Raw genomic sequence first — 57,671 nt, forward strand, 5'->3', positions numbered from 1 at the left:
CTCATGGTACGGATGCTCAAAAACGTGGTACAAGTCGCATGCTTCTCAATATATTAGAGAAATTATTGCGTTTAGCACATCCAATTATTCCATTTATCACGGAAGAAATTTGGCAGAAATTGAAGGGTGTAATGAAGTTATCAGGCGATACCATTATGTTACAGCCATTTCCGCACGCAGAAGAAAGTAAGTTTGATCCGGTAGCGGAAAGCCAAATGGATTGGTTAAAAGAAGTGATTGTAGCAGTGCGTAATATTCGTGCGGAATGTAATATTTCACCGAGTCATGCGTTGGAACTGTTGCTGAGAAACATTTCAGAGGAAACAAAAATTTGTCTTGAAAATAACCGCACTTTATTACAATCTATGGCAAAATTGTCCACGATTACTTTACTGGACGCCAATGAAGAACCGCCACTTTCGGTCACGAAACTGGTTGAAAATAATGAAATTTTTATTCCAATGGCAGGTTTTATTAATAAAGAGCAAGAACTCACAAGATTGACTAAAGAAATTGAAAAATTGAAAGGTGAAATTGTTCGAATTGAAAACAAACTCAGCAATGAAGCCTTTATTACCAAAGCACCGGAGCAAGTTATCGCCAAAGAGCGGGAAAAAATGCAGGGGTATTTGGATAATATAGAAAAACTTCAACAACAATATCAGGCGATTGAGACGTTGTAAGTATTTAGGTCGATATTTGATCTCCCGCCGTCAAATGGCGGTCGGGAGATCGATGTTAATCGTGGTGAAAATCTATCTTAGGTTCTCCCAAGAATAACGGACCGAGTGGATTTTTAGGCAAATTGAAGTGATTAGGATACTTCACCTCTACCAAATATAAACCATCAGGTTTAGCAGTTGGTGCGGCTAAAGTGCGGTCTTTTTGAGTTAAAAGCCAATCCATCCATTCAACCGGCTGTTTTCCGCTTCCAATTTCTAAAAGACTGCCAACAATATTGCGTACCATATGATGCACAAAAGCGTTAGCCTGAATATCCACAATAATGTAATTGGCTTGGCGAAAAACATGGAGATGATGAATATTTCGCCATGGTGTATTGGACTGGCATTGTGCGGCACGAAATGAAGAAAAATCATGTTCCCCCAATAAATATTGCCCTGCTTGGTGCATTAAATGATGATCCAATGCAACGTGATGATGAGTAACTCCAGTGGGAAAAAGAGCGGAACGTAGCGGATGATTATAAATTAAATAACGATAACGCCTTGCTGTGGCACTGAAACGAGCATGAAAATCCTCACTGACGACCTTTGCCCAACGTACCGCAATATCAGCAGGTAAATTGGCATTAAGACCGAATGTCCATGCTTTTTCAGAGCGAATCGCTTTCGTGTCAAAATGTACCACTTGACCGGTAGCATGAACACCCGAATCCGTTCTACCCGCACAATATATTTGACAAAATTCATTTGCAACAAAACTGACCGCACTTTCCAGTTTTTCCTGTACACTTGTGACATTCGCTTGACGTTGCCAACCGAAATAATGTGTACCGTTATATTCAATACCTAATGCTATTTTCATATTATGTTATCTGTTAAGCTGAAACCCATTTTATGATACTTGAATATAGTCGAGCGGTATATCACCTAAATACGCCAATAGTTCTTCTGTCATACCACGATATGACAACCTGAAAGGTTGTTCAACCAATACCGCTCGAGCAATATTTTCCACCTCATTTCCATTTAAAAGTAAATAATTCAATGCTGTTTGTAGTGGCGGTAAAGAGGGATTAAATGCGGCATTTTCAGCATAACTGCCTTGAAAAATCTGTTGATCTTGCAATTGCAATGCAATACCTGAATAGGTTTTGGAATAAGGGGCATGAGATTGATTAGCAGCATCAAGTGCGGCTTGAATTAACGGATCTTCCGTTATCAAAAATAAATTATGTGCTTTTTTATCAAATAGACGATTATCTATCTGTAAATTATGGGGTCCAAAAGCATCCGGCAAATAGTGATGTAATAAATTATCCTGACTATGTGGCAAATGAATGCGTAATGTTTCCGCACTGTTAAGTTCATTCATAAATTGGCGACAATGTCCACAAGGTGTGTAATTGACGGTAATCTCCGTTATTTTACTTTCACGACGCATCCAAGCATGAGAAATTGCACTTTGCTCCGCATGAACGGTTTGCTGAATGTTCGTGGTACAAAATTCTTGATTAGCACCAAAATAAAAGTTGCCTGACTCTCCTTTAGCAATTGCCCCCACACTGAAATGGGAGATTGTGGGATTAGCATAACACGCACTGACGGGTAGTAATATTAAAGCCAATTCTTTGTCCGTCATATGATATTTTTCGCAAAAATGGTTTACTGTGAATGCGGGTAGAAAGCCCTGAAAATTCTGTTCGCCTAAGATATACCACAGATCCTGAGCCAAATTTCTGTTTTCAATTTGATTTAAAGCCTGTTTAATCCGATCAGATATATGTTTTAATGAATGATGTGTCATCATAAATCCTTGTTGAATATTGAGATTGGGTTGAATGTGCCAAACATTTAAAATAACGTCAAGTAGATGTTTTAATTGTATCTTATTATTTTTGGCTGAAAAATTTCTAATTATAACAAGTTAAACACTTTTAATATTTCATCAAAAATATAATTTTCTGCATTGAAATAGTTACTCTTTTTTAAACGACATAGCATAACTCGCCATAAAATTGGATCTTTAATTTTTACGCTGACTAAATGAGGATCGGGATAATAGTACGCTGTAGATAGGGGTAGAATAGTCAAAATATCTGAATTAGATTTTGCAGTGTAATATAAAAAATCCCAACAGGCTGATTCATAGATGATATTAGGGTAAATATTATGTCGTTCAAATGCTTCTTTCAACTGTTGATAAATCATAAACGTTTTATCAAAGATGACAATTTTCTCTTTATGTAATTCCTGCCAAGTCACACTTTCTTTTTGAGCAAAATGATGTTCCGGAGAGCAAAATACCGAGAGTTCTGAGCGATAAATTTCGAAAGATTCAATAATCTTAGATGAAATATGTTCAGGATAGAGCAAGGTTGCAAAATTGACATTACCTAGTAATAGTTCACCTTTTAATGAATATGCACCTTGTTCTTTTACTTCAAATTCAATTTGAGGATTATTTATAATCAGTTCCGGCAAAATTTTAGAAAAAATCAAAGATAAAATTAAAGGTGGAATACCGATAGATATTCGCCCTGTCATTTCTTGTTCTTTCTTATGTAGATTTTTGTTCATTTGATTGTATTTCTTGAGTAATTCTTTAGCATCACGGTAGTAGTTTTCTCCAACGTAAGTTAACCCTCTAATTTTTCCATTAGCTCGTGTAAATAATGCAATATTTTCTTGATGCTCAAATTCATTAATCATCATACTTAATGCCGGTTGAGAAATATAAAGATTTTGAGATGTCCGACTTAAATTGAAGCCGTTTTCTACAATTCCAATAAAATAACGTAAATGTTTGATATCCATGATTTCTCCTTAACCAATTTTGTGTTCAGCCGTTCTATAAGCTGTGTTTCTTTTGTATTCTTTATATGTATCTACATTCTATAAGATTAATTTATAGGTATGTAAAAAAACTGTATTTTGAATTATTCGAACAAATTACTACACTTACCTCAAATAAGGTAAGAATACTAGATTATCTAGATTTTATAAGTATGCTTGCTTAGTTTTTTTGGGATGTATTGAGCGTTTTACTCTCTCAATGTATAACAAAAATTTAACCTTAAATATAAATTTATTTTATCTCATAGGAAGATGCTATGTCTAAATTTATTTCAATTGATGAGCTCAAATCTCATTTTTTTGATGGAATGACAATGATGTCCGGTGGTTTCATGGGGTGCGGTGCTCCCGAACTGATCATTAAAGAAATCTTAGAGGCAAACATTAAGGACATTACTCTAATCAGTACTGACACCGCAATGGTAGATACTGGGGTAGGTCCTTTAATTGTTAATGGGAGAATAAAAAAACTATATGCCTCACATATCGGAACAAATTCTGAAACTGGTAAGAAAATGATTTCCGGTGAATTAAATGTTGAACTTTGTCCACAAGGTACTTTAGCAGAGCGTATTCGTGCAGGCGGAGCAGGATTAGGCGGATTTTTAACGCCGACAGGGGTTGGCACAGTAGTAGAAAAAGGTAAACAGAAAATCACTATTGATGGTGTGGAATATTTACTGGAACTACCGTTAAAAGCAGATATTGCAATTATTAAAGCGGATATTGCCGATGAGATTGGTAACTTAGTTTTTTTAGGTGCAGCTCGTAATTTTAATCCAATCATGGCTCTCGCTGCCAACACAGTCATTGTACAAGCAACAAAAATCGTGAAAGTAGGTGAAATGGATCCAAATTTAGTGATGACCCCCGCAGCAGTGGTTGATTATATTGTAAAAGCGTAACGGAAGGAGAAAAAACAATGAATGCTAAAGAAATTATTGCTCGCCGTATTGCCTTAGAATTAAAAGATGGTGATGTTGTTAATCTTGGTATTGGTTTGCCAACTATGGTAGCAAATTATATCCCAAGTGATATTTCAATCACTCTACAGTCTGAAAATGGCTTTTTAGGTTTGACCGCTTTTGATCCTGAAAATCCCGATGAAAATATTGTGAATGCCGGTGGTCAACTTTGCTCAATCCAAGCAGGAGGTATGTTCTTTGATAGTGCTTATTCATTTGCTTTGATTCGTGGCGGTCACGTTGATGCTTGTGTACTGGGCGGTTTAGAGGTCGATCAAGAGGCAAACCTAGCAAACTGGATGGTGCCGGGAAAAATGGTACCTGGTATGGGAGGCGCTATGGATCTAGTTACTGGTGCTCGTAGAGTAATTATAGGTATGGAGCATTGTGCAAAGACGGGAACCTCAAAAATACTAAAAAAATGCACTTTGCCACTAACCGCACGTAATAAAGTTCATCTAGTCGTGACTGAGCTTGCCGTATTTGAATTTATCAATGGACAATTAACCTTAACTGAAATGGCGGAAGGTTATGATTTGGATATGATTAAAGCTAAAACTGAAGCTGAATTTGTCGTTTCGCCAAATCTAAAAATAATGTCGTTGGCAGGTGCATAAGGAGCTTATTATGATTAGCCGTATTTCTCGGTTTATGACAACTATCGTTAGTAAGTATATGCCAGAGCCACTGGTTTTAGCAGTGCTATTGAGTATCATCATCTTCTTTTGGGCACTTTGGGGCACAGAACACAGTACAGGTGCATTGGTTGAGATGTGGGGTAATGGTTTTTGGAATTTGCTTGCTTTCTCAATGCAGATGGCGATGGTGGTAGTAACTGGTAATGCTCTTGCTTCAGCTCCACAAATTCGTCGATTTCTTTCAACTGCTGCATCTATTGCGAAAACACCAACTCAAAGCATTATGCTTGTTACCTTTATGAGTTGTGTTGCCTGTGCAATTAACTGGGGGTTTGGCTTGGTTGTGGGAGCAATGTTTGCAAAAGAAGTTGCACGCCGTATTAAAGGTGTGGACTACGCCTTGCTGATTGCCTGTGCATACATTGGCTTTATGACTTGGGGAGGTGGCTTTTCAGGCTCAATGCCACTCCAAGCGGCAACGCCAAATAACCCAATTGCACGTTTTATCACAGATGGAAATTATGCTGATGGTATTATTCCTGTTACTAAAACACTATTAACCAGCTATAACATATTCATTATTGGTATGTTAATCATTACGTTACCGTTTCTCACTAAAATGATGCACCCAAAAGCAGAAAATGTAAAAATAATTGATCCTCGCTTATTACAAGAAGATCCAAAATTCAGCAAAAAGTTAACAGAATCTTCCACTATTGCTGAGAAAATTGAAGAGAGTTGCATTCTGGCTTACATTATTGCAGGGACAGGTTTTGCTTATCTTGCAATATATTTTGCGAAAAACGGCTTCAATTTAACGATCAACACCGTAAATCTTATCTTTTTAATGGCTGGTTTAGCCTTGCATGGCTCACCAGCTGCTTATGTTCGTGCTATTACCCATGCAGCACACAGTACAGCAGGAATATTAATTCAATTTCCGTTCTATGCTGGTATGCAGTTAATGATGGAGCATTCCGGTTTAGGTGGCATGATTACAGAATTTTTTGTAAATATTTCAACGAAAGACACCTTTCCGGTATTAACCTTTTTCAGTTCAGCATTAGTGAATTTTGCAGTACCGTCTGGCGGTGGTCACTGGGTAGTGCAAGGTCCATTTATTATTCCCGCAGCACAAGAACTGGGTGCAGATTTAGGCAAATCAGTCATGGGTATTGCGTATGGTGATATGTGGGCGAATATGGCACAGCCATTTTGGGCATTGCCTGCTTTAGGTATAGCAGGACTTGGTGTGCGTGACATTATGGGCTACTGCATGACAGCATTACTTTTCACAGCACCAATTTTCGTTATTGGACTTTATTTCCTTTAATTTCAGGACGAGTGGTCAAGTTTTGTAAAAGCTTTACCCAAAATGACCACTTTTTTATCACCAATCATTCCATAAAAATAAGGAAGCAACTATGAAAAATGTCGTTATTGCCAGTGCGGTGCGTACCGCAATTGGAAATTTTGGCGGTTCACTTGCAGACACCTCTGCTGTGGAACTCGGTACAGCTGTAATCAAATCTGCGATTGAACGAGCAGGTATTGATATAACTGCTATTGATGAAGTAATTATGGGAAATGTTTTACAGGCAGGTCTTGGACAAAATCCTGCTCGTCAGGCACTATTATGTTCCGGCATTGCTCAAGATGTACCAGCTTATACTGTCAATAAAGTCTGCGGTTCAGGCTTAAAAGCAGTAGTTCTAGGCACTCAAGCAATTAAAGCTGGTGATGCTAAGGTTATCATCGCAGGTGGTATGGAAAACATGAGCCAAGCACCTTATCTTCTTGAATCCAAATCTCGTTGGGGCTACCGATTAGGAGATGCAAAAGTACAAGATGTGATTTTATCTGATGGTTTGATTTGTGCTACAAACCACTATCATATGGGTATCACGGCTGAAAATATCGCTAAAAAATATGATATTACCCGCCAAATGCAAGATGAATTAGCACTTGCCTCTCAACAAAAAGCCACCGCTGCGATTCAATCCGGTGCATTCAAAAATGAAATTGTACCGTTAAATATCAAAATTAAACGCAAAGAGGTCATTTTCGACACTGATGAATTTGTCAAACAAGATTCAACCGCTGAAGGTTTAGCAAGGCTTCGTGCCGCATTTGATAAAGAGGGTAGTGTAACTGCCGGTAATGCGTCAGGTATTAACGATGGTGCGGCGGCATTAGTTATTGTTGAAGAAGAAACGGCAAAAGCATTAGGGTTGAATATTCTTGCTCGTATCAAAGGTTATGCAAGTGGTGGCGTATCACCAGATATTATGGGAATAGGACCTGTTCCTGCTACTTTAAATGCTTTGAAAAAAACAGGTTTGCAGTTAAGCGATATAGACTTAATCGAAGCTAATGAAGCTTTTGCGGCACAATTTTTAGCTGTAGGTAAAGAGTTAGGGGTTAATCCCGAAAAAGTTAATGTCAATGGTGGAGCTATTGCTCTTGGTCATCCAATAGGTGCAAGCGGAGCACGTATTCTAGTCACTCTTTTACACGCAATGCAGGCTCGTGATAAGCAGTTGGGTTTGGCAACTTTATGTATTGGTGGTGGTCAAGGCATTGCAATGATTGTGGAACGTATTTAATACCAACTGGAAAAAAAGGAAAATATTATGGTTAAAAAAGTAGCTTTAATTACAGGTGCAGCAAGTGGTATTGGTTTGGCAATATGTGAGAGCCTTGCAACCGAAGATTTAAATATAGTGATGGTGGATGTAAATAAAGAGACATTAAAAGAACATTCCACTCGTTTAGGAACGGCTTATATTCAAGCAGATCTTTCGAAACGTGAAGGTTGTAAAACTGCGGTAGATTTTGCAGCCGAAAAATTTGGTAGCGTAGATATTTTGGTAAATGTAGCAGGTATCCAAAATGTAGCCGCCATTGAAAATTTTTCCGAAGATAAATGGGATTTTATGATTAACTTAATGCTTACTGCACCATTTTTGCTTACTAAATACAGTTGGAAATACATGAAAGCAAATAAATGGGGACGTATCATTAATTTGAATTCAATCCACGGTTTAGTTGCATCTGATTTCAAATCTGCGTATGTTTCAGCAAAACACGGTTTATCGGGCTTAACTAAAGTAGCTGCATTGGAGGGTGGTGAATTTGGTATTACTGTTAATTCTATCTGTCCTGCTTATGTTCGTACACCGTTGGTTGATAAACAGATCGTAGATCAAGCTCGTAATCATGGAATTTCCGAAGATGAAGTTATTAGCAAAATCATGCTTTCTAAAGCTGCTGTTAAACGCATGATTGAACCTTCAGAACTCGGCGAATTTGTCAAATTTCTCTGTTCTGATTCAGCAGCATCAATCTCTGGAGCTTGCTTAACAATGGATGGTGGTTGGACTGCTGCCTAAAAATTTATGGAACTGGGGAAATTAATGGAAATAATCCCCCGAGTTTCTCTTTAACTTAAGAGGAAATATCATGAGTACTATCGCAATTATTCTTTCATTATTGATGCTGATGTACTTCGCATACAGAGGTATGACAGTTTTATTATTAGCTCCCTTACTGGCTGCTTTTGCTGTCTTACTAAGCGGTGATGGATCAATGATGATGCCAAAATATACAGAAACTTTTATGTCTGCATTAAGTGGCTATTTACTTAATTTTTTCCCTGTGTTTCTATTTGGGGCATTATTCGGTCAGTTAATGGCAGATTCAGGTGCTGCAACAGGTATTGCCAAAGGTATTGTTAAAATGTTAGGAAGTCGGCAGGCAATTCTTACAGTGATCATCGCTTGCGGTCTTTTAACTTATGGAGGCGTGTCTCTTTTTGTAGTAGCATTTGCGATCTATCCGATTTCAAAAGTGCTATTTCGTGAAGCGAATATTCCTAAACGTTTGATTCCGGCAACGATTGCCCTAGGTTCATTTACTTTCTCAATGACGGCATTACCGGGGACACCGGCTGCAACCAACGCAATTCCAATTCCTTTTTTTAATACTAACGCATTTGCCGCTCCGGGATTGGGTTTAATTGGTGCCATGATCATGTTGATAGGTGGTTGGTTATGGTTACAAAGTCGTGCTAAAAAAGCAGCTTCTTTAGGTGAGGGTTATGGTAAACACGATAGTGAATCAAGTGCGGATTTAGCTATATTCGAGAAAAATGTAATGCCATTTAGTTTATCACTACTTCCCTTAGTTCTTGTTATCGCCATGAATGCAATTTTTACTTATACTTTTTCCAATATGGACTTTAGCTCATTGCAAGAGGTCTTTCCAAATCTCAACATTAAAGGCAAGACTGGATTATGGGCAATCATCGCCTCATTATTAATTGCATGTGTAGTATTAGTATTTTTACGTCTTGGTAAATGGACATCATTACAAGAAACTATCAATAAAGGTGTATATGGTTCAATGTTACCTATTTTTAATACGGCTTCAGAAGTAGGTTATGGAGCAGTAGTTGCTTCATTAGCCGGATTCGCTATTATTCGAGATTCAGTGCTAAATGTATCAACTAATCCATTAATTTCTGAGGCTGTTGCAATGAGTGCGCTTGCTGGTATTACAGGCTCATCATCAGGAGGATTAAGTATTGCAATGAGAACGCTTGGAGCAGACTACCTACGTATGGGAATTGAGGCAGGTATTGATCCGGATTTATTGCATCGAGTAGCAGTAATGGCAGCAGGTGGATTTGATACTTTACCTCATTGCGGTGCAATAATTACTTTACTTTCTATCTGTCACTTGAATCATAAGCAATCTTACTTGAATATTGCGGCTGTTACCATTGCAATACCAATAGTAGCCGTCATTAGTGTGATTGCATTAGGCACAGTGTTTGGTTCATTTTAAGTACAAATAAGTCGAAAAATGGAAAGCTTATCCTGCAAGTAGTTAAATTTTAAAAATTTCTTATAGGAAATGTAGCAAAAACAGAAAGTGAAATACTTATGGAACTGTTACACGATATCAACAAAATTAACCCACTTAAAAAAGTGGGTTAAATTTAATAAAAAGGTTTATTTCAAGCAACTAAAATAGCTATCTGCGGTATATTGTAAGAAATTGGCATAGGAATTTTTACCTAATTTAACTTTGTCACCCATCGGATCCAAGCGTCCAACGTTTACACCTGTTGCTTTACCTAAACTTTCAATTACTTTTGGTGTAAATTGCGGTTCTGCGAATAAGCAATTTACTTTATGCTCAGTAATTTCTTCCTTAATTTTAGCTAATGTTTTTGCCCCCGGTGCAACTAATGGATTAATAGTGAAATAGCCTACTTGATTTAATCCATAAGCGTTATTGAAATAGCTGTAAGCATCATGGAAAACATAAAATCCATTTTCTTTTACTGAAGCTAATTGCTTTTTAATTTCGTTATTTTTTGCTGCTAAAGTGCGGTTAAATTCAGCAAGATTTTTTTCAATCAATGCTTTTTTAGCCGGATATTGTATTGACAACTTCTCTGCTACTTTTTGTGCAACAATTTTGCTAATTTCCGGTGAGTACCAAACATGCCAATTAATGCCCAATTCATCATGTTCATGATTGTGTCCATGCTTGTGTTCATGGTCATGTTTGTGGTCGTGATCGTGGTCATGGTCATGTTTGTGGTCATGGTCATGCTTGTGTTCATGGTCATGTTTGTGGTCGTGGTCATGGTCGTGGTCGTGGTCATGGTCATGGTCGTGGTCGTGGTCATGGTCATGGTCATGGTCGTGGTCGTGGTCGTGGTCATGGTCATGGTCATGGTCGTGGTCATGGTCGTGGTCATGGTCATGGTCATGGTCATGGTCATGGTCATGGTCATGGTCGTGATCATGATGATGGCCTGTCATTAAAAGTCCTTTAGTATTAATTTCTGAAATTTCAGCAATGGTAACTACTTTTTTCGGATCTATACCACGTAAAGTTGCATGATCTAAAAACGCATCCACATCTTCGCCAATCCAAACAACTAAATCTGCTTTTTTTAGTTTTTGAATATCGGAAGGGCGGAAACTATAGTCATGCGGAGAAGCACCTGGTGGAACAATAACTTGGGTATCAGTTACACCATCAGCAATAGATGAAGCGATAAAACCTAAAGGTTTAATTGATGTTACTATGCTAGCATTTGCCACAGCAGATAAAGAAAAAAGTGCTGTACTAATTAATGCTTTTTTAAAGGTAAAATTAGACATTGGAATACTCCTTTTCATGATTAATAACGATTTTAAAAGACGGACTAGGTTATCACTTTTTCATCAAATTACTAGAATTTTTACAAAACTTTTTAGCCTTTGGCTAATTTATTTATTATTTTTGCTACTGCAAAAAAGCCAAAAGTCGCTGTTATCATTGTTGCTGCACCAAAGCCATTGGCACAATTCATGGTAGCTGAAGTAGTACAATTATCAGCCATTTTTGGAAAAATTAAAGGCTGAGTGGAAAAGACACAATCGACTACAAACTTACGTTTAGGATTTTGCGGAAAATGATATTCTTTACGTAAAACCGACCGCACTTTTGCCAGTAAGGGGTCTTGAATAGAGCGACTAAGATCTGCTACTCGAATTTGACTTGGATCGGTTTGTCCTCCTGCACCACCAATTGTGATAATCGGAATTTTATTGCGTTTACAGTGAGCAATTAGTGCTGCTTTTACTCTGACATTGTCAATAGCATCAATCACATAATCGTAGCCTGTATGAATATATTCAGCTAAATTTTCAACTGATAAAAAATCATCAATAATATTCACGTGGCAATCCGGATTAATTAATTGCACACGTTCTTTCATCACTTCTGTTTTTAACTTGCCGATATTACCTGTTAGAGCGGGTAATTGTCGGTTAATATTAGTTACACAGATGTCATCCATATCAATCATGGTAATTTGCCCAATACCGCAACGTGCAATTGCTTCGACAACCCATGAACCTACCCCACCAATGCCAATCACACAAATATGTGTTTGCTTTAAGCGTTCCAAAACGTCTATTCCATATAGTCGTCCAATTCCACCAAAGCGTTGTTCATAATTATCAATACGTTCTGTCATTATTGTAATAACCACACTCTACCATAGTGCTTCGATAAACCCGCAATATGTCCGGCATTATCGCCAATTCCACGATATAAATCAAAATGCTGCCCTTTTACTGCTCCTCCAACATCTAATGCCACCATTAAATGTAAAATATGTTCACCGGTCCAATTGCCTTCATCATCAATTTTCGGTACTTCCACTAAAACTACAGAGCCGCTTGGGATCACATTTTTATCGCTAGCAATAGCAGCCATAGGTACTAAAGGCACACCGGCAGAACCAAGCACTTTTCCGTTAGGATCTTTTTTGAAAAAAACATAAGAAGGATTACGTTCTAACAAGGCTTGTAAGCGTGATGGATTTTCCATTGCCCAATTTTTAATGGCTTGAATAGACATTTTTTCTTTGGAAATTTCGCCATCCTCTACCAGCAATCGTCCTATTGCTACATAATCAAAACCATTTTGTCCTGCATAGGCAAAATAGGTCAAATCTCCGTGACCAAAATCAACATAACCGCTACCTTGTACGCCAAGTAGAAAATTATCAATCATTGAATCAGTGTAAGCCAGCTCAAGTCCCTTACCTTGCAAGGCACCGGCATAAATTTGAGCTCGAGAAAAACGTTTATTAGCAGGCAAAGCATAAATAGGTTGATTATATTTGCCCTGTTGCGTATGACGAGCATGAATAACCGGCGAATAATATCCTGTCATTAATACATTTTGGTATCCGTCGGTTCCTTTCATAATTTGAGCTTGAATACCATAGTCTGCTAATTGTTTAGTATTCGCACCCGCCAATACCCAATGAGTTACTTTGTCATAAATGTTCGCAAATTGATTAGCTAAGCCAGTTGATGCTTGACGAATATTAGTAAGTTGCGTTAAAAAATCACCTTGATTGATGACCGCACTTTTGTTGTCAACAGAGGAAACCGGCACTAATGACGCTTGCTGATAACTACGCCCAGCATATTTTGCCCCGAATTGTTTCGCATCATTTTGGCTAGCTGTTTTAGAGTGTTCGGAAGAACATGCAACCAAAATAGTGACCGAAAATAAAATACTTTGTTTAACTACTGTTTTGATAAAAAATACCATATGTTACCGAAAAACCGCATAATTAGAGACGTCTTAAATTAGCAAAAAAACTGTAGAATATACAGTCTTTTATCATTCAATGAAGATAAAAAATTTACAATTTGCTTCATTTTATCATTGGTTGTTTTGTTATTTACACTGATGCAAAATGTTTTTACGCTTGAATTGTCAAATAAAAGTGCGGTGTTAATTTAGACTACTTTGAGTATTGCAACGTCAGGGCTTGATTTTGCAGTCCAAGCCCTCAAAATCATTTAAAACTCACCGCACTTTTAGGCTTCATCAATTCCCCAAAGCCAAGCCGCCCCACGCACACCACTGGAATCGCCGTGTACGGCTTTTTTGATTTCAGTAAAAAATTCTCTACCGAAAATATAATCGTTCATCCGTGTCGGTAAGGTTGTGTACAGACGATCAATGTTACAAACACCGCCCGCCAGTACAATCACATCAGGATCTAAAATATTTACATAAGCTGCTAGAGCTTTTGCCAAACGGCGTTCATAAGCTTGTAAAGATTGTTCGGCAGTAGGATCGCCTTGCTCGGCAAGTGCGGCAATTTCGTTGCCTTTTAATCTTATCCCACTCCGACGTTCGTAATCATCACATAGACCGGTACCGGAAACAAATTGTTCGATACAACGATGTTTGCCACAATAACATTGTACGTTATGCGAACGTTCTTCTTCATCTTGCCAAGGTAATTCGTTGTGTCCCCATTCACCGCCGATACCGTTAGCCCCATTCCAAGGTTTTCCGTCAATCACGATACCGGAACCGCAACCTGTTCCGAGAATAAGTGCCAATACGACCTTTTTTCCTGCTCCTGCACCATCTGTGGCTTCAGAGACGGTCATGCAGTTAGCATCATTGGCAATTCTTACTTCTCGTCCTAAAAGTGCGGTCAAGTCTTCGTCTAAATTTTGTCCGTTAAGCCAAACAGAATTAGCATTTTTGACTTTGCCGGTAAAAGGGGAAATAGTGCCGGGAATTCCGATCCCTACTGTGCCTCGTTGCCCTGTTGCATGTTCCGCATCATCTACCAAACTTTTAATTGCTGTCAACGTGTCCGGATACGACCCTCTTGGGGTAGGAATACGTTTGCGAAACAACTCTTCACCGCTGTTACTTAATGCAATAACTTCAATCTTGGTTCCACCTAAATCAATACCTATACGCATAAAAAACTCCTATAAATGAAATATGAATATTGTGATCCTTGTAACATTATTTTATTTTGATATTTTATATACTTTCCTCCTTTAAAATTATTATCAGGTATTAATGTCCACCAGCATATCAATTTTAGTCATTGATGACGATATTCAAATTTGCGAGCTACTCACCGATACTTTTGAAGAATATGGGTATAGGGTTGTTGCAGTCTCTTCCGGTCAGGAAGCATTAACCTTATTACAAACCAATTCTCGCTTTGATTTGATTTTATTAGACCTTATTCTCCCCGATATTAACGGACTGGTTTTGCTTCAACAATTAAAAAATCTGTTGAATAAGCCCATCATTATGTTGAGTGGCTTAAATAGCGAATCCGATGTAGTTGTTGGTTTGGAAATGGGGGCTGATGATTATATTACCAAGCCTTTTTATCCTCGAATTGTAGTGGCGAGAGCTAAAGCTGCTATTCGTCGCACTCAACCACAAGCCACAACCACCGTTTATACGCATAGCGGTTTTTTGTTTCATCAATGGTATTTAGATACCGAAACACATAAACTTTATTCGCCCCAAAAACAGGAAATTGAACTGACTCACGGCGAATATTTATTATTGTATGCCTTAGTTTCTCACGCTCAAAAAGTGTTGAGCCGTCAAAAATTATTAGAATTAACCCATGCAGAAAATTTGGAAATTTTTGACCGCACTATTGATGTATTAATTATGCGACTACGTAAAAAAATTGAACCGAATGTTAAGGCTCCGAGTTTTATTCAGACTGTTCGAGGCCTAGGGTATTGCTTTGAGGCTTCAGTTGAAAAACTGGGAGAAAATTAAGTACGCTATTATGCAACTCAAATCCTCACTTTTTAAGTATTCTGCATTGTTTCTTTGGTACGAATAAAATCCTTTAATTTCACATAGCTGACTGCACCTTCAGTAGCAGAGAGTGAAAATAAATTGAAATACGCCAAACCGTGTCCTAATTGTAAGGTTTTTTGTAACGGTAAATTCTGATGTAATCCGTATAAAATACCACTACAGAAAGCATCTCCAGCCCCCAATGTACTCAGAATTTTATCTTTTTCGACCCAGTAGGAAGGAACCGTAACAATATTTCCCAGCAAATCACAAGCAACCGCATATTTAGGTGAATGTACAATAACGGCTTTCTTTACACCCAGTTGCATAATCGCTTTTGCCGTCGTAACCAACTCTTTTTCTGTAGAAGCTATATTTACTTGTTCCGTTAAAATTTTGGCTTCCACATCATTAATAATCACAAAGTCCACATAGGATAAGATCGGGCGAATAACATTTTTAAAAATCTGTTTATTTTCACAGGAAACCAAATCAATCGAAATAAGAAAACCCTTTTCTTTTAGCACTGTCAATGTTTTTACCAGTTTTGAGACATCCAGCAACGCCGGCAGTAAGGGCAAATAAGCGATATGGGCAATTTTAGCATTACAATCTATCGAGGTAACAGTTTGATGATCATATTGCTGCATTGCTCCTATGTAATGAAAAAAAGTCCGCTCTCCGTTTTGACTGTTAATCATTACATCAGTAAAGGAAGTGGGGAGATCGCTTTCTAACATTGCGGTTAATACCACATTGTGTTTCTTAGCTTGCCGTAAAATAAATTGTCCTTCACTATCTTTTCCAATAGCACCACTTAAAAATAAAGAGAGCTCGGGATCCAATTTAGATAAATTGAATAACACATTAGTACAGCCACCCCCACAGTGTAATCCCATTTCCGAAATAGTTGCCAACATCGTTTCTTTGGGATAATCGGAGATCACTAAAGTTCGATCTACCAATAAGTTTCCCAACGCCAAAATACCCTTACGTTTTTGCATAATATCTAGCTTTATCGATGCTGTTAAAAATTTTCAATTGTTCGGCAACGGTTTGACTAATCGCATGTTGCATATTATTCATTATCATCAAGTATTGATTATATTTGCCACTTAATTCTATGGATCTCATATCCACCGCTAAGGTATCTAATGCCGTTTGAGACATGCCGGTAAAGAAATTGATTTTGCAAATACCCAATTCAATAGTTTTACGGAAATCTTCTGCACTAATTCCTGAACCACCATGTAATACCAAAGGAACATCAACAGCTTGATTGATTTGTGCAAGGCGTTCAAAATCAAGCTTAGGTTCGCCTTTATATTTCCCGTGCGTATTACCAATCGCAACTGCTAGAGTATCAATACCGGTTTTTTCTACAAATTCCTTGGCTTGTTCCACTTTGGTATAAAGTGCTACATCTGCTATACTTTCTAACGCACCGCCTTCATCGCCACCCACGGCACCTAATTCACCTTCCACAGAAATATTATAAGGGCGACATAATTCCACTATTTCTCTAGTTTGACGAATATTTTCTTCATAAGATAAAGAAGAACCATCAAACATAATAGAGGAGAAGCCACATTCAATGGCTTGTTTGACGGTTGGTAAAGTTAAACCATGATCGAGGTTTAAACAAACTGGGATACTTGCTAATTGAGCTTTCTTTTTAATGTATTTGGCGGTCGCAGGTAAATCGATATATTGCAAATGTACTTCCGCGACATTAATAATCACCGGTGATTGCTGCTGTTTAGCCGCAGCAAATACTGCATCAATAAAATTGGAATCAATTGCATTAAATGCTCCCACGGCAAATTTATGTTGTACCGCAACGGTCAGCATTTCTTTTAAATTAATTAACGACATAAAAATTCCTTATAATCACTACAAAGTAAACGGATAGGTTGTTCATTTTCCTGAATGGTTGAAAAACGTCCAAGAGATTCTAAAAAACGGTTATCGGTGAGATCATCATTTGTCATTGATACCTCACCAACTAAAACATCGCTATCTTCCGCCCAAAAGCTGTGGTAGAGCATTGGTGGTAAGCAAATACTTTGGCCTGGGCTAAGACGAATTTTGCTACCTGCGGCAACTTGATATTGTTCCCCGTCTATTTGAATATCAATGGACGAAACCTTATCTAGCAGCTCCGTTATTTCATCACGCCTGTATAACTGAATGACTAAAATGCCACCGCCACGATTTATAATATCTTCCATTTTTTTCCAATGGTAGTGCATTGGCGTAATTTGGTTTTGCTTCACCAACATAATTTTTTCGGCATAAGGTTTATTGTTTCTATCCGACTGATTACGCAAGGTAAATAGGGTCAATCCCGCCTGTTTGAAATTACCTAAATTAAAATCCGTCACATCCCAGCCCAAATTTGCTTCTAGTATTTCAGCATAGCGTTCCAGAGAAAGTGTATGCCAATCCGCTAGTGAAAAATCCGCAAATTTCGGCAGTACAAAGTGGTATTTTGCCATCATTTGCTGTGCTTCTCTGATCGCTTGATTAATTTCCGAACGCTTCATATTTTATTTCCTGTCATCAAAACAATGAAAAAATCTACCGCACTTTTTAGCTGTTGATAATATGTTAAAGCCGTTGCACAAAGGGAACGGCTTGGTTTTTCTATAATTATTTTACAGTCCAACCTTTGTAATCTTTGATGTTATCGCGATTAATTAAGGTTACAGGAATCAAGACCGGTTTTTCTGGTGCAGCTTTACCTTGTAAAATATCGTAACCGATTTCTACCGCTTTCGCTGCCATAACTTGCGGATCTTGTGCCGGTGTGCCGTTAAACAAGCTATTGCTTTGTTTTAATGCATCTTCACCGTCTGGAGAACCATCTACACCCATGATAAAAAATTCTTTACGTTGTGCCTGTTTCGCCGCTAAGTCGGCACCGATTGCTGTCGGATCATTAATTGCAAATACTGCATCAATTTTCGGGTGAGCGATTAATAAGGAAGTCATTACTTCTAAACCACCTTCACGACTGCCTTTTGCATTTTGATTGTGAGACAATAATTTGATCCCTTTATGCTTAGCCAATACATCCATACAACCTTGAACACGGTCTTGTACCGCAGAAACTGGTGGACCGTTGATGATAACCACATTACCTTTACCATTTAATTTATCGGTAATGGTTTGACATGCAATTTCACCCGCTTGGTAGTTATTGGAAGTGACGGTTGCATTTGCACCATCTGCCGCTACATCTACTGCCACAACAACGATTCCGGCTTTTTTCGCACGCTCTACTGCAGGTCCTATACCTTTAGAATCTGCAGCATTTAAAATGATCATATCGGTTTTCGCTGCAATGAAGTTGTCAATTTGTGCTACTTGTTGACCTAAATCGTAGCCACTGGACACGGATGTCACATTCACTTTATCGCCAGCTAGTTCTTTTGCTTTTAACTCAGCACCTTTGGCAATTTGCACGAAAAAAGGATTGGCCAAATCACCGACTGTTACACCGATAGATTTAAGTTCTTTGGCTTGAGCCAAAGGAGCCATGGCCAACATAACACTTACTGCTAATGTTTTTAATTTCATAAAATATCTCCTATGAGATTATGGTTAAGGAAAAGTTTGAGTAATTTACCCAAATTAGTTTGCTTTACTGGTACGATACTTATCGATGAGTACTGCTACGATAATTACGCCACCTTTAATGACAAGTTGCCAGAAATAAGATACCCCCATTAATGTCATACCGTTATTGAGAGTTGCAATGATCAATGCACCGATTAATGTGCCTGTAATTGTACCGATACCGCCAACGAAACTGGTTCCGCCTAAAATAACCGCAGCAATAGCATCTAATTCATAGCCAACCCCTAAGTTACCGTTAGCACTATATAAACGAGAAGCACTCATCACACCACCCAAACCGGATAATAAACCGCTGGTAGCATACACAAAAATCAACACTAGAGATACTTTGATACCAGTTAAATGGGCAGCCTGTAAATTCCCACCAACCGCATAAATATGTGTACCTAACGTTGTGCGACGTAAAATAAACCAACATACCGCAATTACTGCAAAGGCAATAATGACTAACCAAGGAATAGAGCCTAGATAACCGTTACCGATCCAGTCAAAAGAAATTTTTGAGTTAATCACTGTTGTGCCGTCAGCCACTAAGTAAGCAGCACCACGAAGTGCGGTATAAGTTCCAAGCGTTACAATAAATGGTGGCAATCCTGCATAAGCAACCAATAAACCATTAAAAACACCCATACCTAAACCTGCAACTAGAGCAATCGGTACTGCAAAATCGGCAAGTGCAGGATTTAACGAACACACCAATGCCATGACGGCAGTTACTCCTAAAATTGACCCTACGGATAAATCAATTCCACCGGTTAAAATGATGAAAGTCATTCCTGCTGCCAAGACGATATTAATTGATGCCTGACGGGCAATATTCATCATATTGGCTTCACTCATAAAATTGGGGGCAATAAAGGAAAAGACGATAATAATCAGTAGCAAGATAGGTAAAATACCCATTGCTTGGAACATATCCGATAATGCCTGTTTTTTAGCTCCTGATTTTGCTACATTTTCCATATTAAGCTCCTTACATCTAAATTTACGCTGCACCACAGGCCAATGCCATAATGCTTTCTTGATTAATTTGTTCACCTAGAACTTCACCGACAACATAGCCTTCCCGCATTACATAAACACGATCGCTCATACCGACAATTTCAGGTAATTCACTGGAAATCATTAAAATCGCTACACCTTGTTTTGCCATTTCAATCATCATTTTATAAATCTCACTTTTTGCACCAACATCCACACCTCGTGTCGGTTCATCTAAAATGAATAACTTCGGATGAATTCCCATCCAACGGGACAACAATACTTTTTGTTGATTACCGCCGGATAGTCCACTCACATCGACATTAGCATTCGGCACTCGGATTTTTAAACTTTTAATTGCCTGATCAGTATCCGCTTTTCCTTTTGTCTGATTAATCACCATCATGGTGGCATCACGTTCAATGGTCGCAATAGTTATGTTTTTAAATACGTTCATATCAAGGAATAATCCTTCTTCTTTACGATTTTCCGGTAATAATGCTACGTGATGAATAATGGCTTCTCGAGGTGAGCTGAAACTAATTTCGGCACCGTTTAAATACATTTTGCCTTGTGTAGGTCGACTAACACCAAATAATAAATGAGCTAATTCAGAACGACCTGCACCAACCAAACCGGATAAGCCAATAATTTCACCTGCTCTTACAACCAAAGAAGCATTTTTTATTTTATTACCGTCAGAAAGATTTTCAATGCGAATGACTTCCTCGCCTATTGGTACTTTTTCTTTATTAAACAAATCTGTTAGTGGTCGTCCTACCATCATTTGTACTAAAGTGTTGGCATGCAAATTCTCACGTAGTAAAGATCCAACATACTTTCCGTCACGTAATACACTCACACGATCCGCCAATTCGTAAATTTCCGCCATTCGGTGACTAATATAGATAATTGCCAATCCTTCCGACCGTAATTTTTTGATCAACTCAAACAATTTTTCTGTTTCACGGGAGGATAATGCAGCAGTCGGCTCATCCATCACTAAAATTCGACTTTTACGATGTAACGCGCGGGCAATTTCTACTTGCTGTTGCTCAGCAATGGTGAGAGAGGACACTTTTTGATAGGCGAAAAATTGAGCACCTAAACGGTCTAATACTTCCTGTGCTTCTTCTTCCATTTTCTTGCGATTCAAGCCAAATACCGTACCGATTTCACGACCTAAAAAAATATTTTCTGCAACTGTCAAATTCGGTGAAAGATGAATTTCTTGATAAATTAAAGTAATTCCCGCAAGAATGGCATCTTTCGGCGAAGAAATCGGAAAGAGTTTGCCGTCAATGTTGATTTCACCGGAAGTAGCAATATACGCACCTGCCAAAATTTTCATTAATGTACTTTTACCGGCACCATTTTCACCCATTAACGCATGAATTTCACCACGATATACATCTAAATCAACATCTTGCAATGCATAAAAATCGCCGAAACGTTTGGCGATATGACGCATTTCCAACAACGGTGTTACGGAAATATTGACAGCCTGCTCCATTTTAATTGCCCTCAATCTTTATTTTGATTTACAGTAAAGCATAAGTTTATGAACAGAACATGTTAAAAACTCATTCATATTTGTCATAATTCCATAATAGAAACTATTTATAATGTCACACTCGGTCAAAAGTGCGGTAAAAATTACAAAAGTTTTATTCAGTCGGTAGTTATATGTTAAAAAAACTTTTTTCTACTCATTCCTACGGTGTTAGATTACGATTGATCGTATTCGTACTGGTGGCAGTTTTTCTGATTTTTTCAATTAGTGTGATGTCTGTATTTGGATTGAATTCCAGTCATAACGCCCTGTCAAATTTACGTGATCGCTCCATGAACCAAATGTTTTTCTCCATGAGTTTAGGTATCAAAACCACTCAGATTTCCACTTATGCCAATAAACTCAGGCAGACCTTTCGTGCATTAGAATATCAGGAAGCGTCCAAGCAACTGGCACAGCATATTGAGCAAGTACATCATTATTTGGATCAAGGCAAAAAATACGCCAGTCCGTTAGAGCAACATCAATTTTCAGGGATTATTCAATCTATTGACTTATTGGAAAAAAGTGTGCAAGAGCTGTTACAACAAGCCTATCAACGCCATGTTTTGAATACCAGCATCATCAGCAAATTAAACCAATCCTTACTTTATTTAGAACACATTAAAAGGTTAGAAAAACGCACCGCACTTTTAGCAGACGGCAAACTGTTTGTTTCTGACTTTCAACAAATTGAAAACTTGATTGAAACTGCGACTAAAGGTTTATTTTCACCTGAAACCTTTATTGCCATTCGCTCAGTATTTTCATTTTTACCCGAGAAAAAACAGCCAGATATTCAGCAAGAATGGATAAAAATAGAAAATGAATTTGAACTTATCACTAAATCAGCCTACCAATTGGTAGCGATTAATCAACGTATTCAATTCTTAACTTATCAAATTGATTCGCTTGTAGCTCAAATTGACCGAGATTACAGCCGTTTGGCACAAGAAAAAATCGCTATTGTGAATAGTGAATCTGCAAAAATTCAAACCGCACTTTCCAAGCATATTTTGTATATTTGGGGAGCTTCTTTATTCACAGTCGGCTTGATTATCATTTTGGGTATTTATATTTATCGCTTATTCGGTAAGCGTTTGTATTCTATTACTCAGGCGATGACTCGCTTATCACAAGGGGATAAATATGCTCAAGTACCGCAACAACAACGACAAGATGAAATCGGCGAATTAGCTCGAGCTTTTTATATTTTTCAGCAAAATGTGGTGAAACTAGCACGTACCGATGCCTTATTGAAAGAAAAAAGTGAATTGTTGGAGCGAACTTTTTTGGCAATGCGGGACGGTTTGGCGATTTTTAATCCCTCCGGTTGTTTAATGTCTTGCAATAGCCAATTTATACAATTATTACATTGGCATGAAGAGCAAGCACGAGAGGCTAATTTTTCAAGTCTAGCGTTCTTTTTACAGCAAGGTTCAGCAAAAATTTATGGTAGCTCGGAGCAAATTAATGAAAAATTATTAAGTGAAATGCGTAGTGAGCAAGAACCATTGGAAATCGACTATTGCCGGCAAATTTTGGAATGGAGGGTAAGTGCCTTACAAGACGGTGGTTTGGTGGCGTTTTTAATTGATCGTACTCAACGTAAAAAATTGGAAACGGATTTAGCACACAGTCAAAAAATGCGAAGTATCGGTCATTTAACCGGTGGAATTGCTCACGATTTCAATAATTTATTGGCGGTGATTATTGGTAATTTAGATTTGATAGATCCTGAAACTTTACACGACAAACAGGCAAAACGTTTGCAACGTGCATTAAAAGCGGCAGAAAATAGTGCAACATTAACACAGCGTTTGCTGGCTTATGCCCGCAAGCAACCTCTCCATCCGACCTCATTAGATTTAAACCAGCTATTATTTGAATTTTCCGATTTTATGAAACATAGCCTGCCAGCAACGATTACAGTGCGGTTAGATTTAGCGGAGAATTTACCGCTGATTTATATGGATAAAAATCAATTGGAAACAGCCTTGGTGAATTTATTGGTGAATGCCAAAGATGCCTTAGAGAGTAAAGGCGAAATTGTGCTGAAAACCCGTCAATTATTAGTCCAACGAACCCATAAAACCGAACAAATGGTGCAACTGTCAATTATTGATAACGGTTGCGGAATGAGTGAAGAAACTCGTCGCCATATTTTTGAACCTTTTTTTACCACCAAACAAAACGGTAAAGGTAGCGGTTTGGGATTGTCGATGGTATATGGATTTATTCGCCAATCTAAAGGAAGGGTTAAAGTACAATCCGAACTGGGTAAAGGCACTAAGATCCATTTACAGCTACCTATTTCCCGCAGAAATTCAACAATTTCCACCGCACTTCCAGCGAGTATGGATTTATCTGAACGAGCGACATTAATACTTATCGAAGATCAAAAAGATCTTCGGGAAACCTTAAATGAACAACTTATCGCAATGGGCTATCAAACTCTCGTATTTGAAAATGCGGAACAAGTAATGTCGCATTTATCGAAAAACGAACGCATAGAATATGAATATCTGTTATCCGATGTGGTTTTGAACGGCAAAATGAGCGGTATTGATTTAGCAAATTATATAAAATACCGTTTTCCCTTAATCAAAATACTGCTAATGACAGGGAACCATACGGAATACATCGCTCAGTTCAGTGAGTTTGAGGTGTTAAATAAGCCTTTCAGACAAGAAGAATTATTGGTTCGTTTGAAATCTTTATGATAAAGAAGACTGTAGCAAATTCCTGTAATTAAAGTGCGGTTGAAAGTTTTTCTATTTTAACCGCACTGAGTTTAAGCATAAATACAGTTATTGACTAAATTTTATGTTATACATCGTAAATATGCTTAATCAGACTCACAAAGAATTTAGAAAATCTTGTTTTATTTTTGTGATCTTCATCACGATTTTATGGTTTGAATTTATAAATTGTGATAAATATCACGTTTTTATCACTGATTAAATAATAAAAAATGTGTCCTACATCACAAATCTTAAAGAAAAAATTTTTGCTTTTATTATAAATATGTTATTTTTTCTGCCTGAAAAATAGCCAATTATTTCTCTTTACGCGTTCTATTTATTGAGGTTAAGTTATGCTATCAGCAAATGCAAAAGTCAAAATCCAAAGTGTTGGACGTTTCTTATCAAATATGGTGATGCCTAACATTGGGGCATTTATTGCGTGGGGTTTTATTACCACACTTTTTATTCCGACAGGGTGGTTGCCAAATGAAATCTTGGCGAAGTTAGTCGGACCAATGATAATGTACTTACTGCCATTATTAATCGGTTATACTGGCGGTAAATTAGTTGGTGGAGAGCGTGGTGCAGTAGTCGGGGCGATTACTACTGCTGGTGTGATCGTCGGTACAGATATTCCAATGTTCCTTGGTGCAATGATCGCAGGTCCAACCGGCGGCTGGGCAATTAAACGTTTTGACAAATGGGCTGATGGCAAAATCAAAAGCGGTTTTGAGATGTTAGTCAATAACTTCTCTTCCGGTATTATTGGAATGATTTTAGCCATTCTATTCTTCTGGATCATCGGACCGGCTGTAAAAGTAGTTTCCGGTTGGTTGGCTAGCGGTGTAGATGTACTTGTTCAAGCAGGCTTATTGCCACTCACCTCAATTTTTGTCGAACCTGCAAAAATCTTGTTTTTAAACAATGCAATTAACCATGGTATTTTTTCACCGTTAGGTATCCAACAATCACAAGAATTAGGTCAATCTGTTTTCTTCCTAATTGAAGCGAACCCTGGTCCGGGCTTGGGTGTGTTGTTAGCTTATATGTTATTCGGTAAAGGGTCTGCCAAACAAACTTCCGGCGGTGCTGCTGTAATTCACTTCTTTGGAGGTATTCACGAAATTTATTTTCCTTATGTGTTAATGAACCCACGTTTATTAATTGCAGTGATTGCAGGTGGTGCAACAGGCGTATTTACATTGGTATTATTTAATGCAGGCTTACAAGCACCAGCATCTCCGGGGTCAATTATTGCCGTGTTAGCTATGACACCGAAAACCTCTTTCATCGGTGTGATTTTATCTGTTATCGCCTCTTGTACCGTATCTTTCGTCATTTCTTCTTTCTTCTTGAAAATTTCAAAAGAAGAAAGCAAAAATACCCTAGAAGAAATGCAAGCCGCTTCTAAAGCAATGAAAGGTGGTAATACAGCAACGAAAAGTGCGGTAACAGATTTGAACGAGGTGAAAAAAATCTTTGTTTCTTGCGATGCCGGTATGGGGTCTAGTGCAATGGGTGCCGGAATGTTACGTAAAAAAGTAAAAGATGCTGGCTTGACAATTGATGTAACTAACTGTGCGATTAATGATTTACCAGAAGATGCCCGTTTAGTTATTACTCATCAAGATTTAACCTTGCGTGCGAAAAAACAAGTTCCGAATGCAATACATTTGCCATTACAAAACTTCTTAGATAACAAATTCTACGACAGTTTAGTGCTTGATTTGCAAGCTGCAACAAAAGATACTGTAGTACCGATAGCGGAAGAAAATGCGATTGACGTCAAGGGTACAACATTTACTCTTAACGCAGAGCAAATTTTCTTGGGCTTGAATGCAGACAGCAAAGCGGATGCAATTCGTTTCGCCGGTGAGCAATTGGTGAAATTTGGTTTCGTGCAACCAAGCTATATTGATGCAATGTTTGCTCGTGAAGAATTAGTTTCTACTTATTTAGGTGAAGGTTTAGCCGTGCCACACGGAACAGCAGAAGCAAAAGATGCGGTGTTGAAAACCGGTATTGTAGTTTGCCAATATCCACAAGGCGTTCGTTTTACCGACGAAGAAGACGGCGTAGCGAAATTAGTAATCGGGATTGCGGCGAAAAGCAATGAGCATATTCAAGTACTAACCGCAATTACTAACGCATTGGATAGCGAAGAAGCCATTGCAACACTAACATCAACTGATGATATAGAAAAAGTGCTGACCTTATTGAAAGCTTAAAAGTGCGGTAAAAAATGGCGTAGTTTTGACTACGCCATCTTTGTTTATAATTTTATTGATTGGGAGAGCAAAATGAACGCATTACATTTCGGAGCAGGTAATATCGGTCGTGGTTTTATCGGCAAAGTATTAGCTGATAGCGGAGTTCAAGTAACCTTTGCCGATGTGAATGAAGCGGTAATTGATCTATTGAAAAGACATCAGTCTTACAACGTGAAAATCGTTGGCGACAGCATTAATGCGATGGAAAGCGTACGTCATGTTACGGGGGTGGATTCAAAAGACACAAAGGCTTTGATTGAACTGTTTAAAACGGTTGATTTAGTTACCACTGCTGTTGGTCCTACCGTGTTAAAAATTATTTCCGGCACTATCGCCAAAGGTATTGAAGCTCGTTTAGCCGCAGGCAATTTTAAGCCGTTAAACATTATCGCTTGTGAAAATATGGTTCGTGGAACGACCTTTTTAAAAGAGCAGGTTTTCACACATCTTACAGAGGAATTGCAAGCAGACGCTGAAAAATATGTAGGTTTCGTTGATAGTGCGGTAGATCGCATTGTGCCACCTGTGCAAGAAGATATATCGGATCCTTTGTTGGTAACAGTAGAGGAATTTTGTGAATGGATCGTAGATAACACCCAATTCAAAGGTGATATTCCAAACATTCAAGGAATGGAATTAACTGATAATTTGATGGCATTTGTAGAGCGTAAATTATTCACCTTGAATACAGGACACGCCGTGACCGCCTATTTCGGCAAACGCAAAGGCTATCAATTTGTGAAAGAAAGCATTGAAGATCCCGACATCAAAGAGTTTGTAGCGGCTGTCATGCAAGAAAGCGGTGCAGTGTTAATTCAGCGTTACGGTTTTGAACCGCAAGCACATGCCGCTTATATTGAAAAAATTCTCAAGCGTTTTGCTAATCCATATTTAGTAGATAATGTGGAACGTGTGGGTCGCCAGCCCTTACGCAAATTAAGCTACAATGATCGCTTAATCAAACCATTGCGTGGTACTATTGAATACAATTTAGCTAATCAGCATCTAATTCGTGCAATAGCTTACGCACTGACTTTCCGTTGTGAAGATGATCCGCAAGCAGTAGAATTAGCACAATCTTTGGCAGAAATCGGTGTAACAGAAACGTTAAAAAAATACACGGAATTGCAAGATGTCGTTATTATTGAGCAAATAGCTCAAGCCTATAATGAAGTAAATAAATCTTAGACAAAAGAGCGGTCAGTTTGCAAAACTTCCTAAAAAATGACCGCACTTTCTCTTTCAAGCATAGGAAAAACAAGTTGTTATCTGAAGATCCTATTTATGAAAAATTAAACAGTACTGTTTCCGTGCGAGGTTTTATGATTGCTACTGTGGCAATTTTTGAAGAGGCGGTAGATAGTCTGATCAATCGAGTATTTCGAAAAACAGATTTTGTGGTGCAGTCGGTGATTGACTCTCTTTTTACCAACGATGGTCCTCTTGGTGATCTCAGTGTACGTCTCAAAGTGTTACTCGGACTTGGCGTGATCCAACACAATCTATTTTCCGACGTAAATGCCTTTATTCAATTTAAGGAAACATTAAATAAGGACGAAAAGGAATACACTTTCGATGATGAAATTGTACTCACTTTTTTGCAAAAATTAACGCTGTTGATGGATAAATCAGCACTTGATTTTGAGCCATTAATCGAAGACAAAAACAGCCTTACTTACCAGATGAAATCTCTGCGACGGGAAAAAATTATTCGTTCTTGTTTAATATTGACCATTGCAGATATTTACCGTCAATTACAAATCGAAAGTCCATTTTGATCATTTAAATAAATTGGTACACAACACAAAGGTAAGCATTGATTTTACAGCTAAAAACGCATCTTAAAAAACAGGTAAACAGGTAGTATAAGATGTCTATAATGAATTTTTTAGCTGTAATTTTTCCAGTAATTTCTGATGAATTCCCCCAAAACTACCATTTGACATGACCAAAATATGATCTTCAGGTTGTGCCTCAGTAACAATTAAATCAACTAAGTTGTCCAGATTTCCAGACCATTTTGCCGGTTGCACACAATCATTAGCAATTTCAACTACATTCCAAGGAATATTTTCCGGTTGCAATAAAAAAACATAATCCGCTCTTGCCAATGCTGGTGCTATTTCATCTTTATGAATTCCCATTTTCATCGTATTTGAGCGAGGTTCTAGCACTGCCAAAATACGTGCTCCGCCACCGACCTTGTCTCGAAGTGCGGTTAATGTTGCAAGAATTTCTGCCGGATGATGGGCAAAGTCGTCATAAACAGTAACCCCATTTACTTCACCTTTTACTTCCAAACGACGTTTCGCATTGACAAAAGAATATAGTGCTTGACAAGCATCTTTGACTTGCACGCCCACATGGTAAGCTGCCGCAATCGCCATAAGTGCATTATTCATATTATGTTGACCGACGATATTCCATTGCACTTCACCGGCTTTTTTTCCCTGATGATAAACAGCAAAATGCGAACTGTCATGAGCTATTCTTTCCGTATGCCATTCCTGATCTTGTCCCAAAAAATGCATTTCAGACCAGCAACCCATGTCTAGAGTTTCTTTTACAGATTGTTCATGAGCAAAGGCAAGAATACGACCGCTCTTAGGCATTGTTCTAATCATATGGTGAAACTGGCGTTGAATCGCTTGTAGGTTGTCAAAAATATCTGCATGATCAAACCCTAAGTTATTGATAATAAGCGTTTTTGGATTGTAATGTACAAATTTGGAACGTTTATCAAAAAATGCCGTATCGTATTCGTCAGCTTCTATAACAAAAAATGGACTCTTACCTAAGCGTGCTGAAACACCGAAATTGCCGGCTATTCCACCTATTAAGAACCCCGGTTGCAAGCCATTTTGTTCTAAAATCCAACTTAACATACCGGTTGTTGTTGTTTTGCCATGTGTTCCCGATACGGCAAGCACCCAGCGATCACGTAATAAATGCTCGTGTAACCATTGTGGACCTGAACGATAAGGTAAGCTATTTTCCAACACATACTCTACGCAAGGATTACCACGTTTCATTGCATTGCCAATGACGACTAAATCAGGTGCTGGTTGCAACTGCGAAACGTCAAAGTGCGGTATGATTTCAATACCATTTTGTTGTAAAAAAGTACTCATCGGAGGGTAAATATTCGTGTCTGACCCTGTGATTTTATAGCCCATTTGTTTGGCAATAATAGCTACTCCCCCCATGAAAGTGCCACAGATACCCAAAATATGAATATGCTTATTGTTCATTTGTTTCTATTCCCCAAAATGTATAAAAAATGTGTTATAGATCACATTGTGAGAAATCAATTCATTCGTTAAAAAGTGAAGGTTGTTATAATAAAGCAACTCCAACTGAGAGTAAATTTAAATTATGGAAGGATTAAATTATGAAAACATTAGGACAATTTATTGTAGAAAAACAAGCAGAATATCCCAACGCTAAAGGAGAGCTATCAGGGATTCTATCTTCCTTGCGTTTAGTTGCCAAAATCATTCATCGTGATATAAATAAGGCGGGACTAACCAACAATATTATTGGTAATTCCGGCGTTGAAAATGTACAAGGGGAAACGCAAATGAAGTTAGATTTGTTTGCACATAATACAATGAAGCAGGCCTTGATTACTCGTGAGGAAGTGGCAGGATTTGCTTCCGAAGAAGAAGAAAATTTTGTTGCCTTTGATACTGAACGTGGTCGCAATGCAAAATATGTCATTCTTACCGATCCTTTGGATGGTTCCTCAAATATTGATGTCAATGTGGCTGTCGGTACAATTTTTTCAATTTATCGCCGTGTTTCTCCCATTGGTACACCTGTTACCTTAGAAGATTTTTTACAGCCGGGACATAAACAAGTTGCCGCCGGTTATATTGTATATGGTTCATCGACAATGTTGGTTTATACTACAGGCAACGGTGTAAACGGCTTTACTTATGACCCCTCTTTAGGCGTATTTTGTTTATCTCATGAAAATATCCAAATACCGCCAAACGGTAAAATCTACTCCATTAATGAAGGACAGTATTTGAAGTTTCCAATGGGGGTTAAAAAATATATTAAATATTGTCAAGAAAAAGATAAATCTACTGACCGCCCTTACACTTCACGTTATATCGGCTCGCTTGTTTCTGACTTTCACCGCAATATGCTTAAAGGCGGAATTTATATTTACCCGAGTGCAACGACTTACCCTAAAGGAAAATTACGCTTATTATATGAAGGTAATCCGATGGCTTTTCTTGCTGAACAGGCAGGAGGGATCGCAAGCGACGGCAAAGATCGGATTTTAGATATTCAACCGAAAGAATTACACGAAAGAGTACCGCTCTTTGTCGGCTCAAGAGAAATGGTCAGAAAGGCCGAAGAATTTATGCGTGAATTTTCTGAAGAATAACCATTTGAAAAGACACTGTTTTGTGTCATAAAAAATCTGCACCTTAATCAGTTGATTATTTAGTTCAACTTTTGGGGTGCAGATTAACATGTATATCGGTTTTGAGCCTTACTTGACAGAAATTAGAATTTATAATTTACATTTAAAACAAATGTGCGTCCTCTTGAATAGTTATTTAAGGTTTTCTGGTACCCATCGCCCACACCAAAAATAAAGGTCATTTGGCTTGCAGAATCATTATTCGCATCTAATGGGCTAATATATCTTTTATCAAAGACATTTTGAATTTCCCCTTTAATGGTTAAATTTTCTGTCGGTTGATAGATGGCATAAAGATCAAAAATCACCGGTTGTGCTTTGATTTCTTCTGTACCGGCAATCCGCACATAAGTAAGGTATACTTTGCCATCTTTAGATTTGAACGTCCCCGGTAAGATAACATCGCCATCTACTTTATCAACTTTAGCTCGTTTACTTTTACCGTAGTATTTGGCAATGCCGCCTAATGTTAATTTTCCGTCAAATAAACGTGTTCCTAGGTCAAGGGAACCGTAATCTTTCGGTAGAGACGATATTTTACTTAAGCCGAACCCTTGTAAATATTTTCCACTGCTACTACCGTCATTTACAGCACTACTGGAATCGGAATATGAACTTGGCTGATTGGTTTTTTGTCTAGCATAGGATAAATTGGCATAGAACCAACCGATATCATAATTTAATTCAAATTCTATTCCTTGCATTTTAACAATAGGCGATGAAGCAACAGGAATGATCTCCGCTTCCGTACCGCCGGTAAACTCTTGTGGCTTAAAAATACCGTGAGTTTGTGCTGCTGCTGTAGAACTAAGTTTATTTTCTGCTTTTTTATAGATTGTTTTACCCCCTTCGTAGTTAATATGGGTAATATGTGCAACGCAGTCATCAACGGATACAGGTTTATCTTTTCCTCTATAGCTGTTCGAGCTACATTCCTGTTTGACATTTAAAATATAATCTCTGATTTTCGTTTGATACGCCAAGATTTTAAAGCCCAGTACGTCGAAATCCGAAAATACGCCATTTTTATAACCGTTAATCCCGAATTGAATAGTTTTGGCTTTTTCTGATTTTAAATCGGTTCTCACCGCTAAATCACCGATTTCAGAGAAATACATTTCTTTGATATTTGGGACACGATGGGTTTTGGCATAACTGACAAAGGGCGAAAAGAGCGGGTGAAAATCCGCCGAGAATGAAGCCGAATAATTATCATGTGATCTGGAACCGCCTTTTTCTAGGGTATATTCCATAGGTCTACATCTAGCAATATCAACATACCCATTATAAAATTTTGGAGTGCATCCTAATTTTATGGCACCTTCTACTCCGTATAAATCAACAAGATCTTTTGAGGTATTATCTACCCATACAGTGAGACCTCGATATTTTTTTCTTGTCTCATCCCAAGCTCCATTAATAAACCTATTCCGTCGAAAAACCTGTCCACTGTATTTATAAATTTGGCGATTGGCATTTAATTTTAAGGTATAAATATCGTATTTAAAGGTTTGGTCAAAATAGAGGGTTTTAAAACGTTGTTCGCCGTCAGGTTGGAAAGTATTGGATTTTGTGCTGTGATAAAAACAAGGAAGATAACCCGGTTCACCTCTATTAGGGCAATAATATAAATTCGGAGCAAAAGTTGGCTCACCATCCTCAAAATTATAGGCTAATTCACTTGGATGGCGATTTTTACTGTATTTATTTTTGAGGATATTGGCACCTAATGTTGCTTCATAAGAGAATTTTTCTGTTATCGGAATGGAAAAACTCATATTTATATCCATGGTTTTTGCACTATTTTTGCTTTCCAACATATCTTTCAGCTTTTTGCCATTAAATACGCTTCCCTTGTGATAGGTTTGCGTAGAGGTATTATCCGCCAAGATTAGTTCAAATTGTAAATTCTCTTTCGGGTTTAATTGGTAATTTAACTGGTAATTTTTATTCTCTAAATTTCTGCCGGAAAGTGCGGTCGATAAAGTGCGGTATGAAAGAATGGCTTTATTATATTTATCATTATATTCAATTTTGGCTAAATGGCTTTTGGGATAATGGAGTAATTTATTCGGGTCATAGGGTTGACGATTGTACTTTTCTATTGCTTCTAGAGTACAACTATCTATCCAAAATCCCCCTTTACAACTTTCTCGTGCCAGTCTCGGTAAATTATCTTCTCTATCTACATCTACAATATTTGTTCCACCACCTACTTTAAAATTTTGCGAGCTTTTACGCCAACTATACGCATACATAAAACCTAATGTTCTTGTATCGGAAAAAGGATAGCGAAAAGCAACCGCACCCATATAATTAGGCCCTATAGCGTTTGTACCCCCCCCGCATTCAATAAAATACCCGCTCTATTACTTTCACTTATCACATCATCAACACCGATTGTTCTAAAGTTAGCAGATCCGATTAACCCATTTACACCGCCTTTTCCGCTAACGCCACCACGTTGAATATCTACACTGGTAATAAACGCAGGGTCAATGGTTGCACCGAATTGAGAGGTTCCACCGGATTTTTCGCTGTTATCTCCCGATGTGGCAAAAAAGGTTTGGGAAATACCGTCCACCATCGTATTCACCCGTCCAAATCCCGTTTGACCACGAACGTTCACCGACACTGTCCCCGAACTTTTATCAAGGTTGGTAAACGCACCCGGTACCGTTCTGATGATGTCATCAATAGACTGCGTTGATGTGGAAATATTTTCTCTCACACTGGTCGCTCCCGCTTTTTTAAAGACTTCCTGTTTAGGTGGTAGCTTATATTCTACGTTAATTTGATCGAGCATTTCTTCCGCATAAACACAAGTGCTTAATACGGAAAAAGCTACCGCAGTGAGTTTAAATTTATTAGACATAATTTTCCTACTTATGTATGGTTAAAAAGATTGGTAAAAAAGTAGGGCAGTTATATAAAAATATCCCTCGCATGTCAATTAATGATAATAATTTTTATTATTGTTTTATTTCCAAGAATATGTAAAGCCTACTGTGCCATTGCATTTTTATACACCAAATCTGTAACGCCAAACACAACGGCACTGTTTCCCGACTTAATGTCCGCACTGGCAGTGTCTGCCGAGGCATCTAATTTGGAATCGTCAGCGACTAATAAAATAGTCGGTGCATTAGGTGCTATTTAATTGCATTTTACCGGTCGAGTAGCAACGTTCCATTTGATTTTAAAGATGGTATTCATAGTGGGATTCCTTGTGTGAAAGATAAAAAATAAGACCTAGTTCTCATATGCCAAGAACTAAGCCTCATCGAAGAAATGAATAAAAAAGAGGTGTATTCGTTAGTTAAAAACGAATACAATCGTGCTGTGCTGTCATCATAGATTATGAATTTCTTGCGTCATTCTTCAAACCGTCTGGTTGTATAAAAAATAAATCTTTTTGTCTAACTCTAACAAAGAAATAAAAATACGTTTATACTGAAAATTTTAATTTCTTTGTTTTCATTGCATAATAGTAAAAATCTCATAGATGGAAGGAAAAAATAATGAAAAATATGTTACTGATGAGCAGTTCTAAATACAAAGATACCGGTTACTTAATTCATACACTACCTTGGTTGGATCAATTTTTGATGGCATATAAAGGTAAAAAGCTCGCCTTTATCCCTTATGCCGGCGTTACTCGTTCTTTTGATGAATACGAAATAGCGGTGCAACAAGCTTTATCTTGTTTAGGCATGGAAATTATCTCCGTTCATCACGGCAAAAAACATGCAGACATTATTGAGCAAGCCGATGTGATCGGCATTGGTGGGGGTAATACGTTTTGCTTATTACAACGGATGTATGAATATAATGTCATGAATATTATTCGGGAGAAAGTAAATAACGGGACACCTTATTTTGGTTGGAGTGCAGGGGCAAACGTAGCGGGTAGTTCAATTATGACAACTAATGATATGCCGATTATTTATCCACCATCTTTTACTGCGTTAAATCTATTTCCACATCAAATCAATCCTCATTTTATTTCAAGCAAAATTCAAGGGCATAATGGAGAAAGTCGTGAGGATCGATTAAAAGAATTTTTAATCATCAATCCGACCGCACTTGTATATGCGTTGCCTGAAGGTACTGCGTTGCATGTTCAAGGAGAAAAAGCAACAGTTCTTGGTGAACAAAAGGTGTTACGTTTTAGCGAAAATATGCAACTGAGTACCTTAGCACCTCATTCGACATTTAATTATTAAGGATATAACTATGATACAGTTTAATTCTATTGTGGCTATTCTTGGCATTATCGCCACGGTTTATCTTCTCATTAAAAAATATGAAACTCGTACAGTATTAATCAGTGTTGGTTTGTTGATGGCAATGTTGACTTTCAAACCAATGGAGGCGTTAGATGCTTTTGCTAAATCCATGACCAGTAGCGGTTTAATCATGGCTATTTGTTCCAGTATGGGGTTTGCTTATGTGATGAAATACACTCAATGCGATACACATTTGGTACATTTAATGACTCGTCCGTTAAGTGGTTTAAAATTCTTTTTAATTCCGATTGCAACAGTTATTACGTTCTTTATTAATATTGCTATTCCGTCAGCAGCAGGTTGTGCAGCGGCTGTTGGTGCCACTTTAATTCCAGTATTGAAAAGTGCGGGTGTACGTCCGGCAACGGCAGGTGCGGCGATTTTGGCAGGGACTTTTGGTTCAATGATGAGTCCTGGATCTTCTCATAGTGCAATGATTAGCGAAATGTCGAAATTGACCATTACCGAAGTGAATTTGTCTCACGCACCTTACACTATGATTGCAGGTGCAATCGGCACAGTAGTTTTAACTTTGTTAGCGATTGTATTTAAAGATTACGGTGAGGAACATCGGAAAGCCTATTTACAAGAAAATCAAGAAACGGAAAGTACTTTCAGTAAGGTGAATATATTCTATGCTTTAGCACCTCTCGTTCCGTTGATTATATTGGTTCTCGGCGGAACCTCTTTAGCTGAAAACCCAGGATTAGCGTGGACAAAAATGGGCGTGCCACAAGCAATGTTAATTGGTGCGATTTATGCCATTTTAGTTACCCGAATTTCTCCGGTTAAAATTACCGAAGAATTTTTTAATGGAATGGGTAATTCTTATGCCAATGTATTAGGGATCATCATTGCCGCAAGTGTGTTTGTTGCAGGCTTAAAAGCGACAGGAGCGGTAGATTCCGCTATTGAATTTTTGAAACATTCTAACGAATTTGTCCGTTGGGGAGCGACTATCGGACCATTCTTAATGGGTTTGGTAACAGGTTCAGGTGATGCTGCGGCAATCGCATTTAATACCGCTGTAACACCACATGCAGTGGAATTGGGTTATACCCATGTCAATTTAGGAATGGCGGCGGCTATTGCCGGAGCGATTGGACGTACCGCTTCTCCAATTGCAGGAGTAACCATTGTTTGTGCCGGTTTAGCAATGGTAAGTCCTGTAGAAATAGTGAAACGTACTGCACTGGGTATGATTTTGGCAACCTTATTTTTAACGTTATTTATGTTATAAATATAAGTAATACTGACCGCACTTTGATAATTCATTTGACAAGGTGCGGTTAAAGTTTGGAGAGTTTAATGGGGGATATATGACGAATTTAGCTAGGTTAATTGAATGGCGAAGAGAATTTCACCGTTTTCCTGAAACTGGTTGGACAGAGTTTTGGACAACCAGTCGCATCGCTGATTATTTAGAAGAAATGGGGGCTGAGATTTTACTCGGCAATCAAATTATTCATCATGATTTTGTGCGTGGTCGTGATACGAAATTAGTTGAGAAAGGCATTGAAAGTGCTATTTCTTATGGTGCAAAAACCAAATGGCTAGAATGAATGGCTATACAGGTTGTGTTGCTGTATTTGATTCTGGTAAACAGGGAAAAACCTTGGCATTACGCTTTGATATAGATTGTGTTAATGTGACTGAAACCAATGATCCTAATCATTTACCCAATAAATTAAAATTTGCCTCATTAAATCTAGGGTTTATGCATGCTTGTGGTCATGATGGACACATCACAATTGGTTTAGGTATTGCGTCATGGCTTTCACAAAATAAGGATAAATTTAACGGTAAAGTCAAAATTGTCTTTCAGCCTGCTGAAGAGGGAGTGAGAGGCGCAGCAGCTATTGCTGCAAGTGGAGTGATTGATGATGCGGATTATTTTGCCTCTTCCCATATTAGCTTTTGTGCCAACACAGGTACTGTCTTAGCAAATCCTCGTAATTTCCTTTCCACAACCAAAATTGATATTCGTTATAAAGGACGACCTGCACATGCTGGTGCTGCTCCACATTTAGGTCGAAATGCATTATTAGCAGCGGCTAATGCCGTAACACAATTCCATAGCATTGCTCGTCATGGTGAGGGGATGTCTCGAATTAATGTAGGTGTATTAAAAGCAGGTGAAGGGCGTAATGTGATTCCGAGCAGCGCGGAAATTCAACTTGAAGTACGTGGTGAAAATAAAGAGATTAATCAATATATGGTGGATCAAGTTATGCAAATTGCCAAAGGCATTGCGATTAGTTTCGATGTAAGTTATGAAACTGAAATTATGGGTGAAGCAGTGGATATGAATAATGATCTTGAGTTAGTTAAATTGATCGAGGAAATTGCCATTCAACAACCTGGAATCAATGAGTCTACTGCTGATTATGCGTTTAATGCCAGCGAAGATGCAACGATTTTAGGGCGTCGTGTGCAAGATCATGGTGGTAAAGCGATTTATTTTATTGTTGGTGCTGATCGTACAGCTGGGCATCATGAGGCAAACTTCGATTTTGATGAAAATCAATTGCTGACTGGGGTAAATATTTATATTGGTTTAGTACAGCGGTTATTGGGGTAGTATTGAGTTTTTAATTTATTTTCGATTAAAAAGTGCGGTCAGTTTTTCATGAGAATGAAAACTACCGCACTTCTTGTCTATTGAATTATTAACAGTTCTAGCAGTTTTTTTTGCTTTCAGGTACAATCAGCCGATTAAATTTTATCTTATATTAATGAAAAACTTTTAGATTTTATTTTTATGAAAAATATTCGTAACTTTTCTATTATTGCACACATTGACCATGGTAAATCGACTCTTTCCGATCGCTTAATTCAGAGTTGTGGCGGTCTTTCTGATCGTGAAATGGAAGCTCAAGTACTAGATTCAATGGATTTGGAGCGTGAGCGAGGAATTACTATTAAAGCACAGAGCGTTACTTTAAATTACAGAGCTAAAGATGGTGAAACTTATCAACTTAACTTTATCGATACACCGGGACACGTGGATTTTTCCTATGAGGTATCTCGTTCTTTAGCGGCTTGTGAAGGGGCTTTATTAGTAGTTGATGCTGGGCAAGGCGTAGAAGCACAAACCTTGGCAAACTGTTATACCGCCATTGAAATGGATTTGGAAGTTGTACCTATTTTAAACAAAATTGATTTACCGGCGGCAGAACCTGAGCGAGTCGCTGAAGAAATTGAAGATATTGTTGGCATTGATGCCATTGATGCGGTGCGTTGTTCGGCGAAAACCGGTGTGGGTATTGAAGATGTATTAGAAGAAATTGTACGTAAGATCCCTGCCCCGGAAGGTGATCCGAATGCCCCGTTACAGGCCTTGATCATTGATTCTTGGTTTGATAATTATTTGGGTGTTGTATCTTTAGTGCGTGTTAAAAACGGTATTTTACGCAAAGGCGATAAAATTAAAGTTATGTCAACGGGTCAATCTTATAATGTTGATCGTCTTGGTATTTTTACACCAAAACAAGTAGATACAACAGAGCTGAAAACAGGCGAGGTAGGTTGGCTTGTTTGTGCGATTAAAGACATTTTAGGGGCACCGGTGGGAGATACATTAACTTCACATCATAATCCGGCAACCTCTGTGCTTCCGGGATTTAAAAAAGTTAAACCTCAAGTTTATGCAGGGCTTTTCCCAATTAGCTCTGATGATTATGAATCATTTCGTGATGCCTTAGGTAAACTAAGTCTAAATGATGCGTCTTTATTTTATGAACCTGAAAATTCTACCGCACTTGGCTTCGGTTTTCGTTGCGGTTTTTTAGGACTTTTACACATGGAGATCATTCAAGAGCGTTTAGAACGTGAATATGATCTTGATTTAATCACTACTGCACCAACTGTGGTTTATGAAGTGGAACAAACCAATGGCGAAGTGATTTATGTAGATAGTCCAGCAAAATTACCCCCACTAAACAATATTGCTGAAATTCGTGAGCCGATCGCAGAATGTAATATGCTTTTGCCACAATCTTACTTAGGTAATGTTATAACACTTTGTGTAGAAAAACGTGGAGTGCAAACGAACATGGTATATCACGGTAACCAAGTGGCACTGACTTATGAAATTCCAATGGGTGAGGTCGTGTTGGATTTCTTTGATCGCCTTAAATCAACTTCTCGTGGTTACGCCTCGTTGGATTATGGTTTTAAACGTTTTCAAGCAGCCGATATGGTGCGTGTGGATATTATGATCAACGGTGAACGAGTTGATGCGTTAGCTTTAATTGTACATAAAGACAATGCACAATATCGTGGACGTGAATTGGTGGAAAAAATGCGAGAACTTATCCCTCGTCAACAATTTGATATTGCTATTCAGGCGGCGATCGGCAACCACATTATCGCTCGTTCTACTGTAAAACAATTGCGTAAAAACGTATTGGCAAAATGTTATGGGGGAGATGTAAGTCGTAAGAAAAAATTGTTACAAAAACAAAAAGAAGGTAAAAAACGGATGAAATCTTTAGGTAATGTAGAAGTCCCTCAAGAAGCGTTTTTAGCTATTTTACATGTTGGTAAAGATAAGTAAGGAAACACCAATGTCTAAATCAAATTTATTTTTCGTTATATTAATTGCAGCGGGATATGCCATTTGGAAATTACTTGATCATTTGGCACTACCGAATACATTCAATATTTTATTAATTTTATTGACCGCACTTTGTGGTGTTTTATGGTGCTATAACCGTTTTGTTATCTTGCCCAAGCGGAGCAGACAAATTTCTCGTGCAGAACAGCGTAGCGGTAAAATATTAACGGATGAAGAAAAAAGTAAAATTGAGCCGATTTCTGAGGGGAGTGAATTGTTAGCTTCCCTATTTCCTGTATTGACTTTCGTACTTATTTTACGTTCTTTTCTTTTTGAACCGTTTCAAATCCCATCTGTTTCTATGGAGCCAACCTTGCGTGTCGGGGATTTTTTATTGGTCAAAAAATATGCCTATGGCATTAAAGATCCGATTTTTCAAAACACACTTATTGAAACGGGAAAGCCGCAACGTGGTGATATAATTGTCTTTAAAGCACCTTTAGAACCAAATATTGATTATATTAAGAGAATAGTTGGAATATCCGGAGATCGTGTTTTTTATGATGAAAAAACGCGTCATGTGACAATTATTTATAATAAAGACGGCAAAGAATGTGTTTATGATTGTCAAATAAAGGAATTTAGTTACAGCGAGCCACAGCGTAATCCTGAATTTACCATGATCGTTGGTAAGGATGCACAAGGAAAAGCTATCTATGGCGATGAAAATCCTTTGGTCTTAACTGAGAAAGGCGATGTGGAACATCAAATTCATTGGGATCCACGCATTTTTAACCGCACTTATATGTACAGTGGTTACCGTCAGCAAAAAGATTACGTAACCGAATGGATTGTACCGGAGGGGCAATATTTTGTGTTGGGTGACAACCGAGATCAGAGTGCAGATAGTCGTTTTTGGGGCTTCGTTCCGGAAAAAAATATTGTGGGTAAAGCTGAATTTATTTGGTTGAGTCTTGATAAAAAACAAGATGAATTTCCAAAAGGCATTCGTTTCTCAAGAATGTTTACCTCAATTAAATGACAAATTATTGACTTAATAAAACGCCCTTTAAATTAAAGGGCGTTTCTGTGTTATGAAAAATCCGGTAAAAGTGCGGTAGTTTAGTCGCAAAAAATAATATGTCTTTCTTTTATTTTCAAATAGATTAAATAGGGGTATTATGTTCCATTATTTTTGATGTGGAACATCAAATTTACGTTTCTTATTGATATTCTTGAAAAAAATTATGCAACTGGAAAAATTACAAAAAAAATTAGGTCACCAATTTACTAATCTTGATTATCTTAAACAAGCATTAACGCATCGAAGTGCTGCTGCATTTAATAATGAACGTTTGGAATTTCTAGGTGATTCCATTCTAAATTTTGCTATTGGCAAAGCACTTTACGAAAAATTTCCTAAGTCTAATGAAGGTGAATTAAGCCGGATGCGTGCAACGTTGGTTAAAGAACAAACTTTAGCTGTTGTGGCTCGCCAAGTTGAATTGGGTGATTACTTAAAACTAGGTGCTGGAGAGTTAAAGAGCGGTGGATTTCGCCGAGAATCTATTCTATCTGATTGTGTTGAAGCGTTAATTGCAGCGATTTATTTAGATGCAGGAATCGATGTTGCTTTAGCTCGAGTTTATCAGTGGTATCAGGAATTACTTGAACAAATAAAACCGGGAGAGGCACAAAAAGATCCCAAAACACGCTTGCAAGAGTTTTTGCAAGGGCATCGCTTAAAACTTCCTGAATATGAAGTGATAGAAATTAAGGGAGATGCTCACAATCAGTCTTTTAGAGTGAGCTGTAAAGTGGAAACACTTACTGACGTCGTTTTTGGACAAGGGACTAGTCGCCGTAAAGCGGAACAACATGCTGCTCAACAAGCTATTGAAAAATTGAAAATTAAATAACTATACCCGTCGGGACAATATTTTTTTGTCCTTGCATAATATGAGAGAAAAAATGACAGAACAAGAAACTTATTGTGGTTTTATCGCTATTGTTGGACGTCCAAATGTGGGTAAATCCACTTTATTAAATAAAATCTTAGGACAGAAAATTTCCATTACTTCACGTAAAGCACAAACAACAAGGCATCGTATAGTCGGTATTCACACTGAAGGTGTTTATCAAGCGGTTTACGTAGATACACCTGGGTTACATATTGAAGAAAAACGTGCGATTAATCGCTTGATGAATAGAGCGGCGAGTAGTGCAATTGGCGATGTTGATCTGATAATTTTTGTGGTTGATGGCACACACTGGAATGACGATGATGAGATGGTGTTGAATAAATTACGTCGTGCAAAAGCACCTGTCGTGTTAGCAATTAATAAAGTGGATAACATTAAAAATAAAGATGAACTTTTACCTTTTATTACAGACGTTAGTCAAAAGTTGGAGTTTAAAGAAATTATCCCAATTTCTGCTCAGCGAGGTAATAATATTCACAATTTAGAAAAAATAGTCCGCACTTCTTTACGTAAAGGAGTACACCATTTTCCGGAAGATTATGTAACAGATCGCTCACAACGCTTTATGGCATCTGAAATTATTCGGGAGAAATTAATGCGTTTTACAGGGGAAGAATTACCCTACTCTGTAACGGTGGAAATTGAGCAATTTAAACTTAATGATCGTGGTATTTACGAAATTAATGGCTTAATTTTGGTTGAACGTGAAGGGCAGAAAAAAATGGTTATCGGGGCGAAAGGACAAAAATTAAAAACTATCGGTACTGAAGCTCGTCAAGACATGGAACGTTTATTTGATAATAAAGTTCATCTTGAACTATGGGTAAAAGTTAAATCCGGCTGGGCTGATGATGAGCGTGCATTACGCAGTTTAGGTTATATAGACGAATAAAATAAAACATTAAGGAGACAAATTATGTACTTGGAACAAGTGAAAACTGAGTTATTTGAAGCACAAGATGTACTAAATAAATTTATCAGTAACGAACAAAATATCAAGCTCATTCAACAAGCCGCATTACTGATTTCAGATAGTTTTAAACAACATGGTAAGGTATTATCTTGTGGTAATGGCGGTTCACATTGTGATGCAATGCATTTTGCAGAGGAACTAACGGGACGTTATCGTGAAAATCGTCCGGGGTATCCGGCGATAGCAATATCAGATGTTAGCCATTTAAGCTGTGTAAGCAATGATTTTGGCTATGAACATGTATTTTCTCGTTATGTAGAGGCTGTTGGGCAAAAGGGCGATGTATTATTAGGCATATCAACCTCAGGTAACTCAAAAAATGTATTAAATGCTATTGAAGCGGCAAAAGCCAAAGGTATGAAAGTGATTGCTCTGACGGGGAAAGATGGTGGAAAAATGGCGGGACTTGCGGATGTGGAAATTCGTGTACCTCATTTCCGTTTTGCAGATCGTATTCAAGAAATTCATATTAAAGTTATTCATATTCTAATCATGTTAATTGAATTTGAGATGGCTAAAATTAGACAGTAATTTTTTAACCTTTTTGTACTATTACAGAGAAAGATTTTATGTCATATTACAATAATGCAATCTTCCCTTTGCTTTTAGTGTAAATTTAGATTAAAATCGCAACCCTTGTTTTAGGGTCAATAATTCGTTTATTGAACAATATTAAATTTTGCAAAATATTAATTAATCATTGAGGTGATGGCTTATGCCAGTAATTAAAGTACGTGAAAACGAATCATTCGACGTTGCATTACGTCGTTTCAAACGCTCTTGTGAAAAAGCAGGCATCTTAGCAGAAGTCCGCAGTCGTGAATTTTATGAAAAGCCGACAACTATTCGCAAACGTGAAAATGCAACGCGTGCTAAACGTCATGCGAAACGTGTGGCTCGTGAAAATGCACGTAATACACGTTTGTACTAATTAAAAAATTTTTTTAATTAAACTCGAGTTAAATAGACCGTGAAACCTCATAGGAATCACGGTTTTGTTTCTTTTATAAATTCTCTATCATATTTGCTTTTATAGTATTATTAGGCTAGTTTATTCCTATTTGATGCTATTTTAGGGATTTATCTTTTTTATGTCAGGCAAAATACCGCATTCATTTATTGATGATATTTTAGCTAGAACAGATATTGTAGATCTGATTGATTCTAGGGTTAAACTCAAAAAACAAGGGCGAGATTATCAAGCCTGTTGCCCTTTTCATCATGAAAAAACACCTTCTTTTACGGTGAGTCCGAAAAAACAGTTTTATCACTGTTTTGGTTGCCACGCACATGGAAATGCGATCTCATTTTTAATGGAATATGATAAATTAGAATTTGTTGAGGCAATTGAAGAATTGGCTTCTTTGCATGGTTTAGAAGTCCCGAGAGAGAAATCTACGCTTGATGAAAAAACACGAGTTAGTTTTAAAACTAAACGCAATCTGTACGAACTAATGCAAGAAATTGCAAAATTCTATCAAGAGCAATTAACGCAAAATATCCCCGCACAGAATTATTTACAACAGCGTGGGTTATCAATAGAAATTATTCAACGTTTTCAAATCGGCTTTTCTCCACAGCAATCTAGTTTTTTTATAAAAAAATTTGCCACAAATAGAGAAGAAATTCAGAAATTATTTGATGTGGGAATGGTAAATAAACGAGAGAGCGGTGAATTATTTGATCGTTTTCGTCAGCGAGTTACTTTTCCTATTCGAGATAGAAGAGGGAGAGTTATTGCTTTTGGGGGGCGAATTATTACCCAAAGTGATAATAGACCGAAATACTTAAACTCTCCTGAGAGCGTAACTTATCATAAAGGTTATGAACTTTATGGTTTATTTGAAGCGTTACAAATTAATGATAGTCCTGAAATGTTGGTTATCGTTGAAGGCTATATGGATGTTGTCGCTTTAGCACAATTCGGCGTTGACTATGCTGTGGCATCTTTAGGGACAGCAACTACTACTGAGCAATTACAATTAGCCTTTCGTTCAACAGAACAAATTATTTGTTGTTATGACGGTGACAGAGCAGGAAGAGATGCGGCTTGGCGTGCTTTAGAAAATGCACTTCCTTTATTGGAAGATGGTAGGCAATTAAAATTTATTTTTTTACCGGAGAAAGAAGATCCTGATAGTTTTATTCGACAATATGGCAAAGAAGGATTTGAGGATTATATTCATCAAGCACAATCATTAAGTGAATTTTTATTTAATACTTTAAGTGCTAAAGTTGATTTTTCCTCAACAGAAGGAAAAGCCAAATTAGCTTCTCTTGCAATTCCTTTAATTCAGAAAGTGCCGGGAGAAATGTTGCGATTGTCTTTACGTGATATGTTCGGTCAAAAAGTAGGCATATTTAATCCGGACAAGTTAGATAGATTACTATCCAATCAACAACAGGTTGAATATAAACAAAAAATTCCGAAAACAGTAAAAAGAACACCGATGCGAGTTTTAATCGCACTTTTATTACAAAACACAAATTTAGCTAAAATTGTCCCTGATTTATCTCCACTAAAAGTTTTACAAGAGCCGGGCTTGGATTTATTTGAAAAAATTGTAATACTTTGTCGTGAAAATGTTGGTATACGAGCTGGACAAATTTTGGAACATTGGCGAGACACGGAATATAGCCAAGCACTTGAAATTTTAGCTACGTGGGAGCATGCTGTTGATGATGATAAAATTGAGCAAGAATTTAGAGAAACCTTGATTCATCTTTACAAGCAGTTAGTCGATAAGCGTATTGAAGAATTAATTGGTCAAGAACGTATGGTTGGCTTAACTAATGATGAAAAGATAGAATTAGCACAATTATTATCGAAAAAGCAAGAAAAGAAATAGTTAATCTTTTATAAGAATGGTAGAATTCTCCATTCTTCAATCCTTATTAATCGAGGCAGATATTAAATGGAACAAAATAAACAATCTCAGCTGAAATTGTTAATTGCACGAGGTAAAGAACAAGGTTATTTAACTTATGCCGAAGTGAATGATCATCTTCCTGAAGATCTTGTTGATGCTGATCAAATTGAAGATGTGATTCAAATGATCAATGATATGGGTATTCAAGTACTTGAAAGTGTGCCTGATGCTGATGACTTGATGCTCAATGAAAATATTACGGATGAGGATGCTGTTGAGGAAGCGACTCAAGTATTATCAAGTGTAGAGGCAGAGTTGGGAAGAACAACAGATCCTGTGCGTATGTATATGCGTGAAATGGGAAGTGTTGAACTTCTTACGCGTGAAGGCGAAATCGATATTGCAAAACGCATCGAAGAAGGGATTAATGAAGTACAAAGTGCCGTAGCCGCTTATCCTAAAGCACTCAATTATCTTCTTGAACAGTATACTTTAGTTGAAGAAGGCGGTATGCGGTTGGCTGATCTCATTACCGGTTTTGTTGATCCAAATGCGGTTGTTGAAGAAGAGATAATTGAAGCCGACGACATACTTACAGAAGATGATGAAGAACATGTAGAAAGCAATGTTGATGTAAACGATGAAGAAGAGGAAGAGGATAGCGAAGATAATAGCAATGTAGACTCTGATTCGGATAACACAATTGCCCCAGAAGTTGCTCGTGAGAAATTTGAAGCACTAAGAATACAACACCAAAAAACTTTAGCCGCAATAGAAAAATATGGTCGTTCCCGTAAACAAGCAAAAGATCATATTCAAGCATTAGCCGATATTTTTACTCAGTTCCGTTTAGTGCCTAAACAGTTCGATGCGTTGGTCAATTATATGCGTGATATGATGAAATCTGTTCGTCAGCATGAACGACAAATTCAAAAGCTGGTAGTTGATTTGGCTAAAATGCCAAAAGAAAATTTCCAAAAATTATTTATTGGCAATGAAAGTTCAGAGGGTTGGCTGGATAAATTACTGCTTGCAAGAAAACCTTGGTCTGAAAGATTAATACAACATGAAAGTGCGGTTCGTCAAAGCATAAACCAATTATTAAAAATTGAACAGGAAACCAATTTAACTATTTCTCAAATTCGTGAAATTTGTGACAAAGTGGCACAAGGAGAATTAAAAGCTCGCCGTGCAAAAAAAGAAATGGTTGAAGCAAATTTACGTTTGGTTATTTCAATTGCGAAGAAATACACTAACCGTGGATTGCAATTCCTTGATCTCATTCAAGAAGGGAATATTGGTTTAATGAAAGCGGTAGATAAATTTGAATACCGGCGGGGTTATAAATTTTCAACCTATGCAACTTGGTGGATACGTCAAGCGATTACACGCTCTATTGCAGATCAAGCAAGAACGATCCGCATTCCAGTGCATATGATTGAAACTATCAATAAATTAAACCGCATTTCTCGTCAAATGTTACAAAAAATGGGGCGTGAAGCCACATCTGAAGAATTAGCTGAACGAATGGGAATGCCTGAGGATAAAATTCGTAAAGTATTAAAAATCGCAAAAGAGCCTATCTCTATGGAAACGCCTATCGGTGATGACGATGATTCCCATTTAGGTGATTTTATTGAAGACAATACGTTAGAGCTACCGTTAGATTCTGCGACAGCCCAAAGTTTGCGTGCTGCAACGCATGAAGTGTTGGAAGGACTAACCCCAAGAGAAGCAAAAGTCTTGCGTATGCGTTTTGGTATTGATATGAATACAGATCATACCTTGGAAGAAGTCGGGAAACAATTTGATGTAACTCGTGAACGTATTCGTCAAATTGAAGCTAAAGCATTGCGTAAATTGCGTCATCCAAGTCGTTCTGAAACCCTACGCAGTTTCTTAGATGAGTAAATGATGAGAGTAAAGAAAGTTATCACGTTTTTTTCTCAAATATTTTGGCACGACAAATAATCAAAATTAACCTAAAAAATATAATCCCTATTGAAAGAAATGGCTCAATAGGGATTTTTCATTATGCTAAAAAGTGCGGTGATTATTCAATCCTATTTGAGCATCAAACATTTCTAATTGTTCGCCTCAATTAAGTTAGGATAAAAAGTAAAAAAATCGTTTCTTTCCTATAAAAATTTAGGATAAAATAACGAGAATTTTCACTTGACAAATAAAATAGAACGGAAAAAATGACAGTCTACAGTCTACAGTCTACAGTCTACAGTCTACAGTCTACAGTCTACAGTCTACAGTCTACAGTCTAGTATATTGCCTAAAATCAACCTTTCAAGTTAATTTTGAGAGGTTGGACATGTTCAAACAATATCTTAAAAATCACCTATTTCAACCTCAACCTTTCGGCGAAAGTATTATTCGCCTTTTTCTGCTTTGTCTTAAAAAGCAAGGTATCGCCTATTTAGGTTTATAACCTATCTCTCTAAAGTTTAATAAATAATCAGTAAGAGATAATAAATAAACAATAACAGATTCGATCAATAACCACTTAATAAGTAATTAACAGATAATTTTTAAAGCGAGTAAAGAATATGAACAAAATCTTCAAAACCAAATACGATGTAACCACTGGACAAACCAAAGTGGTGTCTGAATTGGCAAGCAATCGCCAAATAGCGAGCAGTTCGAAGAGTAAACCGAAGTGCGGTGCGTTTTGGGGTAATTTTTTAGGCATTTTTAAATTTTCACCGTTGGCGTTGTTGATGTCGGGGATGCTTGGTGTGAGCAGTGTTTCATATGCTGATATAGTATATATAGATATGGAAGCAACTACAGGTGCTGCTGGAGTAAGAGAAAAATGGCATTTGTCAAGTTATTGGAAAAATATTGGACGTGAAAATATTTTAATAGCACCTGTTCAACCTAATAGAAATAATCAAAATTTAAATAGGTATGGTAGTAGAATAAATACAAATGTACAAAAATCTGTAATCATAGGTCCTATGGCGGCAGGTAGAGATGAGCAAGTTGGTATGACTGTATTAGGTCATGGTGCAGTCGGTTATAGTAGTCAAACAACTGCGATTGGGAATAATGTCTATGCTGGAGGCGGGCAAGCCACAGCGATAGGTTCAGATGTTATGGCAGCAGGTTACGCTTCGATTGCTATAGGTAATGATGATATCTTGAGCCAAGGTGGATACGCCGACGCATTACCGCAAGATCTTATTATGAAAATTTATGGGTATGATGGAAATCATAACGGAAAAACTACTTATAAGGACATATTAGACAGAGATATATTTGTAGATAAATATGGGAAAAAACCTAATCAAGATCATAGACACTATTCTCCAACTTATTCAGCCGGAATAGGTGCAATAGCTATTGGTTCAAGATCGGTTGCTTATGGGGATACTTCACTTGCTTTAGGGACTTTATCATTTGCTTTAGCTAAAGGCTCAACCGCTGTTGGTGTTCGTGCTTTTGTGAGTGAAGATGCAGAAGGTGGGGTTGCGATAGGGGATGAGTCAAGAGTTTTTGCTGCTAACTCATTTGCTATAGGAAATGAAGCCGAAGCAACTAGGAAAGGGGCAATATCTTATGGTTCTGGCTCAAAAGCAGTAGGAGAAGGATCCATCGCAATAGGTACCAAAGTAGCTTCTAATGCTAAGATAGATGAGGCTTCAGCTCAAAAATTTAGAACCAAACTTATGCAAGAACTAGGTATTGGAACGATTCGGGAAGATAAACAAAAAGATGTTAATACAATAATAACAACTGAAGTTACAGATCTTAAAACTGGAAATCAGAATGAGATTGTTAAATCTGGGTTTGCTAATCATTTAGACGATAAAAAAATTAACGATAAGATTAGTAAGGTTATTACTGGATTAGATTTAGAATATCAAGAAGAAGGAAATGAGTTTTTATCAACAACGACTGATGGCAAGAAAAAATCAATAAAAAAGAAAGCAAAAGAGGGGCAACATGCTGTAACTATAGGTTATTACACTATTAATAATGGAGATAATACCGTAGCCATAGGCACAGCTTCCTATGTAAAAGGTCAAAATTCTGTCGTTTTAGGGGCATTAAATAATGTCGGACAATATGCAAGTAATACGATAGCGATTGGGGTTGGGACAAATGTACATAAAGAAAACTCAATCGCTTTAGGAACGGGCACAACAGTAACAGGTGCGGGCGTTGTGGCTATCGGTTCCGGCGTTGGTGTAACAAAAGACAATACAATAGCTATGGGTTATGGAGCCTTAGGAGAATCAAGTGAAAGCATCGTTTTAGGAAATAGTGCCAGTATAAAGGATCAAGCAAAGAAATCTATAGTTATTGGTAATGGTGCAAAAGTTGAAAATCAAGATCCTGAAAAAGACAGTAAATTAACGAAGTTAAAATGGTCGACAATTGGAGATGATAGGCATAAAGTAGAACTAGAAATGTCCGCTATTGCTATAGGGACAGGTTCATCTGTTTATGCTGTAAAGGGCGTGGCATTAGGAGATAACGCAAGTATTGGAAAAGATGCTCATAGTTCAATGGCTTTAGGCAATGAAACCAAAGCAGATATGATGAACTCTGTCGCCTTGGGCTATCGCTCCACCACCAATTATTTTTATGATAAAAACGATGCCAATAAATCTACCGCTGTTTTGAGTGGAAAAGACAGTCTAAGTGCGATGGAATTGGACGGCTATGTGCCGGAAGGATCTAGCTATAAAATTTTCAATGATAAAGCTGCTGGGATTATTTCTGTGGGTGGTTGGGATAACGGAAGTGCTTCCCGTGCTATAGGCGATGCGAAAAAAAGTGCGGTCGGTTTACGTCGGATTGTCAATGTGGCACCGGGTGCTTTGGACTCTGACGTGGCGACCGTGGGGCAATTAAAAGCCTTGAACTACGTCAAAAAAGAAGGTTTGGTGGTTTATTACACAGTTAAAGATGATGGTAAAGTCATTAAACTGACCAAAGATTCTAATGGTAAATTCTATGAAGTCAACACTGCAACCGGTGAACCGTTGAAAGATTCTCAACCTGTCGATAAAAGCAAAGTCTTAGTCGGGGCGAAAGGGGCGAATGAGGTGATTGGTTCGCAAGATCTTGGCGAAAAAATCCGCTTCGGGCATTTAGAGAAAGGGGAGATTACTGCGACTTCTGATCAGGCGATTACTGGGGCACAACTTGATGACCTTAAAGGTAAGTTGGGGTTGACGGTAAATAAAGATGATCCAACAAAATTTGATAAAGTCCAATTTGACGCAGTAAATGTAACCGATTCAAGTGATACATCAGGAGTAATAACAACTTTTGAAGATGCTATCCGTAAAAGTATTGCAGCTATCAATAGAGGCTATAAATTTGATGATGGAACTAATAATCCTAAGACTAAAGATACACCTTTTTATTTAGGTTCAACCATTGTAATCAAAGCAGGGGATGTTACAAAGTCAGGTAAAACGACAGAGAACTATCTAGGCAAAAACCTAAAAACAGAATTTAAAAACGATAGTTCAAAAGCGACATTCACCATCGGCTTGAAAGACGATCCTGAATTTAAATCTGTAAAGATTGACACGATTGAGGATAAAGAAACTACTGATAAAAAACTTGCCGTCAACAAAGAGTATGTGGATAACAAACTTAAAAATGTCTCGACCGATTTACATTATTTATCGGTAAAAGGTAGCGATAAAGGCAATGGTTCAAATTACAACAACGATGGAGCAAAAGGCACTCATTCTGTCGCTATTGGGGTGAAAGCAAGTGCTACAGCAAGTGCGACGTCTGGTATTGCGATAGGGTATAACGCTAAATCTGACGCAGAAAATGCGGTTGTGATAGGTAGAGATGTTAGCATTGATGTAAAAAATTCATTTGTGCTAGGGTCTAATAATACAGTTACGCAAGGCTTTAAAGAGACAAATGGTGCGGTTGTTGTAATAGGTAGTGGAACAAAATTAGTAGAATCAAAAAGTTCTATCGCTATAGGTGCGGTTTATGTAAAAGGTAAAAACGGAGCAGATGGCACTTTAATTGAAAACGCTGCTTGGACAGCCTCTATCGGGAATAAAAACAAAATCAAAAACGGTACGGATATTGTGGCGTTAGGTAATAATATCCAAGCATTGGATAAGACAGATGAAATGTCTAGTAATGGAACAAAGAATGCGAATACAGATTTAATTCTGATTGGTAATGGTGCGATAGCTGAAACTGCAAAAGAAAGTGTGCTTATTGGGGCAAAATCAAAAGCTGAAACGGGTGCAAAAAGTGCGGTAATTATCGGTCATAGTGCTAAAGCTGAGAGAGACGCCGTTGGTGCAGTAGCGATTGGGAAAGGGGCTATAGTAAAAACCGCCGCAGGGGATTCCATTGCCTTGGGACAAGGGTCAGAAGCGACTAAAAAAGAAACCGCACTTCATGAAGCTAAAATAGAGACTATTAATGTTAAATTTAATTTCAAAGGTGGAGTGAGTGCTGATGATAAAGAAAACAATAAAAAATCCGTTTTAAGCATAGGTAAAACCGGCAAGGAAAGACAAATCAAACACGTCGCCGCAGGTGCGGTAACGGAAACTTCAACCGACGCTATCAACGGAAGCCAACTTTACGCTGTCGCTGATGAGTTTTCTAAATTAGCGGTGAATGTATTGGGTGCGGAAGTTGATACAACTAGCGGATTTAAGAAATCAGAATTTACCGTTGTTCAATATCATGGAAGTACAAATACACCAGCACAAAAAGAAATGACCTTTAAAGATGCCATTGGTCAAAATACAACAGCGATTAATAAAGGCTTTATTTTTGGAAGCGAAGATGATGCTAAAGGAACACATTATTTAGGAGATAAGTTGATAATTAAAGCTGGAGCTGTAGATACACCATCTACTATTACAGCAGGAGAAAAATATCTTCCTGATAATATTAAAACAAAGTACTTATCAAACAGTAAAGAATTATTAATAGGCATAAAAGAATCCCCTACTTTTAAAAATGTATTAATTACAGAAGAAATTCCTGAGGATAAGTCAACTGATCCTAAGAAAAATACTTATGATAACTACGCTGTCAACAAAAAATATTTAGACAAAAGATTAGAAAAAGTCGCCGCTAATTTCACGGTTAAGGGTGATAATCCTAAAGATGGAAAAGGTTATACCTTAGATAAAGAGCATAATGAATTAAATATTAATGGAGATAGTGAAAATATCACAACCGCAGTTGTTGATAATAAAGGAATAAAAATATCTCTTAACAAAGAATTAAAAGGTATTACTTCAATTGCTAATAATGATACAAAAATTGAATTAAACAATGGAACTGGTGGAAATGGAACAAAATCTATCGTTTTCACCGCTGGAAATTCAGATAAGAAAGTAACATTAACTGAAGATAAATTCAGTGGTGTGTCTGAAATTAGCAGTAAAGACAGTCAATCTAAATTAATACTTGGTGCTGATAAAGCAACTGTAGAATTAGAACATGGCAAATCAAAACTTGAACTAAAAGATACTGAAGCAACAATTACAGCAGGAACTGATGCTGGAAGTATTAAAATTAACAATAACGGTAATAAGAAAATCGAGTTAAGCCCTGAAAGTGGAGCGACATTAACACTTGCAAAAGATAACAGCTCTAGCAATGTTAAAGCTACCGGTTTATCGACTGTTGGGTTAAGTGATGATAACGCTTTAATCTTTAAAAATAATGGTAGTAAATCTGCGGAGTTGAACGTAGGCACTAATACAACCTATAAATTCACTGAAACTGGATTAGATTTAGCTGGCAAACCAATCACAAATCTAGGAAGTGGATTAGATCAAAATGGTAGTGGTGGTACTAATGTAAGACAAGGCTTAGACGAGTTGTTAAAACTTATTGATAGCACACAAACAGGTACACAAAATCAAAATAGCGATAAATTAAACAAAGCCATCAATGCAGGCGATTTGCTTCATGTCGCTCAAGGCTTGGTGAATAAAGGCTTGACGTTTAAAGGTAATGCTGGCAATGAATTTACTCGTCAACTTGGTGCAACAGTAACCATTAAAGGCGACGGAACGGATCTAACATCAAAAGCCGAAACTGATGCTATTACCTTTACTTTAAATAAAGCAACTTCTGTAGATAAAAATGACGAAAAAGTCGTTACCTCAAAAGCCGTAGCAAAGGAGTTGGAAAAATATACCAAGACTACTGATTTAGTTGATAAGTTAGGCACGGCGTATTTAAAAGTAGATGGATCGAATATTGGCGAGGCTTCCAATAAAAAAACATTCGGTAGCAATGTCGGTATTGCTGAAATCAAGTTAGATGGTGAAAAAAGCAGTACTGAATTAGTACAGGCGGATGCGGTTATTAAGTATCTAAAAGGTACTAAAAATGGCTCTGTGAAAATTTCTGATTCACCGGAAACTAAAGCTGATGGGGATAATTCAATCAGTATAGGTCTGAAAGCCGTTACACAAAATGCCGACTCCATTGCAATTGGCTATAACACAAGTGCTACAAATCGCAAGTCATTGGTGTTAGGTAGTGATAGTACTGTGGACGGCGAAGAGTCTGTAGCAATCGGTTCAACGAATACCGTGAGTAGTAAATATTCAGGGGTATTAGGAAAAAGAAACACCGTTAGCGGAGAGCATGCTTATGTATTGGGTGCTTATAATGAAATCAAGGGAGAAAACACTTATGTCTTGGGTTCAAATATTACGACAACTAAAGATATAACAAATGCTGTTATCTTAGGTAATAGATCAACAGGTGTATCCAATGCGGTATCTGTAGGTAGCAAAGATGAACAAAGAAGAATTGTTTATGTTGCCACACCAACGGATAAATACGATGCGGTGAATAAACAATATGTTGATGGACTTGGATTAAAATTCAAAGGTAATGATAATAAAGAAATACACAAAAAATTATCAGAAACATTAGAAATAGTTGGTAAGGGTTTAAATAAAAACCAAACTGCTAAATTTAAAGGCACAGATGGAAATATTGCGGTTATAAATAATAAGCAAAATAAATTGGAAATATCATTAAATAGAGATTTAAAAGGAATTAAATCTATTAGTGATAGCAAGAATAAAAATATAGCTACTGAAATAAGATTCAATAGAAAAAATGACACAAACAGTATTCCTAACAGTCTGACAAATAACTTAACTATTTCTTCAAATGGAGGCACATTTGAATTTAATAGAACAGGCTTGCATATCAACAACAAACAAATTACAGGGTTAAGAAGTGGACTATTAGAAAACCATAATGGAAAAGATCAAGAAAGAAAAGATTTAGACTATTTAATAGGAAAAGACTTTGATACTTCATCGATTAAAACGCATGCAGTTAATGTAGGAGATTTAGCTAAAATTTCTAAAGAAATAGTTGAAAAAGGATATAAGTATAAAGCTGATATGCCGTCAGGTAATAGCAATGATACCAGCATAAAACTAGGCTCAACCATATCTATTGTAAAATGGACAGACACACCGGCATCAGGGACTGGACAACCAGCAGTAACTGTTGGCACAGGAACAACTTCTCAAACACAAGCTGTTAAGTACACAGGAGATAATTTAACAACTCGATATACCTATGACGGTGGCAACGCTAAGATAGAAATTGGATTTAACGAAAGTCCGACATTTAAAGCTGTTATGCTTGCTGAAAATCAAACATATAATGGCGGAAATGCAGTTGATGGCAAAGAACTCATCACTAAAGGCTACCTTGAACAAGCGTTAGATAAGTTTAAGTTCAAGGTTGAAAATGGTAGCGGTAAGCCTATAGAAATCGGTCGTGGCGATACGTTGAAGTTTAAGGCTGGCTTGAATATTCAATTAACGTTAGCTAAAGAGGGTGAAAAACCGGCAAATGGGGCAACGTCTGAAAGTAGCACAAGTGAGGTAACTTCTACCCCAGCTCCGACCGCTCCAGCCGTGGCAAGTAGTTCAGACAGTTCTGAACCAGCAAGCACGTCATCAGGTAGTGCAGGTGGTGCGGTTGCGTCAGGTGGTACAAATGGCGATAGTGCAGATACTGTGGTCGCTTCAAGCTCTCCAACTGCGGGAACTTCAAGCACAACAACGAGCACGCCAAGCGATACGAGTACACCAACCACTACTACACCAATAACGGCAGTGGTAACCATTGGCACGACTGAGGATTTGAAAAATATCACCTCGATTTCCTCTAAAGCTGGAAGTACGGGCGGAAGTGGTGCAAATGGTGCAACTGGAGAAGTGACGAAACTTACGTTAGATCCGACTAAGGGGGCGACTTTCCAAGTGGGCAATCAAGGTGCTAAAGTCAATATTGATAATAAGGGCATGACATTCACTCCACAAGGAGCGAATGGTGCAGATGGGGCGAATAACTCAAATGCTGACACGCCATCTATTACTATTAACGCAGGTACAAAACCGGCAGATCAAAGTGGTCTAGAATCGTTTGAGAAAGATCAAGGTCCATCTATTGCGTTCTCCACAAAAAATACTGACGGTAAGAAAATCGGCTCAGGCAAAATCACCGGTCTTGCTGATATTAAACCGGAGGAAACAGACGGCACCCTTGCAGCGAATAAAAACTATGTGGATGAAAAAGTATCCGACTTAAACAATAATCGCCCGTTTGATTTTTATTTAGGCAATGAAAAAGTCGTGAAAGGGGCTGATGGCAGTTTCCACAAAGACGGTAAACCTAGTGAAAAACTTTCTGAGGAAGAGAAGAAACAAGTCGTGATTAAAGCCGAACCAAGCACCTCACCTATCGGGATTAGCAATGTGGCGAGCGGTTTGGGATTAGCTGCCCCTGAAAAAGACATGGCTAAAGCGGAAGAAGCGAAACAAAAAACCGCAGAATTGGCAAAAGCGGTTGAGGGTAAGGTGAAAGATGTCGGTGATAAAGCCAAAACACTATCCCAAAAAGCACAAACTTTCACGGATTTAGCGTTAGCGGTGAATAGCTTAGAACAGGCGATAAATGCGTTGCCAGAAGGCGAGGATAAAAAGCTGGCAGAAACTAAGTTACAAGAAAGCAAAACGAAGCTTGATGAGGCTAAAAAAGAGCTTGAAACAGCAAAAACTGCTTTAACTGAAGCTCAAAAAGGCTTAACAAATGCCAATAACGCCTATGAACAAAATTACAAAGGCTATGAAAAAGTCGCTGACTTAGTCAGTGCCGATAGTAAAGCCGAATTAACCAACGTAGCCACAACCGGCGATTTGCAAGCGGTGGCGAAATCCGGCATGAAGTTCAAGGGTAATGACGGCATGGAAGTTCGCACGCCATTAAGCGGTACCTTGGTGATCACGGGCGAGGGCGACACATTTAACAGCGACCTCACCGCCGTCGGTAATATCAAAGTGGAAATGTCCCAAGACGGCAAAGGCTTAGAAGTGAAATTGTCTGATCAATTGAAAAATATGACGTCTTTTGAAACCCGTGAAGTGAACGGTAAGAAAGCCCGCTTGGACAGCAACGGTTTGAGTGTGGAAAATACAAGCACAAAAGAACGCTCTCATTTAAGCGAAAACCGTTTGGCGTTCTATGATGAAAAAGGATTGGGATTGAATTTAGATGGCAAAGATCGAGCCTTAAAAGTGGGTGAAAAAGCGATTATTAGCATCAACGGCAAAAATGAGGCTTTAGTTGAAGATCTCAATGCTTCTAGTTCAGGTCAGGCAATTGCGAATAAAAACTATGTGGACGCAAAAAATAATGAATTGCGTACACAGCTTCATAGTGTTAATCGTGAATCACGTTCAGGAATTGCTGGTGCAAATGCGGCAGCTGCGTTGCCAATGATTACGATGCCAGGTAAATCAGCACTTTCTGTCTCTGCGGGGGCTTATAAGGGGCAAAGTGCGGTGGCTTTGGGCTACTCTCGTATGAGCGATAACGGTAAGATTATGTTGAAACTACACGGCAACAGTACCTCAACCGGCGATTTTGGTGGCGGTGTCGGTATTGGCTGGGCATGGTAAGTAACGCCCTTTGAGCTAAAAAAGCAGTGAATGATGATCTGCTCCTTAATCAGTTGGTTGTTTAGTCCAACTTTTGGGTGCA

At 37.8% G+C, this 57,671-nt stretch carries 41 protein-coding genes and 1 pseudogene (1 of these 42 running past the window's edge); 26 read left to right on the forward strand and 16 right to left on the reverse strand.

Translation table 11 applies throughout. From position 1 onward, the window contains the following. A protein-coding gene (locus tag HSM_RS04120) for a valine--tRNA ligase (protein ID WP_012341618.1) crosses the window boundary here: on the forward strand, nucleotides 1-683 show its final stretch. Its footprint begins 2,182 nt before the window's first position; only the last 683 of its 2,865 coding nucleotides appear in the window; the start codon falls outside the window, past its left edge; the stop codon is at nucleotides 681-683. Nucleotides 684-738: 55 nt separating this feature from the next. Here the strand turns inward: HSM_RS04120 and truA are convergent, their stop codons facing one another. The 3 genes from truA to HSM_RS04135 all read right to left on the reverse strand — a co-directional run bounded on the left by truA (nucleotide 739) and on the right by HSM_RS04135 (nucleotide 3,500). Further along, on the reverse strand, nucleotides 739-1,548 hold the full coding sequence (gene truA / locus HSM_RS04125; RefSeq protein ID WP_012341619.1) for a tRNA pseudouridine(38-40) synthase TruA: 810 nt from the start codon (nucleotides 1,546-1,548) through the stop codon (nucleotides 739-741). 30 nt (nucleotides 1,549-1,578) lie between these two features. Beyond that, nucleotides 1,579-2,490, reverse strand: coding sequence for a cytidine deaminase (cdd, locus tag HSM_RS04130; RefSeq protein ID WP_012341620.1), 912 nt, complete (start codon nucleotides 2,488-2,490; stop codon nucleotides 1,579-1,581). A gap of 110 nt (nucleotides 2,491-2,600) precedes the next feature. Continuing rightward, the gene (locus HSM_RS04135; protein WP_012341621.1) at nucleotides 2,601-3,500 is read right to left on the reverse strand and encodes a LysR family transcriptional regulator; all 900 of its coding nucleotides are present in this window, start codon (nucleotides 3,498-3,500) and stop codon (nucleotides 2,601-2,603) included. A gap of 296 nt (nucleotides 3,501-3,796) precedes the next feature. On the opposite strand from HSM_RS04135, the gene atoD reads away from it, so the two are divergent. From atoD to HSM_RS04165, 6 genes are all read left to right on the forward strand, one after another. Then, entirely contained in the window at nucleotides 3,797-4,444 is a 648-nt protein-coding gene (atoD, locus tag HSM_RS04140; RefSeq protein ID WP_012341622.1) for an acetate CoA-transferase subunit alpha, read from the forward strand. 17 nt (nucleotides 4,445-4,461) lie between these two features. Beyond that, complete coding sequence (locus HSM_RS04145) at nucleotides 4,462-5,121, forward strand: 3-oxoacid CoA-transferase subunit B (RefSeq protein WP_012341623.1); 660 nt, start codon at nucleotides 4,462-4,464, stop codon at nucleotides 5,119-5,121. A 10-nt stretch (nucleotides 5,122-5,131) separates the two neighbouring features. Next, a complete protein-coding gene (locus HSM_RS04150) occupies nucleotides 5,132-6,475 on the forward strand; it encodes a TIGR00366 family protein (RefSeq protein WP_012341624.1) in 1,344 nt (447 codons plus the stop codon). Nucleotides 6,476-6,566: 91 nt separating this feature from the next. After that, nucleotides 6,567-7,748 carry an acetyl-CoA C-acetyltransferase gene (locus tag HSM_RS04155; protein WP_012341626.1) on the forward strand — a complete coding sequence of 394 codons (1,182 nt, stop codon included), beginning with the start codon at nucleotides 6,567-6,569 and terminating at the stop codon, nucleotides 7,746-7,748. Nucleotides 7,749-7,775: 27 nt separating this feature from the next. Beyond that, the gene (locus HSM_RS04160; protein ID WP_012341627.1) at nucleotides 7,776-8,534 is read left to right on the forward strand and encodes a 3-hydroxybutyrate dehydrogenase; all 759 of its coding nucleotides are present in this window, start codon (nucleotides 7,776-7,778) and stop codon (nucleotides 8,532-8,534) included. Nucleotides 8,535-8,604: 70 nt separating this feature from the next. After that, nucleotides 8,605-9,990: a GntP family permease gene (locus tag HSM_RS04165; protein WP_012341628.1), complete on the forward strand. Its 1,386-nt coding sequence runs from the start codon at nucleotides 8,605-8,607 to the stop codon at nucleotides 9,988-9,990. Between the two features lie 167 nt (nucleotides 9,991-10,157). Here the strand turns inward: HSM_RS04165 and znuA are convergent, their stop codons facing one another. From znuA to mak, 4 genes are all read right to left on the reverse strand, one after another. Then, nucleotides 10,158-11,324, reverse strand: coding sequence for a zinc ABC transporter substrate-binding protein ZnuA (gene znuA / locus HSM_RS04170; protein WP_012341629.1), 1,167 nt, complete (start codon nucleotides 11,322-11,324; stop codon nucleotides 10,158-10,160). A gap of 92 nt (nucleotides 11,325-11,416) precedes the next feature. Beyond that, nucleotides 11,417-12,184, reverse strand: coding sequence for a tRNA cyclic N6-threonylcarbamoyladenosine(37) synthase TcdA (gene tcdA / locus HSM_RS04175; protein WP_012341630.1), 768 nt, complete (start codon nucleotides 12,182-12,184; stop codon nucleotides 11,417-11,419). Further along, nucleotides 12,184-13,275: a murein transglycosylase A gene (mltA, locus tag HSM_RS04180; protein WP_012341631.1), complete on the reverse strand. Its 1,092-nt coding sequence runs from the start codon at nucleotides 13,273-13,275 to the stop codon at nucleotides 12,184-12,186. Before mltA ends, tcdA begins: the two co-directional genes overlap by 1 nt. Before the next feature lie 272 nt (nucleotides 13,276-13,547). After that, entirely contained in the window at nucleotides 13,548-14,456 is a 909-nt protein-coding gene (gene mak, locus HSM_RS04185; RefSeq protein ID WP_011609407.1) for a fructokinase, read from the reverse strand. A 103-nt stretch (nucleotides 14,457-14,559) separates the two neighbouring features. Here mak and HSM_RS04190 point away from each other — a divergent pair, with 103 nt between their 5' ends. Further along, a complete protein-coding gene (locus HSM_RS04190) occupies nucleotides 14,560-15,288 on the forward strand; it encodes a response regulator (protein WP_012341632.1) in 729 nt (242 codons plus the stop codon). Between the two features lie 32 nt (nucleotides 15,289-15,320). On the opposite strand, the gene HSM_RS04195 is transcribed toward HSM_RS04190, so the two are convergent. From HSM_RS04195 to HSM_RS04220, 6 genes are all read right to left on the reverse strand, one after another. Continuing rightward, the gene (locus HSM_RS04195; RefSeq protein WP_012341633.1) at nucleotides 15,321-16,316 is read right to left on the reverse strand and encodes an adenosine kinase; all 996 of its coding nucleotides are present in this window, start codon (nucleotides 16,314-16,316) and stop codon (nucleotides 15,321-15,323) included. Next, nucleotides 16,303-17,187: a ketose 1,6-bisphosphate aldolase gene (locus HSM_RS04200; protein ID WP_012341634.1), complete on the reverse strand. Its 885-nt coding sequence runs from the start codon at nucleotides 17,185-17,187 to the stop codon at nucleotides 16,303-16,305. The genes HSM_RS04195 and HSM_RS04200 overlap by 14 nt, the downstream gene beginning before the upstream one ends. After that, complete coding sequence (locus HSM_RS04205; RefSeq protein ID WP_012341636.1) at nucleotides 17,178-17,858, reverse strand: D-lyxose/D-mannose family sugar isomerase; 681 nt, start codon at nucleotides 17,856-17,858, stop codon at nucleotides 17,178-17,180. Before HSM_RS04205 ends, HSM_RS04200 begins: the two co-directional genes overlap by 10 nt. A gap of 106 nt (nucleotides 17,859-17,964) precedes the next feature. Further along, on the reverse strand, nucleotides 17,965-18,894 hold the full coding sequence (locus tag HSM_RS04210) for an ABC transporter substrate-binding protein (protein WP_012341637.1): 930 nt from the start codon (nucleotides 18,892-18,894) through the stop codon (nucleotides 17,965-17,967). Nucleotides 18,895-18,948: 54 nt separating this feature from the next. After that, nucleotides 18,949-19,917, reverse strand: coding sequence for an ABC transporter permease subunit (locus tag HSM_RS04215; RefSeq protein WP_012341638.1), 969 nt, complete (start codon nucleotides 19,915-19,917; stop codon nucleotides 18,949-18,951). Between the two features lie 22 nt (nucleotides 19,918-19,939). Next, nucleotides 19,940-21,448, reverse strand: coding sequence for a sugar ABC transporter ATP-binding protein (locus HSM_RS04220; RefSeq protein WP_012341639.1), 1,509 nt, complete (start codon nucleotides 21,446-21,448; stop codon nucleotides 19,940-19,942). A 173-nt stretch (nucleotides 21,449-21,621) separates the two neighbouring features. Here HSM_RS04220 and HSM_RS04225 point away from each other — a divergent pair, with 173 nt between their 5' ends. The 4 genes from HSM_RS04225 (at nucleotide 21,622) to HSM_RS04240 (ending at nucleotide 28,282) form a co-directional block, all read left to right on the forward strand. Next, nucleotides 21,622-24,210 carry an ATP-binding protein gene (locus tag HSM_RS04225; RefSeq protein WP_041605041.1) on the forward strand — a complete coding sequence of 863 codons (2,589 nt, stop codon included), beginning with the start codon at nucleotides 21,622-21,624 and terminating at the stop codon, nucleotides 24,208-24,210. Nucleotides 24,211-24,584: 374 nt separating this feature from the next. Further along, the gene (locus tag HSM_RS04230) at nucleotides 24,585-26,462 is read left to right on the forward strand and encodes a PTS mannitol transporter subunit IICBA (RefSeq protein WP_012341641.1); all 1,878 of its coding nucleotides are present in this window, start codon (nucleotides 24,585-24,587) and stop codon (nucleotides 26,460-26,462) included. A 72-nt stretch (nucleotides 26,463-26,534) separates the two neighbouring features. Continuing rightward, nucleotides 26,535-27,692, forward strand: coding sequence for a mannitol-1-phosphate 5-dehydrogenase (locus HSM_RS04235; RefSeq protein ID WP_012341642.1), 1,158 nt, complete (start codon nucleotides 26,535-26,537; stop codon nucleotides 27,690-27,692). A 74-nt stretch (nucleotides 27,693-27,766) separates the two neighbouring features. Next, the gene (locus HSM_RS04240; protein ID WP_012341643.1) at nucleotides 27,767-28,282 is read left to right on the forward strand and encodes an MltR family transcriptional regulator; all 516 of its coding nucleotides are present in this window, start codon (nucleotides 27,767-27,769) and stop codon (nucleotides 28,280-28,282) included. A 96-nt stretch (nucleotides 28,283-28,378) separates the two neighbouring features. Here the strand turns inward: HSM_RS04240 and mpl are convergent, their stop codons facing one another. Beyond that, complete coding sequence (mpl, locus tag HSM_RS04245) at nucleotides 28,379-29,755, reverse strand: UDP-N-acetylmuramate:L-alanyl-gamma-D-glutamyl-meso-diaminopimelate ligase (RefSeq protein WP_012341644.1); 1,377 nt, start codon at nucleotides 29,753-29,755, stop codon at nucleotides 28,379-28,381. A gap of 140 nt (nucleotides 29,756-29,895) precedes the next feature. On the opposite strand from mpl, the gene fbp reads away from it, so the two are divergent. Beyond that, complete coding sequence (fbp, locus tag HSM_RS04250; protein WP_011609402.1) at nucleotides 29,896-30,903, forward strand: class 1 fructose-bisphosphatase; 1,008 nt, start codon at nucleotides 29,896-29,898, stop codon at nucleotides 30,901-30,903. 122 nt (nucleotides 30,904-31,025) lie between these two features. Here the strand turns inward: fbp and HSM_RS04255 are convergent, their stop codons facing one another. Next, nucleotides 31,026-33,254 (reverse strand): TonB-dependent receptor domain-containing protein, encoded by a 2,229-nt coding sequence (locus HSM_RS04255; protein WP_265468980.1) that lies wholly within the window; start codon nucleotides 33,252-33,254, stop codon nucleotides 31,026-31,028. A gap of 11 nt (nucleotides 33,255-33,265) precedes the next feature. Further along, nucleotides 33,266-33,817 (reverse strand): TonB-dependent receptor plug domain-containing protein, encoded by a 552-nt coding sequence (locus HSM_RS11145; RefSeq protein ID WP_265468981.1) that lies wholly within the window; start codon nucleotides 33,815-33,817, stop codon nucleotides 33,266-33,268. A gap of 81 nt (nucleotides 33,818-33,898) precedes the next feature. Between HSM_RS11145 and HSM_RS10795 the strand changes: the two genes are divergently transcribed. The 13 genes and pseudogenes from HSM_RS10795 (at nucleotide 33,899) to HSM_RS04315 (ending at nucleotide 57,589) form a co-directional block, all read left to right on the forward strand. Beyond that, complete coding sequence (locus tag HSM_RS10795; RefSeq protein WP_143432547.1) at nucleotides 33,899-34,102, forward strand: hypothetical protein; 204 nt, start codon at nucleotides 33,899-33,901, stop codon at nucleotides 34,100-34,102. Between the two features lie 361 nt (nucleotides 34,103-34,463). After that, a complete protein-coding gene (gene pepE, locus HSM_RS04260; RefSeq protein ID WP_011609399.1) occupies nucleotides 34,464-35,168 on the forward strand; it encodes a dipeptidase PepE in 705 nt (234 codons plus the stop codon). Nucleotides 35,169-35,178: 10 nt separating this feature from the next. Continuing rightward, nucleotides 35,179-36,471 carry a C4-dicarboxylate transporter DcuC gene (dcuC, locus tag HSM_RS04265; protein ID WP_012341645.1) on the forward strand — a complete coding sequence of 431 codons (1,293 nt, stop codon included), beginning with the start codon at nucleotides 35,179-35,181 and terminating at the stop codon, nucleotides 36,469-36,471. A 79-nt stretch (nucleotides 36,472-36,550) separates the two neighbouring features. Then, nucleotides 36,551-37,812: pseudogene (locus HSM_RS04270) on the forward strand (amidohydrolase). Nucleotides 37,813-37,992: 180 nt separating this feature from the next. Next, entirely contained in the window at nucleotides 37,993-39,789 is a 1,797-nt protein-coding gene (gene lepA, locus HSM_RS04275; protein ID WP_011609396.1) for a translation elongation factor 4, read from the forward strand. A 10-nt stretch (nucleotides 39,790-39,799) separates the two neighbouring features. Continuing rightward, a complete protein-coding gene (gene lepB, locus HSM_RS04280; protein WP_012341646.1) occupies nucleotides 39,800-40,831 on the forward strand; it encodes a signal peptidase I in 1,032 nt (343 codons plus the stop codon). Nucleotides 40,832-41,036: 205 nt separating this feature from the next. Next, nucleotides 41,037-41,708 carry a ribonuclease III gene (rnc, locus tag HSM_RS04285; protein ID WP_012341647.1) on the forward strand — a complete coding sequence of 224 codons (672 nt, stop codon included), beginning with the start codon at nucleotides 41,037-41,039 and terminating at the stop codon, nucleotides 41,706-41,708. A gap of 52 nt (nucleotides 41,709-41,760) precedes the next feature. Beyond that, a complete protein-coding gene (era, locus tag HSM_RS04290; RefSeq protein WP_011609393.1) occupies nucleotides 41,761-42,663 on the forward strand; it encodes a GTPase Era in 903 nt (300 codons plus the stop codon). Between the two features lie 24 nt (nucleotides 42,664-42,687). Further along, a complete protein-coding gene (gene lpcA / locus HSM_RS04295) occupies nucleotides 42,688-43,275 on the forward strand; it encodes a D-sedoheptulose 7-phosphate isomerase (RefSeq protein ID WP_012341650.1) in 588 nt (195 codons plus the stop codon). Nucleotides 43,276-43,459: 184 nt separating this feature from the next. Beyond that, complete coding sequence (gene rpsU / locus HSM_RS04300; RefSeq protein WP_005717672.1) at nucleotides 43,460-43,675, forward strand: 30S ribosomal protein S21; 216 nt, start codon at nucleotides 43,460-43,462, stop codon at nucleotides 43,673-43,675. Nucleotides 43,676-43,835: 160 nt separating this feature from the next. Further along, on the forward strand, nucleotides 43,836-45,593 hold the full coding sequence (gene dnaG / locus HSM_RS04305) for a DNA primase (protein WP_012341651.1): 1,758 nt from the start codon (nucleotides 43,836-43,838) through the stop codon (nucleotides 45,591-45,593). 66 nt (nucleotides 45,594-45,659) lie between these two features. After that, the gene (rpoD, locus tag HSM_RS04310; protein ID WP_012341652.1) at nucleotides 45,660-47,525 is read left to right on the forward strand and encodes an RNA polymerase sigma factor RpoD; all 1,866 of its coding nucleotides are present in this window, start codon (nucleotides 45,660-45,662) and stop codon (nucleotides 47,523-47,525) included. Nucleotides 47,526-48,172: 647 nt separating this feature from the next. Then, nucleotides 48,173-57,589 (forward strand): YadA-like family protein, encoded by a 9,417-nt coding sequence (locus tag HSM_RS04315; RefSeq protein WP_012341653.1) that lies wholly within the window; start codon nucleotides 48,173-48,175, stop codon nucleotides 57,587-57,589. Nucleotides 57,590-57,671 lie beyond the last annotated feature (82 nt).

The sequence above is a fragment of the Histophilus somni 2336 genome, from assembly GCF_000019405.1.
GTDB lineage: Bacteria > Pseudomonadota > Gammaproteobacteria > Enterobacterales > Pasteurellaceae > Histophilus > Histophilus somni.

Excerpts from the sequence above, each read along its gene's own strand:
- truA (WP_012341619.1), bottom strand. The coding sequence starts at position 1,548 with ATGAAAATAGCATTAGGTATTGAATATAACGGTACACATTATTTCGGT.
- cdd (WP_012341620.1), bottom strand. The coding sequence starts at position 2,490 with ATGACACATCATTCATTAAAACATATATCTGATCGGATTAAACAGGCT.
- HSM_RS04135 (WP_012341621.1), bottom strand. The coding sequence starts at position 3,500 with ATGGATATCAAACATTTACGTTATTTTATTGGAATTGTAGAAAACGGC.
- atoD (WP_012341622.1), top strand. The coding sequence starts at position 3,797 with ATGTCTAAATTTATTTCAATTGATGAGCTCAAATCTCATTTTTTTGAT.
- HSM_RS04145 (WP_012341623.1), top strand. The coding sequence starts at position 4,462 with ATGAATGCTAAAGAAATTATTGCTCGCCGTATTGCCTTAGAATTAAAA.
- HSM_RS04150 (WP_012341624.1), top strand. The coding sequence starts at position 5,132 with ATGATTAGCCGTATTTCTCGGTTTATGACAACTATCGTTAGTAAGTAT.
- HSM_RS04155 (WP_012341626.1), top strand. The coding sequence starts at position 6,567 with ATGAAAAATGTCGTTATTGCCAGTGCGGTGCGTACCGCAATTGGAAAT.
- HSM_RS04160 (WP_012341627.1), top strand. The coding sequence starts at position 7,776 with ATGGTTAAAAAAGTAGCTTTAATTACAGGTGCAGCAAGTGGTATTGGT.
- HSM_RS04165 (WP_012341628.1), top strand. The coding sequence starts at position 8,605 with ATGAGTACTATCGCAATTATTCTTTCATTATTGATGCTGATGTACTTC.
- znuA (WP_012341629.1), bottom strand. The coding sequence starts at position 11,324 with ATGTCTAATTTTACCTTTAAAAAAGCATTAATTAGTACAGCACTTTTT.
- tcdA (WP_012341630.1), bottom strand. The coding sequence starts at position 12,184 with ATGACAGAACGTATTGATAATTATGAACAACGCTTTGGTGGAATTGGA.
- mltA (WP_012341631.1), bottom strand. The coding sequence starts at position 13,275 with ATGGTATTTTTTATCAAAACAGTAGTTAAACAAAGTATTTTATTTTCG.
- mak (WP_011609407.1), bottom strand. The coding sequence starts at position 14,456 with ATGCGTATAGGTATTGATTTAGGTGGAACCAAGATTGAAGTTATTGCA.
- HSM_RS04190 (WP_012341632.1), top strand. The coding sequence starts at position 14,560 with ATGTCCACCAGCATATCAATTTTAGTCATTGATGACGATATTCAAATT.
- HSM_RS04195 (WP_012341633.1), bottom strand. The coding sequence starts at position 16,316 with ATGCAAAAACGTAAGGGTATTTTGGCGTTGGGAAACTTATTGGTAGAT.
- HSM_RS04200 (WP_012341634.1), bottom strand. The coding sequence starts at position 17,187 with ATGTCGTTAATTAATTTAAAAGAAATGCTGACCGTTGCGGTACAACAT.
- HSM_RS04205 (WP_012341636.1), bottom strand. The coding sequence starts at position 17,858 with ATGAAGCGTTCGGAAATTAATCAAGCGATCAGAGAAGCACAGCAAATG.
- HSM_RS04210 (WP_012341637.1), bottom strand. The coding sequence starts at position 18,894 with ATGAAATTAAAAACATTAGCAGTAAGTGTTATGTTGGCCATGGCTCCT.
- HSM_RS04215 (WP_012341638.1), bottom strand. The coding sequence starts at position 19,917 with ATGGAAAATGTAGCAAAATCAGGAGCTAAAAAACAGGCATTATCGGAT.
- HSM_RS04220 (WP_012341639.1), bottom strand. The coding sequence starts at position 21,448 with ATGGAGCAGGCTGTCAATATTTCCGTAACACCGTTGTTGGAAATGCGT.
- HSM_RS04225 (WP_041605041.1), top strand. The coding sequence starts at position 21,622 with ATGTTAAAAAAACTTTTTTCTACTCATTCCTACGGTGTTAGATTACGA.
- HSM_RS04230 (WP_012341641.1), top strand. The coding sequence starts at position 24,585 with ATGCTATCAGCAAATGCAAAAGTCAAAATCCAAAGTGTTGGACGTTTC.
- HSM_RS04235 (WP_012341642.1), top strand. The coding sequence starts at position 26,535 with ATGAACGCATTACATTTCGGAGCAGGTAATATCGGTCGTGGTTTTATC.
- mpl (WP_012341644.1), bottom strand. The coding sequence starts at position 29,755 with ATGAACAATAAGCATATTCATATTTTGGGTATCTGTGGCACTTTCATG.
- fbp (WP_011609402.1), top strand. The coding sequence starts at position 29,896 with ATGAAAACATTAGGACAATTTATTGTAGAAAAACAAGCAGAATATCCC.
- HSM_RS04255 (WP_265468980.1), bottom strand. The coding sequence starts at position 33,254 with ATGGGTGCGGTTGCTTTTCGCTATCCTTTTTCCGATACAAGAACATTA.
- HSM_RS11145 (WP_265468981.1), bottom strand. The coding sequence starts at position 33,817 with ATGTCTAATAAATTTAAACTCACTGCGGTAGCTTTTTCCGTATTAAGC.
- HSM_RS10795 (WP_143432547.1), top strand. The coding sequence starts at position 33,899 with ATGATAATAATTTTTATTATTGTTTTATTTCCAAGAATATGTAAAGCC.
- pepE (WP_011609399.1), top strand. The coding sequence starts at position 34,464 with ATGAAAAATATGTTACTGATGAGCAGTTCTAAATACAAAGATACCGGT.
- dcuC (WP_012341645.1), top strand. The coding sequence starts at position 35,179 with ATGATACAGTTTAATTCTATTGTGGCTATTCTTGGCATTATCGCCACG.
- lepA (WP_011609396.1), top strand. The coding sequence starts at position 37,993 with ATGAAAAATATTCGTAACTTTTCTATTATTGCACACATTGACCATGGT.
- lepB (WP_012341646.1), top strand. The coding sequence starts at position 39,800 with ATGTCTAAATCAAATTTATTTTTCGTTATATTAATTGCAGCGGGATAT.
- rnc (WP_012341647.1), top strand. The coding sequence starts at position 41,037 with ATGCAACTGGAAAAATTACAAAAAAAATTAGGTCACCAATTTACTAAT.
- era (WP_011609393.1), top strand. The coding sequence starts at position 41,761 with ATGACAGAACAAGAAACTTATTGTGGTTTTATCGCTATTGTTGGACGT.
- lpcA (WP_012341650.1), top strand. The coding sequence starts at position 42,688 with ATGTACTTGGAACAAGTGAAAACTGAGTTATTTGAAGCACAAGATGTA.
- rpsU (WP_005717672.1), top strand. The coding sequence starts at position 43,460 with ATGCCAGTAATTAAAGTACGTGAAAACGAATCATTCGACGTTGCATTA.
- dnaG (WP_012341651.1), top strand. The coding sequence starts at position 43,836 with ATGTCAGGCAAAATACCGCATTCATTTATTGATGATATTTTAGCTAGA.
- rpoD (WP_012341652.1), top strand. The coding sequence starts at position 45,660 with ATGGAACAAAATAAACAATCTCAGCTGAAATTGTTAATTGCACGAGGT.
- HSM_RS04315 (WP_012341653.1), top strand. The coding sequence starts at position 48,173 with ATGAACAAAATCTTCAAAACCAAATACGATGTAACCACTGGACAAACC.